Genomic DNA, 55,470 nt, shown 5'->3' on the forward strand with positions numbered 1-55,470 from the left:
TTGACCAGCGCCACGCCGTTGCCCGCCGACAGCACCGTGGGCCGCTGGCGGCCCGGCGCGTTCGGGTCGGCCACGATCTGTGACCACGCCGGCCACGGCAACAAGCCCATGGCCACGGCGGTGGCCAGTGCCCGATGGACGAGCCGCCGCTGGTTGTATCGGTTCATGTTGATCTCTCCCTGACACTCAAAAGCCCACGCTCAACTGAAAACCGGCCACGGTCTTGGCCGTGCGGAACCCCTGCGGCTGGTGCAGGGGCGCGCCGATGAAGGCGTCGTAGGACAACACCCCCCACCCACCCCGCAGGCCCAGCACGGCGCCCGCCAGGCGCCGACCGACGAGCCAGACCGCGCTGGGCCCTCCCACGCGCCCCTGGTCCACGCCGGCGTAGAGCTGCTGGCCGCTGTCGCCCAGCAGCAGGCCCAGCTCGTTGCGCCAGACCCAGCCGCGCTCGCCGGTCAGGCTGCTCTCGCCATCAAAACCGCGCACGCTGTAGCGCCCGCCAATGGCGAAGCGGTCCTGCGGGGTGAGCGGTGTGCGTTCGCGTTGCCCGCGCCATTGGCTGCTGAAGTGCAGGCGCGCACCCCACAGGTCGACAGGCTGGGACCAGGCCGCGTCCACGTTCAGCACCTGCAAGCGCGAGGTCCCTTCGCCATAGGCCTGCTCTGGCGCGGGCAGCGCGCCGAATGCGCCGGTGCCGCGCTTGAAGCTGGCACGCAGCTCGAGGCGCGCGCGCCCGAACTGGTGTTGGTGCTCGGCGCCAAACTCCCAGCCGCCCGTGGCGCGGCGCTGCACCTCGATCTCGGTGTCGTCGATGAAGTTGCGCGACTGGCGTGCGAAGGCCTTCAGCTGCAGCGTGGTCTTGCTCGCCCCGTCGCGGTGCACCAGGCGCGAGAGCGTGATGTCCTGCTGCGCGCCAGAGCCGCTGTAGCGGTAGTCCTGGTACAGACCGGCCACGCTTTGAAAGTAGCTGTAGCGGCTGGCATTGAAGCCCAGGCCCCAGTAGCCCAGGGGCAGCGAGTAGTGCAGGCTGGCGTTGCGCGTGCCGCGCGCGCCGGGCTCGCCGCCCCCCAGGTCTCGGCCCTGCGTGAGGTAGAACAGGTCGTTGAGCGTCCACCAATGGTCCGCGCTGAGCGTGGCGCTGGCCTGGTAGCGGCCGGTGGCCCGGGTGCCGCTGTCGTCGAGCGAGAGGCTCAGGCGCAAGGGCAGGGCCTGCCTCCAGCGGAGGATCAGTTCGCTCTCGGCAGGGCCTTTGCCGGGCACGATCTGGATGTCCGCCTCCACGGTGGGCACGCGGCGCAGGTTCTCCAGCGCCTGTTCGATGTCGCGCAGATTGAGGATGTCGCCCACGCGGGCTGGCACCGCATTGAGCTGCGTGGCGCGCGGCGAGGTGCCGTCGGCGAAGCGGATGGCGCTGATGCGACCGGGCAGCAGGCTCAGCCGCAAGCTGCCCTGCGACAGGTCTTGCGGCTCGAGCAGGATGCGCGAGGTGGTGAAGCCCCGGGCCGTCAGCCGCCGCTGCGCGCGGGCCGCCGCGATCGACACACCCTCGGCGCCCAGGCAGCGGCCAATGGCCGGATCGGCGCCGGCCACCAGGTCCTGCAGGACAAACTGGAAGCGATCGCTCTCGGCACCGGTCAGCGCGATGTGCCGCACGGCAACGCACGGCGCTTCCTGTTCGGGCCAGCGCAGTGCAGGCAGCGGACCATCGGGCGTGCCCCACACCTCGGCGCCGCGTTGCAACGCCTCGCGCTGCTGCAGTTGGCGCTCTTCGGCCCGGCGGTGTTCGATGGGCGCGCGCGCGCCGGCCTCGGCCGCGGTCTGCGCCCCGGCGGGCGCGACAAGCAGGAAGAGCAGCAGGCCACAGGCCTGCATCGGGCGTTGAAGGGTCACGGGGCGCAAGCGGTCGGCCTTGGAAAAGGCGCGAATTACAACCGCGGCGCGCGGTCACAACGGGCGGGGGGTATGCATGGCCGGCCGGCGGCCGGCGCGCTGGTTCAGCGCCCGTCCAGCACCGCCGGCAGCCAGCCGCGCAGGCTGTTGAGGAAGGCCCACTCCCGCACCCGCTCCAGGGCCGACAGCGGCACCACCGCTTCGCGCAAACGCCCTTCGTCCAAGGCCTGCTGCCGGGCGATGCCCGGCAGCAGGCCGCAGTCCAGCGCCGGCGTGACCCAGCCGTCGTCGAAGCGCAGGGCGATGTTGCCGCGCGTGCACTCGGTCAGCTCGCCGTCGTCGTTCCACAGCAGCGTGTCGAACACCCCGGGCGCCACGCGTTCGGCCGCTTCGTAGTGCGCGCGGCGCGTGGTCTTGTGGCGCACGAAGGGCGAATGCGCGGCCGCGAAGGGGTGCTCGGCCAAGCGCAGGCGCACCGGCGTCGGCGTGACGGCCATGGCATGGGCCGTGGCCCGCACGCGTCCGTCGCGTGGGCAGAGCACGCGCACGCGCCAGGGGCCCGAGGGATGCGCCTCGGCCAGCGCGCGCAAGGCCCGCGACCAGGCCTCGTCGGTCCAGGCGAAGCCCAAGTGGCGTGCCGAGCCCGCCATGCGCGCTCGGTGGCGCGGCTCATGCCGCCAGCGGCCGTCCTCCAGCAGCAGGGTTTCCAGCAGCTCGAACGGTTCGGCCGCGCGCACCGCGAAGGCGCCCTTGTGCTGCCATTCGCGCCATTCGGCCCGCGCGCGCGAACCCGCCGTGACGCCGCTGCCCACGCCCAGGGTCAGGGCACGCTCGCGAACCACCACCGTGCGGATGGCCACGTTGAAGGTGGCGCCGCCGCCCGGCCGCAGCACGCCCACGGCGCCGCAATACACGCCGCGTGCGCTGGTCTCGTGCTGCACGATGCGGCGCATGGCCTGGCGCTTGGGCGCGCCGGTGACCGAACCGCAAGGGAACAGGGCGCGCAGCAGCTCCACCAGCGCCACCCCCGGCCGCGTGCGCGCGCGCACGTCGGAGGTCATCTGCCACACCGTGGGCAGCGGGCGGGCGTCGAACAGCGAGGGCACCGCCACCGAACCGGGTCGCGCGACCCGGGAGAGGTCGTTGCGCAGCAGGTCGACCACCATCACGTTCTCGGCGCGCTCCTTGGGGCAGGCCACCAGGCGCGCGGCCTGCGCGGCGTCCTCGCGCGGGTCCAGGCCGCGCGGCGCGGTGCCTTTCATGGGCCGCGTCAGCACCTGGTCGCCGTCCCAGTCGAAGAACAGCTCGGGCGACAGGCTCAGCACCTGCTGCCCGCCGCCGTCGACAAAGGCCGCGTAATCGGCGGGCTGCTCGCGCCGCAGGCGCTCGAACAGATCGAGCGCGTGGCCTTCGTTCAGCTCGCCGCGCCAGCGCCCGGTGTGGTTCACCTGGTAGACCTCGCCGGCCTCGATGGCCTGCAGCAGGTCCGCCAGCGCGGCGTCGACATCCGCGCGGGCGCCGGGCGCATCGGTCCAGCGCGCGCGCACGGCGGGTGGGTCGCGCGGCGGGTCGGTGTCCATCGACAGCGGGGCATCGTGCACGCCGAACCAGGCCAATGACCCCTCGGGCGCGTGCGTGGGCAGGGCGGGGTCGAACGCGCCCGCGGCCTCGTAGGCCAGCCAGCCCACCACCCAGGCGCCCTGCCGCGCGGCGGCCTGCGCGGCCTCGATCACCGGCACGACCTCGGACAGCGCCGCGGCCCGCAGCACGGCGCGCGGCGCGCCGAAGTCCAGCCGCAGCGCGGCGTGCGACGCCAGACCGCTCGCCGCGAAGGCGAGCCGGGCGTGCACGCCCCCGGCGCTCACGCCGCGCCGATGTTCGGCACCAGCGCGCCCGCGTCCTGGCCCGCCTTGTGCGCGGCGGTGAAGGCCAGCATGCGGTCGATGGGCAGGCGCGCGCGCGGGATCAGCCCGGGGTCCACGTGGATCTGGTTGAGACCCTTTTCCAGCACCTGGGCCACGCCCGCCAGCCCGTTCATGGCCATCCAGGGGCAGTGCGCGCAGCTCTTGCAGGTGGCGCTGTTGCCGGCCGTGGGCGCCTCGATGAAGACCTTGCCCGGGTTCTGCTGGCGCAGCATGTGCATCATGCCCTTGTCGGTGGCGACGATGAACTCGGGCGCGTCCAGTTCCTTGGCGGCCTTGAGGATGGCCGAGGTGGAACCCACCGCGTCGGCCAGCGCGATCACGTCGGCCGGGCTCTCGGGGTGCACCAGCACCTTGGCCTGCGGGTGCTCCTGCTTGAGCGCCGCCAGCTCGAAGGCCTTGAACTCGTCGTGCACGATGCACGAGCCGTTCCACATCAGCATGTCGGCGCCGGTCTCGCGCTGGATGTAGCCGCCCAGGTGCTTGTCGGGCGCCCAGAGGATCTTGTGGCCCTTGTCTTTCAGCGCGCGCACGATGTCCAGCGCGCAGCTGCTGGTGACCAGCCAGTCGGCGCGCGCCTTCACCGCCGCGCTGGTGTTGGCGTAGACCACCACGGTGCGGTCGGGGTGCGCGTCGCAGAAGGCGCTGAACTCATCGATCGGGCAGCCGAGGTCCAGCGAGCAGTTGGCGTCCAGGTCGGGCATGAGCACGGTCTTCTCCGGGCTCAGGATCTTGGCTGTCTCGCCCATGAAGCGCACGCCCGAGACCACCAGCGTGGTGGCCGGGTGGTCGCGCCCGAAACGCGCCATCTCCAGCGAATCGCTCACGATGCCGCCGGTGGCGATGGCCAGATCCTGCAGGTCGGGGTGCACGTAGTAGTGCGAGACCATGACCGCGTTGCGCTCCTTCAGCAGGCGCTTGATGCGCTCCATGAGCTCGGCGCGCTGCTTCGGCCCGGGCTCCACCGGCACGCGCGCCCAGGCGTGCTGCGTGGGGCAGGCGGGTTGTTCGTATTCGACGTCGATGATGGCTTCGTTGCTCATGCCAGTCCTCCTCACAGCGCCTCGAAGCGCATGGAAAAGTCGATCGCCTTGACGTCCTTCGTCAGGGCCCCGATGGAGATGCGGTCGACACCTGTTTCTGCAAGCGCCCGCACGGTGGACAGGTTCACGCCGCCCGAGATCTCCAGGATGGCGCGGCCGGCGTTGCGGCGCACGGCCTCGCGCAGCGTGGGCAGGTCCATGTTGTCCAGCAGCACCATGGTGGCGCCGCAGGCCAGGGCCTCGTCGAGCTGCGCCAGCGTCTCGACCTCGATCTCGACGAAGCGCGCGGCCGGCGCGGTGTCGCGCACGCGCTGCAGCACCGCGGCCACGCCGCCCGCGGCGGCGATGTGGTTCTCCTTGATCAGCACGGCGTCGAACAGGCCGATGCGGTGGTTCACGCCACCGCCGGTGGTCACGGCGATCTTCTGCGCCAGCCGCAGGCCCGGCAGGGTCTTGCGCGTGTCGACGATGGCCGCGCGGGTGCCGGCCACGGCCGCCACATAGGAGGCCGTCTGCGTGGCCACGGCCGACAGCAGTTGCAGGAAGTTCAGCGCCGTGCGCTCGGCCGTCAGCAGCGGCTGCGCGCGGCCTTCGATGCTGAGCACGGTCTGGTCGGGCTCGCAGCGCGCGCCCTCGGCCACGTGCCAGGTGAGCGTGGCCTGGGGGTCGAGCGCATGCACGGCGGCGGCGACCCAGGGCGTGCCGCACAACACGGCGCTCTCGCGCGCGATCACGCGGGCGCGGGCCGGGCGTGAGGCGTCGACCAGCGCGGCGGTGAGGTCACCCGTGGCCACGTCTTCGGCCAGGGCGCGCGCGACGTCCTGCGCGGCCAGCGCGGCGATGTCGGCGGAGGTGTAGTCGCTGAGGTGTTTCATCGTGGGGAAAAGGCCGGTGAAAGGGCCGCCGGAAAGACCGTCCGGCGGGCACGCATCCGAATGGTGCAATGCACTATAGTCCCGCATTCTCGTTCACCGCCTGGCCCGCGCCGGACCACGACATGAGCAACCCCACCCCCGCCACGCCCTACGGCACGCTGCCGGCGGCCTCTCCCCTGCCCGCCCGCAAGCCCGTGAGCCTTCCACGACTGGCCGAGCTGCGCGAGCGCGGCGAAAAGATCACCATGCTGACCGCCTACGACGCCACCTTCGCGGCCGTCGCGGACGCGGCCGGCGTCGAATGCATCCTGGTCGGCGATTCGCTCGGCATGGTCTGCCAGGGCCTGGCCAGCACCGCCGGCGTGACGCTGGAGACCATGGCCTACCACGTGGAAAGCGTGGCGCGCGGTCTGCGCCGCGTGCAGGGCACGGCCTGGCTGCTGGGCGACCTGCCCTTCGGCAGCTACCACGAGTCGAAGGAACAGGCCATGCGCAGCGCCGCGCAGCTGGTGCACGCGGGCGCGCACATGATCAAGCTCGAAGGCGGCGACTGGACCGCCGACACCGTGCGCTTCCTGGTCGAGCGTGGCATCCCCGTCTGCGCCCACCTGGGCCTCACGCCACAGACCGTGCACGCACTCGGCGGCTACCGCGTGCAGGGGCGCGACGACCAGGCTGCGCTCACGCTCAAGCGCCACGCGCTCGAACTGCAGGACGCCGGCGCCACCATGCTGGTGCTGGAGATGGTGCCGGCCGCGCTGGCGGCCGAGATCACCCAGCAGCTGCCGCGCTGCCACACCATCGGCATCGGCGCCGGCAAAGGCACGGCCGGCCAGGTGCTGGTGATGCACGACATGCTGGGCATCAACCTGGGCAAGAACCCCAAGTTCGTGCGCAACTTCATGGACGGCGCCAGCTCGGTGCGCGAGGCCATGGCCAATTTCGTCAGTGCCGTCAAGAGCGGCCAGTTCCCCGATGACAGCCTGCACGCCTGGTGAGATGAAAGTCGTTCACACCATCGCCGAACTGCGCGACGCGCTGCGGCCCTTCGATTCCCCCGCCCTGGTGGCCACCATGGGCAACCTGCACGCCGGCCACCTCGCGCTGATGAAGGCCGCCAAGCCGCTGGGCGACGTGGCCGTGGCGAGCATCTTCGTCAACCGCCTGCAGTTCGCGCCGCACGAGGACTTCGACACCTACCCACGCACCCTGGAGGCCGACTGCGAGAAGCTGCGCGGCGCGGGCTGCGACATCGTGTTCGCGCCCAGCGAACGCGAGATGTACCCCGAGCCCCAGGGCTTCAAGGTGCAGCCGCCCGCCGAGCTCGCCGACATCCTCGAAGGCCATTTCCGCCCCGGCTTCTTCACCGGCGTGTGCACGGTGGTGATGAAGCTCTTCCAATGCGTGTTCAGCGAGGCCAAGGGCCGGCGCAGCGCGCTGTTCGGCCTCAAGGACTACCAGCAGCAATTGGTCGTGCGCCGCATGGTGAAGCAGCTCGCGCTGCCCATCGACATCGTGAGCGCCGCCACCGAGCGCGCCGCCGACGGCCTGGCGCTGAGCTCGCGCAACAGCTACCTGAGCGAGAGCGAGCGCGCCGAGGCGGTCCAGCTCTCGCTGGCGCTGCGCGCCCTGGCGCGCGACGCGCTGGCGGCGGCCGACGGCCTGGAGCGCCAGCTGCCCGCCCTGGAGCAGCGCGCCATGCAGGCCCTGGCCGCGCGCGGCTGGCAGCCCGACTACCTGACGGTGCGCCGCCGCGAGGACCTGCAGGCCCCGAAGGCGGGCGATGCGCTGGTGGTGCTGGGCGCCGCGCGGCTCGGCAATACGCGCCTGATCGACAACCTGGAGATCTGAGGCGCCGACCCGGCCTCAGAGGCCTTCGGCCTTGGGGTCACGCCCCATGAGCGCGGCCACCGCCTCATCGGGCCGCAGCCGGCCTTCGAGCAGGGCCACCACCGCGTCGGTGATGGGCATGTCCACGCCCAGCCGCTGGGCGCGCTGCGACACGGTGCGCGCGCTGTACACGCCCTCCGCCACGTGGCCCAGCGAGGCCACCGCCTGCTCCAGCGTTTGGCCCTTGGCCAGGAGCCGCCCCACCTGCCGGTTGCGCGACAGGTCACCCGTGGCCGTGAGCACCAGGTCGCCCAGGCCGGACAGCCCCATGAAGGTCTCGGCGCGCGCGCCCAGGGCCAGGCCCAGGCGGGTCATCTCGGCCAGGCCGCGCGTGATGAGCGCGGCGCGCGCGTTCAGGCCCAGGTTCAGGCCGTCGCACAGGCCGGTGGCGATGGCCAGCACGTTCTTCACCGCGCCGCCGACTTCCACGCCGGCCACGTCGTCGTTGGCGTAGATCCGCAGCGTCGGCCCATGGAAGGCGTTGACCAGGGCCTCGCGCACGTCGGCGCGCGCGCTGGCGGCCACCAGCGCCGTGGGCTGGCCGCGCGCCACCTCCTGCGCGAAGCTGGGGCCGCTGAGCACCCCGGTGGGCAGGTCTGGCGCCACGGCGGCGGCAATCTCATGGCCCAGCAGGCCCGCCTGGTCGGCCGAGGCCGCGCGCTCGAAGCCCTTGCAGAGCCAGGCCACGGGCACGGCCAGGCCGCGCAGTTCCTGCAGCCAGCCGCGCAGCGCGGCCATGGGCGTGGCCACGATGACCAGGTCGGCCTCGGCCAGCAGGGGCGCGGCCTCGCCTGAGGCCACGCACAGGCCCTCGGGCAGGGCCAGACCGGGCAGGTAGCGCTGGTTCTCGCGCTGGCGGTCGATGGCGATGGCCTGCGCCGGGTCGCGCGCCCACAGGCTCACGCGGGTGGCGCCGAGCCGCGCGCCCGCGATGGCCAGCGCCGTGCCCCAGGCGCCGGCGCCCAGCACCACGGTGCGCGGCGGTGCGGCGTGCGTCATGCGCGGGAGATCAGGTGATGATGCGCGGCGCCTCGGCCGTGTCCTGACCCGCCTGCTGCTGCTCGTACATGGCCTGGAAGTTGATCTCGGCCAGGTGCACGGGCGGGAAGCCGGCGCGCTGGATCACGTCGGCCACGTTGCCGCGCAGGTAGGGGTAGACGATCTGCGGGCAGGCGATGCCCATGATCGGGCCCATCTGCTCTTCGGGCAGGTTGCGGATCTCGAAGATGCCGGCCTGCTTGCATTCCACCAGAAACACCGTCTTGTCCTTGATCTTGGTGGTGACGGTGGCCGTCACGCGCACCTCGAACACGCCCTCGGCCACGGGCTGGGCATCCACGCCGAGCTGGATGTCCACCGTGGGCTGCTCCTGCTCGAGCAGAATGGCCGGCGAGTTGGGCTGCTCCAGCGAGGCTTCCTTGAGGTAGATGCGCTGGATCTGGAAAACGGGCGTGTCGGTGTCGGCCATGGTGCGTCTCGGGTGTCGGGAATGAAAAAGCCCGCCGGGGAAGTCCCTCAGCGGGCACAGCGACGGATTATGTCAGCCGCGAATGGCGGCCGCCCGTCAGGCGGCCTGCAGCAGCGGGGCCAGGCCGCCGCGCGCGTCCAGCGCGTGCAGGTCGTCGCAGCCCCCCACGTGGGTGTCGCCGATGAAGATTTGCGGCACGCTGGTGCGCCCCGCCCGTTCCGCCATGCGGGCGCGCAGTTCGGGCTGGCCATCGACCACGATCTCTTCGTAGTCCGTCACGCCGCGGGCCTGAAGCAGCGCCTTGGCGCGGTGGCAGTAGGGGCAGTAGTCGCTGGAGTAGATGGTGACCTTGGGCATGCGGGTGCTCGGCGAGGCAAAACCCAGATGATCAGGCTTTCTCGCTCGGCAGGCCGGCGGTGCGCCAGGCACCCATGCCACCCGTCAGGGATTGCGGATTCTCGTAGCCCAGCTTCTTGGCCACCGCCACGGCCCGGTTGGCGCGCGCGCCGGTCGGACAGACGAAGATCAGCGGCAGGGCCTTGTTCTTGACGGCGCCGGGCAGCTTGGCCTCCAGCTCGTCCAGCGGCAGGTGCCGGGCGCCGACGATGTGTCCCTCGGCGAATTCCTTGGCGTCGGAGACGTCGATCACGACCGCCTTCTGGCGGTTCATCAGCGTCACGGCGTCGGCGGCGTTGAGGGTGCCGGTGCGTCCGCCGGCCTTGACGGCCGGCCACACCAGCAGGGCGCCCGACACGAAGGCCACGGCGATCAGGACCCAGTTCTCGATGAAGAAGCTCACGGTGTTACCTTGGTGGGAAAGGCCGCGATTCTAAAATGCGCGGTTTCCGATCCTTCCGGCGCCCGGCGCCCCACACTCCGCCATGCACAAGCTCGTCCTGATCCGCCACGGCGAATCCACCTGGAACCTCGAAAACCGCTTCACCGGCTGGACCGACGTGGACCTCACGCCCACCGGGGTGTCGCAGGCCCTGTCGGCGGGGCAACTGCTCAAGGCGGAGGGCTACGACTTCGACATCGCCTACACCAGCGTGCTCAAGCGGGCCATCCACACGCTCTGGCACGTGCTCGACGCCATGGACCGCACCTGGCTGCCGGTGGTCAAGAACTGGCGCCTGAACGAACGCCACTACGGCGCCCTGCAGGGCCTGAACAAGGCCGACATGGCCGCCCAGTACGGGGACGAGCAGGTGCTGGTCTGGCGCCGCAGCTACGACACGCCGCCGCCCGCCCTGGAACCCAGCGACCCGCGCAGCGAGCGCAGCGACCGCCGCTACGCCCGCCTCAAGCCCGAGGACGTGCCGCTGACGGAATGCCTGAAGGACACCGTGGCGCGCGTCATCCCGTTCTGGAACGAGGCGCTCGCGCCGGCCATCCAGTCGGGCAAGCGCGTCGTGGTGGCGGCGCACGGCAACAGCATCCGCGCCCTGGTGAAATACCTCGACGGCATCTCCGACGCCGAGATCGTCGGCCTGAACATCCCCAATGGCATCCCGCTGGTCTACGAGCTCGACGAGCAGCTTAAGCCGGTCCGCCGCTACTACCTGGGCGACGCCGAAGCGGCCGCCAAGGCCGCCGCCGCCGTGGCGGCTCAGGGCAAGGCCTGAGCCCCTGCGCCCGCCTGGACGGGCGAAACCGCCGCCGGCCGGTGGGGAACCCCGACGAGGCCACATTCTCCAAGGTGTATATTGGCCCGCAGGGCCAAGGGCCCTTGTTGGGCAGATTGCAAAGGTGATTCCATGACGAAGCGGGTCGGTTCCAAGCTCAGGACCGTTGGCTGGGTGGCCATTGGCGCGGTGGCCGGTGCGCTCACCACGGTGCAATTGCAGGCGGTGGCGCGCAACACGCTCACCCCCCTGCCGCTGGAAGAACTCCAGCAACTCGCCGCCGTGTTCGGCATGGTCAAGACGGACTATGTGGAACCGGTGGACGAGAAGAAGCTGATCTCGGACGCCATCTCCGGCATGGTGAGCAGCCTCGACCCGCACTCGCAGTACTTCGACAAGAAGTCCTTCAAGGAATTCCGCGAGGGCACCAGCGGCCGCTTCGTGGGCGTGGGCATCGAGATCACCATGGAAGACGGCCTGGTCAAGGTCGTCACCCCGATCGAGGACTCGCCCGCGTTCCGGGCCGGCCTCAAGAGCGGCGACCTGATCACGCGCATCGACGACACCGCCGTCAAGGGCCTCACCATCAACGAGGCCGTCAAGCTCATGCGCGGTGAGCCGCGCACCAAGGTGCTGCTGAGCATCCTGCGCAAGGACGAGGACCGCAGCTTCACCGTCACCATCACGCGCGAGGAAATCAAGACCGTGAGCGTGAAGTCGCGCACGGTCGAGCCGGGCTACGCCTGGGTGCGCGTCTCGCAGTTCCAGGAACGCACCATCGACGACTTCACGCGCAAGCTCGAAGACCTCTACCGCGCCGACCCGAACATGAAAGGCCTGGTGCTCGACCTGCGCAACGACCCCGGCGGCCTGCTGGACGCCGCCGTCGGCCTGTCGGCCGTGTTCCTGCCCGAGAACGTGACCGTGGTGTCCACCAACGGCCAGTTGGAAGAAAGCAAGTTCATTTACAAGGCCATCCCGCAGCACTACCTGCGCCGCGGCGGCAACGACTCGATCCGCCGCCTGACCGAGAACACCAAGGGCATCTACAAGCGCCTGCCGCTGGTGGTGCTGGTCAACGAAGGGTCGGCCTCGGCCAGCGAGATCGTCGCCGGGGCCCTGCAGGACCACAAGCGCGCCACCGTCATGGGCAGCCAGACCTTCGGCAAGGGCTCGGTGCAGACGGTTCGCCCGCTGGGCCCCGACACCGGACTCAAGCTCACCACCGCGCGCTACTACACGCCCTCGGGCGTGTCCATCCAGGGCAAGGGCATCGTGCCCGACGTCATGGTGGACGAGACGGCCGATGGCAACCTGTTCGCCGCCCTGCGCACCCGCGAGGCCGACCTGAACAACAGCCTGGGCAGCACGCCGCACGGCCCCATGACGGACGCGCAGCGCGAGGCCGAGAAGAAGCGCGAGGAAGCGCGCGAGGAAGCCCGCAAGAAGCTCGAAGAGGAAGCCCGCAAGAACCCCGGCCAGCGCCTGGTGCCCGAGTTCGGCAGCGACAAGGACTTCCAGCTTCAGCAGGCGCTGAACCGCCTCAAGGGCCAGCCGGTGGTGGTCAGCAAATCGCAGACCGTGCGCCCCGACGAGAAGAAAGAGAACTGAGCCCCGGCGGGCCGCGCGCCGGCCCGCCGCCCTCTTCCCGCGCGGCCCCGTCGCGCCAAACCGCGTGAACGACGCCCAACTGCTGCGCTACTCGCGCCACATCCTGCTCGACGAACTCGGCGTCGAGGGCCAGCAGCGCCTGCTGGCCTCGCACGCCTTGCTCATCGGCGCGGGCGGGCTGGGCTCGCCGGTGGCGCTGTACCTGGGCAGCGCCGGCGTCGGGCGGCTCACGGTGATCGACGACGACACCGTCGACGAGACCAACCTGCAGCGCCAGATCGCGCACAACCTGGCGCGCGTGGGTCGGCCCAAGGCCGAGTCCGTGCGCGAGGCGATCGCCGCCCTCAACCCAGACGTGCAGGTCACCGCCCTGAACCAGCGCGCCGACGACGCCCTTCTCGACGCCTGGGTGCCCACGGCCGACGTGGTGATCGACGGCTGCGACAACTTCGCCACGCGCCAGTTGGTCAACCGGGCCTGCGTGCGCCACGGCAAACCGCTGGTGTCGGGCGCGGCGATCCGCTTCGACGGCCAGTTGGGCGTGTTCGATCCGCGCGTGGCCGACGCACCCTGCTACGCCTGCGTTTTTCCTCCCGACGCCGACGTGGAAGAGGTGCGCTGCGCCACCATGGGCGTGTTCGCGCCGCTGGTGGGCATCGTGGGCAGCATGCAGGCGGCCGAAGCGCTGAAGCTCCTCGCGGGCCTGGGCTCGCGCCGCACCAGCCACCTGCTCATGCTCGACGGCCGCGAGCTGGCATTCCACGACATCGCGCTCAAGCGCGACCCGCACTGCCCTGTCTGCGGCTCAGCGCACGGCGGCGCCTCGGCGCTCGGCTGAGGCCGGCGCCGGCCCGGGCGGCTCGCAGGGCCCGTGCCGGCGGCGAAAATCGCGCGGCGCCTCGGGTGCCTCCCCGCCCCCCCACACGCCGCGGCGTGCCTCGCGCGCCCGCGCCTCCTCCGTCACGTAGCGCCCCTGGCCACGCCAGCGCGCGGCCCAGGCCCAGCCGGCGCGCACCAGCCAGGCGTTCGTGTCTTCGCCCGCGAAGGCCAGGTGCGCCAGGCCCCGGCCGTAGCCGTCGCGCGCGCGCACATGCACCGTGACGGACCGGTTGAGCACGCGAGCGGCCAGGGCGTCGCGCGCGGCCACGCCCACGCGCTGGCAGATCTCGGGGGCGTCGAGGCCGTCCAGGCGCAGCTTGCGCCAGCGCCCGCCCGAGGCCGGCTGCACCCACAGGGTGTCGCCGTCGAACACGCGCATGACGCGCGCCGAATAGACCGTTTCGCCCGCCGCCGAGGCCACGGCGAGGCCGGCCAGCAGCGCGCCGGCCAGCGCGGCCGCGAAGCGCCGCATCAACCCTTGCGGCCGCCCATGACCAGCAGCACCACTCCCACGGCGATGGCACCGATGCCGGCCCACACGGGCACGTTGATGGTTTCCTTCTGCTTGACCGAGAGCTCCACCGGGCCGAGCTTCACGGCCTCGGTGTCCTTGGTGTAGGTGAAGCTGCCCATGACGAGGCCGATGGCCCCCGCCGCGATGAGCACGACGCCGACGACTTTGGCAAGGTTCATGTGGAGGTTCCGTTGGATGGTCAGGAAGGCCCGATGATGCACCAGCCTGGGCGCCAGGACCGGCGCCCGGTGTGAGCAACAAGGGCTCCAGCGTCGACGGGGCCATGCCGGCGCCGCCAAGGAAGCCCCCTCAGGCGCGCGCGTCGAGCCCCCGCAGGCCGGCCACCGTGCTCAGCAGCGCCTGAGCCGCCTCGGTGCCCTTGGCGCCGAAGTGCTGCTGCAGGAACTTGCGGTGCTCCACGTGTTCGTGGAAGTGGTGCGGCGCCTGCACCGCGCAGATCACCGGCACGCCGGTCTTCAGCTGCACGTCCATCAGCGCCCGCACCACGGCGTCGGCGACGAAGTCGTGGCGGTAGACGCCGCCGTCCACCACCAGCGCGCTGCCCACCACGGCCGCGTAGCGCCCCGACTGCGCCAGGCGCTGCACGTGCAGCGGGATTTCGAAGGCGCCCGCCACGTCGAAGACGTCGATCGCCCCGGGCCCGAAGCCGGCGCGCGCCATCTCGGCGAAGAAGGCGTCGCGCGAGCGCTGCACGATGTCGGCGTGCCAGGACGCCTCGACGAAGGCGAAGCGCAGCTCGCGCGGCAGCGGGGGAAGGTCGATGAGGGGTGGGGCGTCGGGCATGGAAGGCATTCTAGGAGCCCACGATCCAGCCCTCGAGCGGGTCGAAGCCCGGCAGGCCCCAGCGCGCATCGCCCGCGCGCCGGCGCTGCAGCGCCCAGGCCGCCTGCAGCAGGCACAGCACCGCGTCCAGCCGGTCGCCGCTGGCGTCGTCGGCCAGGTCGTCGCGCTGCGCGTGGGTGAGCCGCAGCCGCAGGCCAGCCGCCTGCAGCAAGGGCGCATGGCCATTTTCCAGCGCGTTCACCAGGGTCTTGCGCGCGATCAGGCGCTCGCCGGTCTGCCGGGCCTTGTCGTCGCTCTTGTAGGACGCCACACCCAGCACGCTGCGCGCGAGCAAGCCGGGATAGGCCTCCAGCGCCACGCGCTGCGGGTCGCCGTCGAGCAGGCCGGGCAGGTGTGCACCGGCGGCGATCAGGCGCGGCACGCCCGCGTGCATCATGAAGGCCACCGGCGGGTTCACCCACTTCATGCTCGGGCTCGAGCCGGCCGGCCCATCGGTGGCGCGGTGCGCGAACTTGCCGCCCACCGGGCGTGCGTCGCAAAAGGCCGCGAAGGCCTCGCGGATGGCCGCGCGCGGCAGCGCCGCGTAGTGCGCCATGCAGGCGCGCCAGTCCTGGGGCCAGCCCAGGGCCTGCACCAGCTCGCGTGGCAAGCCGAACGGCAGATCGAAGCCGCCCACCCAGGGGCCGGGCGCGCGCAGGCGCTCGCCCCAGGCGTCCAGCGATTCGAAACGCTCGATGGCGTCGAGCAGCACGCGGCCCCGCTCGGCGCGGCCCACGGCCAGCACGATGGGCTTGCGCCGCGTCGGCGCGCTCGTGAAATCACAGCCCAGCAGCGTGAAGTCCATGGCCGAACCCACACCAACTCAGGCCAGGGCCAGCGCCGCCACGCCCAGTCCGATGCACAGCGCGCCCAGGATGCGCAGGCCCCGGTCGCCCTCGCGCAGCAGGTGGCCACCGATGAGCGCGGCGAACAGCATGGACACCTCGCGCGCCGGCGCCACGTGCGACAGCGGCGCGCGCTGCATGGCGAACAGCACCAGCACGTAGGCCACCGGACTGAGCATCGCCACCAGCAGCGCGTGGCGCCACTGCAGGCGCCACAGGCGCAGTGCCTCGGCGCGGTCGCTCAGCACACGCGGCGAGAACAGCACCAGCCGCACGAGGTTGCCCATGTAGTCGACCAGGATGGGCGACATCAGCAGCACCTTCACCGCGTAGCCGTCCACCACAGAATAGGCCGCGATGGACAGGCCCGTGAGCGCGCCGTAGTAGAGGCCGCGGTGCAGGCGCTCGCGTTTGGCCGGGTCATGCGCCGCGCGCCACAGGCCCGGGCCGCCCGCGATGAGGAACACGCCACCCACCACCGCCGCGATGCCGGCGGCGCCGAGCGCGCTCAGGCGCTCGCCGAGGAACAGCACCGCCACCAGTGCGGTGATCAGCGGGCCGCTGCCGCGCGCCAGCGGGTAGACCACCGTGAGGTCGGCGCGCCGGTAACCGCGCAACAAGGTGGTGAAGTAGACAACGTGGATGACGCCGCTGGCCACCACCATGGCCCATTCGGTGGCGCCCCAGCGCGGCAGTTCGCTGCGCGCGAACCACCAGCCCACAGGCGCCCAGATCACGGCGATCAGCGCGGAGGAGAACCAGGCGAAGCGCGTGTCCCCGCCCGCGTGCTTGGCGGCGATGTTCCAGCCCGCGTGGATCAGGCCCGCGAGCAGGATGAGCAGGAACGCATCGAGCGCCATGGAACGGTGCCGGGCGGGCCCGGGCCGATCAGGCGCGGCCGATGATGCTGGCCGTGGCCATCAGCTCTTCGAGCAGCGCCAGCGAGACCTCGCCCGAGACCGCATAGGGGTCGAGCTCGGGGCGCTCGGAGTACTTGAGCACGATGGAGGTGTTGAGCTTGGCGAGGTTGACCTGCCCCATGGTCCAGCCGCCGAAGCGGCGCTCGCTGATCTCCTGGTAGTGCAGCAGTACCACGTCCTTGTGGCGCGGGTCGGCCACGATGTGGTTGTAGAGGTGGTTGACCGGGCCCCGGCCACCTTCGATGGCCTGCAGGAAGATGCCGCCGCCATAGCACAGCACCCCCGTGATGCCGTAGGACAGGTTGTGCTGGCGCGAGGACTCGAGGATGCCTTCGATGGCCTTGGCGTCCTTGTCGACGGCGCGGCTGACGTAGAGCAGACGGACCAGCATGTTGGCTTCTTTCCTGGGGAAGGGTTTCAGCGGGGAACGAGGGCGAGGAATTCGCGGCGCAGGTTGGCGTCCTTGAGAAAGACGCCGCGCATCACCGAGTTGATCATCTTGCTGTCCATGTCCTTGACGCCGCGCCAGGCCATGCAGTAGTGGCTGGCCTCCATCACGATGGCCAGGCCGTCGGGCTGCGTCTTCTCCTGGATCAGGTCGGCGAGCTGGATCACGGCCTCTTCCTGGATCTGCGGGCGGCCCATGATCCACTCGGCCAGGCGTGCGTACTTGGACAGGCCGATGACGTTGGTGTGCTCGTTGGGCATGACGCCTATCCACAGCTTGCCGATGACCGGGCAGAAGTGGTGGCTGCAGGCGCTGCGCACGGTGATCGGGCCCACGATCATGAGCTCGTTGAGGTGCTCGGCGTTGGGGAATTCGGTGACCGCCGGGCCTTTGACGTAGCGGCCCGCGAAGACCTCCTTGAGGTACATCTTGGCCACGCGGCGCGCGGTGTTGCCGGTGTTGTGATCGCTCTCGGTGTCGATCACCATGGCCTCGAGCACGCCCTGCATCTTCTCCGTGACCTCGTCGAGCAGCTTCTCGAGTTCGCCGGGCTGGATGAACTCGGCGATGTTGTCGTTGGAGTGGAAGCGTTGGCGCGCGGCCTTAAGGCGTTCGCGGATCTTGACGGACACGGGCACGCCTTCGTCGCCGGAAGGCGGCGTGGCCGGGGGCTGGTCAGGGTCGGTCTTCATGAGCATCGGGCATGCTACCACCCAGCCCCCCCGAGCCGGGCCCCGGCGCCCGGGTATCCCCTGGGCGGCGGGGGATCACTACAGCAGCCGCTCGAGCACCAGCACCGCGAAGAAGCCCAGGGCCGCGATCACCGTCCATTTGAGGATCACCAGGCCCCACTGGCGGTAGCGCGGCTGGCCGGTGCCCGCGTAGAAGGCGAAGCACACGCCGGCCGCGATCAGCAGCAGCAAGACAGCCCAGCGGAACAGCAGCATGCGCGGCGCCGCCTCACCAGGCCGGGGCGACCTGGGCAAAACCGCGCGGGGCCTCGCGCTCGTTCTCGAAGCTCACCAGTTCGTAGGCCTGCGGCCGGTCGAGCAGCGCGCGCAGCAACTGGTTGTTCATGGCGTGGCCGCTGCGAAAGGCGCTGTAGGCGGCCAGCAGCGGCTTGCCGACGATGTACAGGTCGCCCATGGCGTCGAGGATCTTGTGCTTGGCGAACTCGTCGCCGTAGCGCAGGCCGTCGGCGTTGAGCACCTTGACGTCGTCCATGACGATGGCGTTGTCCAGGCCGCCGCCCAGCGCCAGGCCGTGAGAACGCATCATCTCCACGTCTTTCGTGAAGCCGAAGGTGCGCGCGCGCGCGATTTCGCGCGCGTAGTTGCCGCTGCCGAGGTCGAATTCCACGCGCTGCCCCGAGGCGTTGACGGCCGGGTGGTCGAACTCGATTTCGAAGCTGAGCTTGTAGCCGTGGTACGGCTCGAGCCGCGCCCACTTCAGGCCGCGGCCTTCGCCCTCGCGCACCTCCACGGGTTCAAGGACGCGGATGAAGCGCTTGGGCGCGTTCTGCGTGGCGATGCCCGCGCTTTGCAGCAGGTAGACGAAGGAAGCAGAAGAGCCGTCGAGGATGGGCACCTCTTCGGCGGTGATGTCGATGAGCAGGTTGTCCAGGCCCAGGCCGGCACAGGCACTCATCAGATGCTCGATGGTGTGTACCTTGGCGCCGCCGTTGGCGATGGTGGACGCCAGACGGGTGTCGCTGACGGACAGCGCGTTGACGGGAATGTCGACCGGCTCGGGCAGGTCGATGCGTCGGAACACGATGCCGGTGTCGGGCGCGGCGGGGCGCAGGGTCAGCTCAACGCGCTGACCGCTGTGCAGGCCGACGCCAACGGCCTTGGTCAGGGATTTGAGGGTGCGTTGCGCAAGCATCCTCGAATTGTAGGTTTCTCTACCCCAGGCCATGGTGGGAAAAGGCGATGACCGCGATAGGGGCGGGCCTGGCCCGCCCCCTGGCGCTCAGTCGGCCTGCTTGCGCAGGAAGGCCGGGATCTCGAAGTCGTCCATGCCGCCCGAGGCCAGCGCGTCCACCTTGGCCGCCGCCTGGGTGCGGTTGGTGCGCCACACGCTGGGCACGGCCATGTGCTGGTAATCCGGCTGGGCCGTGCCCGCGCCCGGGCCGCCAACGGCCTGGTTCACCGTGGGCACGTTGAACGGCACGTCGTCCGTGCCGGTGCGCAGCACCTGCAGCGGCGGCTGGCGGCGCTGCTGGCCCTGGCGCGACAGGCCCGTGGCGACCACGGTGACGCGCATCTCGTCGCCGAGGCTGTCGTCGTAGGCGGCGCCGTAGATCACGTGCGCTTCCGCCGAGGCGTAGGCGCGGATGGTGTTCATGGCCAGCTTGGACTCGGCCAGCTTCAGCGAGCCCTTGGCCGCCGTCACCAGCACCAGCACGCCCTTGGCACCCGACAGGTCGATGCCCTCCAGCAGCGGGCAGGCCACGGCCTGCTCGGCGGCGATGCGCGCGCGGTCCGGGCCGGACGCCGTGGCGGTGCCCATCATGGCCTTGCCGGGCTCGCCCATCACCGTGCGCACGTCCTCGAAGTCCACGTTGACGTTGCCGTACTCGTTGATGATTTCGGCGATGCCGCCCACGGCGTTCTTGAGCACGTCGTTGGCGTGCGCGAATGCCTCGTCCTGGGTGATGTCGTCGCCCAGCACGTCCAGCAGCTTCTCGTTCAGCACCACGATCAGCGAGTCCACGTTGGCCTCGAGTTCGGCCAGGCCCTGGTCGGCGTTGACCATGCGGCGGCCGCCTTCCCAGTCGAAGGGCTTGGTGACCACACCCACCGTGAGGATGCCCATTTCCTTGGCCACGCGCGCGATCACGGGCGCCGCACCGGTGCCGGTGCCGCCGCCCATGCCGGCGGTGATGAACAGCATGTGCGCACCTTCGATGGCCTCGCGGATGCTGTCCACGGCGCCTTCGGCGGCCTCGCGGCCCTTCTCGGGCTTGCTGCCCGCGCCCAGGCCCGTGACGCCCAGCTGGATGGTCTTGTGCGAGGCGCTGCGCGCCAGCGCCTGCGCGTCGGTGTTGGCGCAGATGAACTCCACGCCCTGGACCTGGCGGGCGATCATGTGCTCGACCGCGTTGCCGCCGCCGCCGCCCACGCCGATGACCTTGATCTGCGTGCCCAGGTTGAATTCTTCAACTTCGATCATTTCGATGCTCATTGGGTGCTCCTTTGCAGTTGCCTGTTCTGTTGCCGTGCCACCGGCGATGCTTTGAATGTGAAAACGGAAATGGGGACAAGGGTTCGGGTCATCCGGGGGGACCGGTGTGTTTGGCACACCGTCCTCGTCGTCGGCGCCGCCCCGGCGGCCGCCACTGCGGCGGGCCGTGCGTGGTGAGGGAGATCGTCCAGGGCATCAGAACGTTCCCATGAACCAGTTCTTCACGCGCTCCAGCGTGCCCGACATGGAGCCCGCCTTCTGCGCCACCTTGTGGCCGCGCACGCGCGCCAGCCGCGCTTCTTCCAGCAGGCCCATCACCGTCGCCGCGCGCGTCTGCGCCACCATGTCGGACAGCGCGCTGGTGTAGTTGGGCACGCCTCGGCGCACCGGCTTGAGGAAGATGTCCTCGCCGAGTTCCACCATGCCGGGCATGACCGCGCTGCCGCCCGTGAGCACGATGCCGCTGGAGAGCATTTCCTCGTGCCCGCTGTCGCGCAACACCTGCTGCACCAGCGAGAAGATTTCCTCCACGCGCGGTTCGATCACGCCGGCCAGGGCCTGCTTGCCCAGCAGGCGCGGGCCGCGGTCGCCCAGGCCCGGCACCTCCACCTGCGTGTCGGGGTCGGCCAGCAGCTGCTTGGCGCAGCCACTGTCCACCTTGATGTCCTCGGCGTCCTTGGTGGGCGTGCGCAGCGCCATGGCGATGTCGCTCGTGATCAGGTCGCCGGCAATCGGAATCACCGCGGTGTGGCGGATCGCGCCGCCCGAGAAGATGGCCACGTCGGTGGTGCCGGCGCCGATGTCGACCAGCGCCACGCCCAGCTCCTTCTCGTCGTCGGTCAGGATCGCCTGGCTGCTCGCCAGGGGGTTGAGCATCAGCTGGTCGACCTCCAGCCCGCAGCGGCGCACGCACTTGATGATGTTCTCGGCCGCGCTCTGGGCGCCGGTGACGATGTGCACCTTGGCTTCGAGGCGGATGCCGCTCATGCCGATCGGCTCCTTGACCTCCTGGCCGTCGATCACGAACTCCTGCGGCTCGACCAGCAGCAGGCGCTGGTCGGTGGAGATGTTGATGGCCTTGGCGGTTTCGATCACGCGCGCCACGTCGGTGGCGCTGACCTCGCGGTCCTTGATGGCCACCATGCCGCTGCTGTTGATGCCGCGGATGTGGCTGCCGGTGATGCCGGTGTAGACGCGCGCGATGCGGCAGTCGGCCATCAGCTCGGCCTCTTTCAGGGCCTGCTGGATGCTTTGCACCGTCGCGTCGATGTTGACCACCACGCCGCGCTTGAGGCCGTGGCTCGCGGCCACACCCAGCCCGGCCAGCTTGAGCGTGCCGCCGGCCTGTACCTCGGCCACCACCACCATGATCTTGGCGGTGCCGATGTCGAGTCCGACGACGAGGTCCTTGTATTCCTTGGGCATGATGGTGCGGGCGTTACCGATTCGTGGGTGTGCGGGTGTTGGCGGGGTGGTCGCTGGTGGTCGTCACGCCGCGGATGCGCAGCGCATAGCCGTTGGGGTAGCGCAGGTCCACGGTCTGCAGCGCGCCTGCGGTGCGTTCGGTGAGCTGGGGCAAGGTGCCGACGAAGCGCTGCACGCGGGCCTGCAGTTCCTCCGGCGTGCCGCGGCCGAGTTCGACGACCGCGCCGCTGTGCAGCCGCGCGCGCCAGGCGCCACGCTCGCCGAGCTCCAGGCGATCCAGGCCAAGCTCCAGGCGCGCGAACTGCGCCTGCAGGGCCTTGTGCATGGCCAGCACCTCGCCCGCACGGTCCTCGGGGCCGGCGAGTTCGGGCAATTGATCGATGTCGTCCGGGCTGGCCTCGAAAACCTCGCCGTGGGAGTTGACCAGTTCGCCCGAGCCCGCTTCGCCCCACCAGGCCACGGCGTCGTGCTCCTGCAGGGTCACGCGCAGGCGGTTGGGGAAATCGCGCTGCACCACGGCGCGGCGCACCCAGGGCACCTGCTCGAACATCTGGCGCACCTGGTCCAGGTCGACGGTGAGGAAGCTGGACGACAGGCGCGCGCGCATCTGCGTGGCCAGCTGGGCGCGCAGGCCCACGGCGTTCTGGTGCGCCACATCGCCATGCACGCTGATGCCCTTGACCGTCCAGGCCGGGTGGCGCACGGCCCAGGTGCCGAGCGCGCCGAGCGCGAGCAAGGCGAACACGCCCAGCAGAAGCTGGGTGGCCAAGGCCATCAGCTTCACGTCCAGGGGCATGTCGGTCGTCGTGGGCATGGGCGGTGGATCAGGCGTTGTCCAGCGCGGCAGTGGCCAGCAGGCGCACGCACAGGTCTTCGTAGGAAATGCCCGCCGCGCGCGCCGACATCGGCACGAGCGAGTGGCCGGTCATGCCGGGCGAGGTGTTGATCTCCAGCAGGTAGGGCTTGCGCGTGACGGCGTCGATCATCACGTCGGCGCGCGCCCAGCCGCGGCAGTCCAGCGCCAGGAAGGCCTTGAGCACCAGGGCCTGGATGGCGGCCTCCTCGCCCTCGGGCAGGCCACAGGGCACCAGGTACTGCGTGTCGTCGGTGAAGTACTTGTTCTGGTAGTCGTAGTTGCCGTCGGGCGCCACGATGCGGATGACCGGCAGCGCGCGGGCCGACCCGCCCGTGCCGAGCACCGGGCAGGTGACTTCGTCGCCAGCGATGAACTGCTCGCACATCACCATCGGATCCTGCTGGGCGGCCAGGGCGTAGGCGGCCTCGCACTGCTCGGCGCTCACCACCTTGGTGAGGCCGATCGTGGAGCCCTCGCGCACGGGCTTGACGATCATGGGCGAGCCCAGCGCCTCGAAGGCGGCGCGCGTCTCGGCCGCGCTGCGCACCTGGCGCCAGGCCGGCGTGGACAGGCCCTCGGCCACCCAGATGCGCTTGGTCATGAGCTTGTCCATGGCCACGGCCGAGGCCATCACGCCGGGGCCGGTGTAGGGGATGCCCAGCAACTCCAGCGCGCCCTGCACCGTGCCGTCCTCGCCGAAGCGGCCGTGCAGCGCGATGAAGCAGCGCGCGAAGCCGTCGCGCTTGAGCTCGCTCATGTCGCGCTCGGCCGGATCGAAGGCATGCGCGTCCACGCCCTTGGACCGCAGGGCCTTGAGCACGCCGGTGCCCGACATGATCGATACCTCGCGTTCGGCGGAACGCCCGCCCATGAGCACCGCCACCTTGCCAAAGTCCTTGCCCGTCATTTCGCCAACTCCATGATTCGTCCCGCCACCGTGCCGATGGTGCCGGCGCCCATGCACAGCACCACGTCGCCGTCGCGGGCGTTGTCCAGCACCGCGCGCGGCATGTCGGCCACGTCGTCCACGAACACCGGCTCCAGCTTGCCGGCCACGCGCAGCGCGCGCGCCAGCGAGCGGCCGTCGGCGGCCACGATGGGCGCTTCGCCGGCCGCGTAGACCTCGGCCAGCAGCACGGCGTCGGCCTGGCCAATGACCTTCACGAAGTCCTCGAAGCAGTCGCGCGTGCGGGTGTAGCGGTGCGGCTGGAAGGCCAGCACCAGGCGCCGCCCCGGGAAGGCGCCACGCGCGGCGGCGATGGTCGCGGCCATCTCCACCGGGTGGTGGCCGTAATCGTCGACGATGGTGGCCTGGCCGCCGTCGGCCAGGCGCGCCTCGCCATAGCGCTGGAAGCGCCGGCCCACGCCCTTGAAGCTGGCCAGTGCCTGCAGCACGGCCGCGTCGGGCACGCCCAGCTCGACCGCGATGCCGATGGCGGCGAGCGCGTTGAGCACGTTGTGCTGGCCCGGCAGGTTGAGCACCACGTCCAGATCGGGCAGGGCCACGCCGTTGCGGCGCTGCACGGTGAAGTGCATCTGGCCGCCGACCGCGCGCACGTTCAGCGCGCGCACCTGGGCGTCCTCGCTCAGGCCGTAGCTGGTGATGGGGCGCGCGATCTGCGGCAGGATCTCGCGGATCGCGGCGTCGTCCACGCAGACCACGGCCGCGCCGTAGAAGGGCATCTTGTGCAGGAAGTCCACGAAGGCACCCTTGAGGCGGCCGAAGTCGTGGCCGTAGGTGTCCATGTGGTCGGCGTCGATATTGGTGACGACCGAGATCACCGGCAGCAGGTTGAGGAAGGAGGCGTCGGACTCGTCGGCCTCGACCACGATGTACTCGCCGCTGCCCAGGGCTGCGTTGGCGCCGGCGCTGTTCAGGCGCCCGCCGATCACGAAGGTCGGGTCCAGGCCGGCCTCGGCCAGCACGCTGGCCACCAGGCTGGTGGTGGTGGTCTTGCCGTGCGTGCCGGCGATGGCCACGCCCTTCTTCATGCGCATCAGCTCGGCCAGCATCACCGCGCGCGGCACCACCGGCACCAGCCTGGCGTGCGCGGCCACCACCTCGGGGTTGTCGGGCTTCACGGCGGTGGAGGTGACGATGGCGTCGGCGCCCTCGATATGCCTGGCCTCGTGGCCGATGCACACCTTCGCGCCCAGGGACTCGAGGCGGCGCGTCGTCGCGCTCTCGCCCAGGTCGCTGCCGGAGATGGTGTAGCCCTGGTTGAGCAGCACCTCGGCGATGCCGCTCATGCCCGCGCCGCCGATGCCGACGAAGTGGATGTGACGGATGGCGTGCTTCATTCGGTCCTGACTTTCGCGAGTTCGAGGCAGGCGCCGACCACGGCCTCGGTGGCGCCGGTCTTGGCCACGGCGCGCGCCTTTTCGGCCATGGCCTGCAGCTGGGCGCGGTCCAGGCCCTGCAACAGCAAGGCGAGCTTGTCGGGCGTGAGGCCGGCCTGCGCCTCCAGCCAGGCCGCGCCGGCGTCGACCAGGAAGCGCGCGTTGTGCGTCTGGTGGTCGTCCACCGCGGCCGGAAACGGCACCAGCAGCGAGGCCGCGCCCACGGCGGCCAGCTCGGTCACCGTGCTCGCGCCGGCGCGGCCGATGACCAGATCGGCCTCGGCGTAGGCGCTGGCGGTGTCCTCGATGAAGGGGGTGAGCTCGGCCGCCACACCGGCGCTGGTGTAGTTGGCGCGCAGCTCGTCGATCTGCTTCTCGCCGCTCTGGTGCAGCACCACCGGGCGCTGGGCCTCGGGGATCAGGGCCAGCGCCTGCGGCACGACACGGTTGAGCGCCTGCGCGCCCAGGCTGCCGCCCACCACCAGCAGGCGCAGCGGGCCCGTGCGACCCGCGAAGCGCTCGGCCGGCGCGGGCTGGTTCAGGAAGGCCGCGCGCATCGGGTTGCCCACCCACTGGGCCTTGGACAGCGCGTTCGGGAAGGCGCAGAAGCGGCGGTCGGCCACCTCGGCCAGCACCTTGTTCGCCAGGCCTGCGATGGAGTTCTGTTCGTGCAGCACCAGGGGCTTGCTCAGCAGCACGCCCATCATCCCGCCCGGGAAGGTGATGTAGCCGCCCAGGCCCACCAGCACGTCGGGCTTCACGCGTTGCACCACCTGCACGCTTTGCCAGAAGGCGCGCAACAGGTTCAGCGGCAGCAGCAGCTTGGTGAGCAGGCCCTTGCCACGCAGGCCGCCGAAATCGATGGTGTCCAGCGCGAAGCCGCGCGGCGGCACCAGCCGGCTTTCCATGCTGCCGGGCGCGCCCAGCCAGTGCACGCGCCAGCCGCGCGCGCGCAGCGCCTCGGCCACCGCGAGCCCGGGAAAGATGTGGCCGCCGGTGCCACCGGCCATGATCAGGGCGCAGGGCTGGCGTGTGCTCACGTGCGGCCCCCCTTCATCATCTGGCGGTTCTCGAAGTCGACCCGCAGCACGACCGCCAGCGCGACCAGGTTGAGCAGGATGGCCGAGCCGCCGTAGCTCATGAAGGGCAGCGTCAGGCCCTTGGTGGGCAGGGCGCCCAGGTTCACGCCGATGTTGATGAAGGCCTGGAAGCCGAACCACAGGCCCACGCCCTGCGCCACCAGGCCGGAGAAGACCTGGTCGAGCGCGATGGCCTGGCGGCCGATGTGCATGATGCGCCGCGTGAGCCACAGGAACAGGGCGATCAGCGTGAGCACGCCCAGCAGGCCGAATTCCTCGCCGATGACGGCGAGCAGGAAGTCGGTGTGCGCCTCGGGCAGCCAGTTGAGCTTCTCCACGCTGCCGCCCAGGCCCACGCCGAAGATCTGGCCGCGACCGAAGGCGATCAGCGCGTGCGAGAGCTGGTAACCCTTGCCCAGGGCGTGTTCGGCGCTCCAGGGATCGAGGTAGGCAAAGATGCGCTCGCGGCGCCACTCGCTGGCCATGATCATCAGCGCGAAGGCGGCCACCACCACCAGGGCGATGAGAAAGAACATGCGCGCATTGACGCCGCCCAGGAACAGGATGCCCATGGCGATGACCACGATCACCATGAAGGCGCCCATGTCGGGCTGGGCCAGCAGCAGCACGCCCACCACACCCAGGGCCACGGCCATGGGCAGCACGGCCTGCCAGAAGTTCTGCTTGATCTCCATCTTGCGGACCATGTAGCTGGCGGCGTAGAGCAGCACCGCGAGCTTGCCCAGCTCCGAGGGCTGGAAGTTCATCACGCCCAGCGAGATCCAGCGGTGCGCGCCGTTGACGCCCTTGCCCACCACCAGCACCACCACCATGAGCAGCAGCGCGAGGCCGAACAGCCAGGGCGCGAGCTGCTCCCAGCGCTGCATGGGGACCTGGAAGGCCAGCAGCGCGGCGACGAAGGCGATCGCCATCGACAGGCCGTGGCGCAGCACGAAGTGCGTGTGCGCGTAGTTCTCGAAGCGCGGGTTGTCGGGCAGCGCGATGGAGGCCGAATAGACCATCACCAGCCCCCAGGCCATCAGCGAGAACACCACCCACAGCAGGGGCTGGTCGAAACCGGTGACCCCCACGGGAGCGCCGCGCTGGCGGCCGTAGCTGCGGCTGGACAGGCGCACCGGGATACCGTCGCCGCCCGCCCCCACCAGCGCGCCAGCGGCCCAGGACGGCAGCCAGCCGCGCAGGCGCTCGCGCAGGCCGGCCCCGAGGCGGGCCATCAGGCCGGGCCCCTGGGCGGCGGCGGTCTTGCGCCGGCTCACAGGCCGCCCTCCAGGCTCATACCGCGCGACTCGGCGAGCTCGCGCACGGCGGCGACGAACACCTCGCCGCGGTGCACGTAGTTGCGGAACTGGTCCAGGCTGGCGCAGGCCGGCGACATCAACACGGCGTCGCCCGGGCGCGCGAGCTCGGCGGCCAGGGGCACGGCGGCCACGAGTTCACCCGCGTCGTGCAGGGGCACGTCGGCACCGCGCAGCGCCTCTTCCACGGCGGCGCGCACGCGCGGCGCGTCGCGGCCGATCAAGACCACGGCGCGCGCATGGCGCGCCAGTGGCGCGGCCAGCGGGCGGAAATCCTGCCCCTTGCCGTCGCCACCCAGGATCACCACCAGCCGGCGCTCGGCGCCCAGGCCATTGACGGCCGCCAGCGTGGCGCCCACGTTGGTGCCCTTGCTGTCGTCGAAGTATTCGACCTCGTCCACGATGGCCACGGGCTCCATGCGGTGCGGCTCGCCGCGGTACTCGCGCAGTCCATGCAACATGGGCGCCAGCGGCGCGCCGGTGGAGGTGGCCAGCGCCAGCGCGGCCAGCGCGTTGGCCGCGTTGTGGCGACCGCGGATGCGCAGAGCCTCGGCGGGCATGAGGCGCTGGAAATAGATCTCTTCGTCCTCCTGCGCACGGCCCTTGGCGCGGGTTTCGTCGAGCGCCAGCGCGCGCACCAGCCAGGTCATGCCATTGACGGTTTCCAGGCCCCAGTCGCCCGCGCGGTTGGGCGCGTCCAGGCCGAAGCTGCACCACTGGCGCGCCGGCACCTGGCGGTTGCGGTTGCCGACCTTGACCGTCACCAGCCCGGGCTTGAGGGCCATCACGCGCTCATCGTCGCGGTTGAGCACCATGAGCGCCCGCTCGCCGAACACGGCGGCCTTGGCCTGGGCATAGGCGTCCATGCCGCCGTGCCAGTCGAGGTGGTCCTCGGTGAGGTTGAGCAGCGTGGCCGCCGTGGGCACCGAGGCCCAGGCGCCCGAGGCGGTGCCGTCGAGCTGGAAGCTGGACAGCTCGAGCACCCACACGCGCGGCAGGTGCGGGGGTTGGGGCGGCTCGGGCGGCGGCGGCGCGATGAGCGCGGGGCCCTCATCGTCCGGTGCGGCGGGCGCGGCTTCGTCGGCGGGCGAGGTCTCGGCGGCGACGGGGCCGTCGCTGGCCCCGGGCTCGGCTGGCGCCTCGCCAACGGCGGGCACCGGCGCTTCGCCCGGCGGCGTGTCCTCGGGTTCGGGCTCGGCGGGCGACGCCGCTGCCACGGCCTTCGCCTGTTCGGCCAGAGCCTCGGCCTCGGCGGCTTGCGCCGCCTCGCGCTGATCGTCGGCCGCCTGAGCCACGGCCTCCGCGCGCAGCGCGGCGGCCAGCACGTCCAGCAGGGCCGGGCCGATGTTGCCCGCCACCGCCACGGACCAGCCCGCGCGGTCCAGCAACTGCCCGGCGAGCGAGGTGACCGTGGTCTTGCCGTTGGTGCCCGTGATGCCCAGCACCTGCGGGCGGTAGGGGAAGCGCTCGCGCCGCGACAGGTCCCTCAGGGCCTGGGCGAACAGATCCAGTTCGGTGAGCACCGGCACGCCGCGCTCGCGGGCGACAGCGAACACGTCCTGCAGCTCGGCCGGCATCAGGCCGGGGCTGCGCGCGATGAAGGCCCAGGGCTCGCGGGCCAGCAGGGCCTCGTCGAAGGCGCCACTGACGAAGCGCGCCTCGGGGCAGGCGCCCTGCAGCGCCATGAGCTGCGGCGGCGCGGCCCGCGTGTCGGCCACGGTCACGCGAGCGCCTTCGCGCGCGCACCAGCAGGCCATGGACAGCCCTGAGGTGCCCAGACCGAGGATGAGGACGTGCTGGTCTTTCATCGCAGCTTGAGCGTGGACAGGCCGATCAGGCACAGCAGCATCGTGATGATCCAGAAGCGCACCACCACCTGGGTTTCCTTCCACCCCTTCTTCTCGAAGTGGTGGTGCAGCGGCGCCATCTGGAACAGGCGCCGGCCTTCGCCGTAGCGCTTCTTGGTGTACTTGAAGTACGTGACCTGCAGCATCACCGACAGCGCCTCGACCACGAAGATGCCGCCCATGATGGCAAGCAGGATCTCCTGGCGCACGATGACCGCGATGGTGCCCAGCGCGCCGCCGAGCGCCAGCGCGCCGACGTCGCCCATGAAGACCTGCGCCGGGTGGGTGTTGAACCAGAGGAAGGCCAGGCCGGCGCCGGCCATGGCGGCGCAGAAGATGAGCAGCTCGCCCGAGCCCGGGATGTGTGGCAGCAGCAGGTAGCGCGCGAACACCGCGTTGCCGGTGACGTAGGCGAAGATGCCCAGGGCCGAGCCCACCATCACCACCGGCATGATGGCCAGACCGTCCAGGCCGTCGGTGAGGTTGACCGCGTTGCTCGCGCCCACGATGACCAGATAGGTGAGGATGACGAAACCGGCCACGCCCAGCGGGTAGCTCACTTCCTTGAAGAACGGCACGATGAAGCCCGACTGCGGCGGCAGGTCCAGCGTGAAGCCCGAACCCACCCAGTCGATGAAGAGTTCCAGCACGCGCGCGTTGCTGGTCTCGGACACCGCGAACACGAGGTAGAAGGCCGCCACCAGGCCGATCAGCGACTGCCAGAAGTACTTCTCGCGCGAGCGCATGCCCTCGGGGTTCTTGTGCACCACCTTGCGCCAGTCGTCGGCCCAGCCGATGGCGCCGAAGCCCAGGGTCACGATGAGCACGATCCAGACGAAGCGGTTGCTCCAGTTGAACCACAGCAGCGTGGACGCCGCGATGGCGAACAGGATCAGCACGCCGCCCATGGTGGGCGTGCCGCCCTTGCTCAGGTGGGTCTGCATCGCGTACTCGCGGATCGGCTGGCCGATCTTGAGCGCGGCGAGGCGGCGGATGAACCAGGGGCCGGCCACCAGGCCGACCACCAAGGCCGTCATGGCGGCCATGACGGCGCGGAAGGTGAGGTACTGGAACACCCGCAGGAAGCCCAGCTCGGGGGACAGGCCTTGCAGCCAGAGGGCAATGCTAGGCAGCATGGGAGGAATCCTTGTGGTTGTCGGCCTGCGTCGGGTCGAGCGCGCGCACGGCCCGCACCACGCGCTCCATGCGCATGAAGCGCGAGCCCTTGACGAGCACGCTGGCCACCACCCCGGTGGCCACCTCGGCGGCCACGTCGGTGGCGAGCGCGTCCACCTCGGCGACGCAGCGCGGCGCGGGTTCACCGGCCGCGCGCAGGGCCTCGGCGGCCTCGCACATGGCCGTGCCGCTCACGCGCACCTCGTCGATGCCGCGCGCGAAGGCGTGGCGCAGCACCTCCAGGTGGAAGGCCTGGCCCTGGTCACCGACCTCGCCCATGTCGCCCAGCACCAGCAGGTGCGGCGCGGGCAACGAGGCCAGCACATCGATCGCGGCGCGCACGGAATCGGGGTTGGCGTTGTAGCTGTCGTCGATCAGCGTGAGCACGCGGCCACCAACGGTGACGGTGATGGCGCGCGAGCGGCCGCCCACCGGCTCGAACGCCTCCAGCCCGCGCACGATGGCGTCCAGCGGCACACCGGCGGCCACCGCGCAGGCCGCGGCCGCGAGCGCGTTGCGCACGTTGTGCCGGCCCGCGATGCGAAGCCCCACCTCGGCATCGCCCAGCGGCGAGGCGATGTGCAGCGCCCAGGCACCGTCGCGCCACTCCGCGCTGTGCGCGCGCACGGTGGCCTCGGGGTCGGTGTCGCTGAACGTGAGGCTGCGCCGCGCGCCGGCCAGCGCCTGCCAGACGCGGGTGTGCACGTCGTCGCTGGGAAACACGGCCACGCCATCGGCGCCGAGCGCCGCGATGGCGGTGCCGTTCTCGCGCGCCACGGCCTCCACCGAGCTCATGAACTCCAGGTGCTCGCGCTGCGCGTTGTTCACCAGGGCCACCGTCGGCGCCGCCACGGCGGCGAGCTGGGCGATCTCGCCCGGGTGGTTCATGCCAAGCTCGATCACGGAGCAGCGGTGCCGCGCGTTCAGGCGCAGCAGCGTGAGCGGCACGCCGATGTCGTTGTTGAAATTGCCCTGTGTGGCGTGCGCGGCTTCGCCAGCGTGGGCGCGCAGAATGCTGGCGACCATCTGCGTGACCGTGGTCTTGCCATTGCTGCCGGTCACGGCGATCAGCGGCAGCGTGAACTGGGCGCGCCAGGCCTGCGCCAGCTGCAGCAGGGCGGCACGCGAGTCGGGCACCTCAACACCGGGCAGGCCAGCCTCGGCCAGGCCGCGCTGCGCGAGCGCGGCCACCGCGCCGGCGGCCGCCGCCTGCGGCAGGAAGTGATGGGCGTCGAAGCGCTCGCCCTGCAGCGCCACGAACAGGTCGCCGGCGCGCAGGCTGCGGGTGTCGGAATGCACGCGCTGAATGGGCGCGGCGATGCGGCCGACGGCGCGCGCGCCGGGCAGCGTGGTGAGCAGTTCGGCCAGGGTTTTCATGCGGCCTCCCGGCGCAGCGCGAGCGCGCGGCGCGCGTGTTCGATGTCGGAGAACGGCGACTTCACGCCCCGCACCTCCTGGTAGTCCTCGTGGCCCTTGCCGGCGATGAGCACCACGTCGGCGGGCGCGGCCTCGCGCACCGCCAGCGCGATGGCCTCGGCGCGGTCGACCACGGTGCGCGCGGCGGCCGGGTCGCTCAGGCCGCGCGCCATCTGCGCCAGGATGGCGGCCGGGTCTTCACCGCGCGGGTTGTCACTGGTCAGCACGGCGTGGCGCGCCTCGCGCTCGGCCACGGCGCCCATCAGCGGGCGCTTGCCCGGGTCACGGTCACCACCGCAGCCAACCAGCACCCACAGCGCACCGCCGCGCCGCGCGGCCAGCGGTTGCAGCGCTTGAAGGGCCTTCTCCAGCGCGTCGGGCGTGTGCGCGTAGTCCACCAGCACCAGCGGCGCGCCGGGTGCGTCGGCCTGGGCCTGCTGCATGCGGCCGGGCACCGGCGTGAGCGCGGCGCAGGCCTGCACGGCGGCGGCGAAGGGCACGCCCAGCGCGCGCGCCGTGGCCAGCACGCCCAGCAGGTTGTGCACGTTGTATCGGCCCACCAGCGGCAGGCTCAAGGCCTGGCGTTGCCGCTCCTGGCCGCGCGGGTCGCGCTCGATCAGTTCGAACGCCAGGCCGGCGGACGTGGTGACGACGCCGCGCGCCTCGAGTCTCGCCTCGCTGTCGATGGCCACGGGCCAGAGGTCCAGCCCCCGCCCCTGCAGGCGCGCCAGCAGGCCGGCGCCGTGCGGGTCGTCGACGTTGACCACCGCGGCCTTGAGGCTGGGCCAGTCGAACAGGCGCTGCTTGGCGGCCCAGTAGGCGTCCATGCTGCCGTGGTAGTCGAGGTGGTCTTGGGTGAAGTTGGTGAACACGGCCACCGCCACGCGCGTGCCGTTCAGGCGCCCCTCCTCCAGTCCGATCGACGAAGCCTCGATGGCGCAGGCGCGCAGGCCCTGGTCGACGAAGCCGCGCAGCTCCTGCTGCAGCATCACCGGGTCGGGCGTGGTCAGGCCGGTGGCCAGCAAGGCCGCGCCGGGGCGGCCGATGCCCAGCGTACCCACCACCGCCGCCGGCCGGTTGCAGGCCGACAGCAGCTGCGCCGCCCACCAGGCGCTGGAGGTCTTGCCGTTGGTGCCGGTGATGGCGATCACGTCGAGCGCGCCGCTGGGCTCGTGGCACCAGGCGCTGGCGATGGGGCCGGCCTGGGCCTTGAGGCCGGGCACGGCCAACACGCGTGGATCGTTGCGGCAATCGAAGGCGTCCAGGCCTTCGCGCTCGACCACGGCTGCGCTGGCGCCGCCGCGCAGCGCGTCGGCCACGAAGCGGCGGCCGTCGGTGGCCGCACCAGGCCATGCCACGAAGCCGTCGCCCACGCGCACGCGGCGGCTGTCACACACCAGCCCGCCGGTGACGCTGGCGCGCAGCCACTGGGCCACGGCCTCGGGATGGACGAGCGTCTGCACCATCAGAACGTCTCCTCCACCGGCTCGCCGAAGATCTGCGGCTTGACGTTCATGTCTGGCTGCACCCCGAGGATGCGCAAGGTTTCCTGAACCGTCTCGCTGAACACGGGCGCGGCCACCAGGCCGCCGTAGAACCCACCCTCGCTCGGCTCGTCGATCGACACCGCGACGATGATGCGCGGCTGCTCGATGGGCGCCATGCCCACGAAGAAGCCGCGGTACTTGCCCTCGGCGTAACCGTTGCCTTCCTGCTTGCGCGCGGTACCGGTTTTTCCGCCCACGGAGTAGCCCATGGTCTGAGCGCGCGTGGCGCTGCCGCCGGGCTTGGTCACCAGGCCCAGCATGTCGCGCACGGCGCGCGCGTTCTGGGCGCTGAAGACGCGCACGCCCTGCGCGGGCGTGTCGCTCTTGAGCAGGGTCAGGGGGATGAGCTCACCTTCGCGCGCGAAGATGGTGTAGGCCTGCGCGAGCTGGTAGAGCGAGACGGACAGGCCATAGCCGTAGCTCATGGTGGCCTGCTCGATCGGGCGCCAGCTCTTGTAGGGACGCAGCCGGCCGGCCACCGCGCCCGGGAACGGCACCTGCGGCTTCTGGCCGAAGCCCACCTGGGCGTACATCTCCCACATCTCGCGCGGGCTCATCTGCATGGCCATCTTGACCGTGCCCACGTTGCTCGACTTCTGGATCACCTCCGACACCGTCAGCACGTCCTTGGGGTGGGTGTCCCGGATGGTGGAGCCGCCGATGACGATGCGGCCAGGCGCCGTCTGGATGGGCGTGTTGGGCCGCACCAGGCCCTTGTCGAGCGCGAGCGCGGCGATGAAGGGCTTCATCGTCGAGCCGGGCTCGAAGGTGTCGGTGAGCACGCGGTTGCGCAGCTGTTCGCCGCTGAGGTTGCGCCGCTGGTTCGGGTCGTAGCTGGGGTAGTTGGCCAGGGCCAGCACCTCGCCCGTGCGGGTATCGAGCACGATGACGCTGCCGGCCTTGGCCTTGTGCTGCAGCACGGCCTGGCGCAGCTTCTGCCAGGCGAAGTACTGCACCTTGCTGTCAATGGACAGACTGAGGTCGGGGCCGTCCACGGGCGGCACGACGTCCTGCACGTCCTCGACCACGCGGCCCAGGCGGTCCTTGATGACGCGGCGCGAACCGGCCTTGCCCGCGAGCTGCGACTGGAACGCCAGCTCCACGCCCTCCTGGCCGCGGTCTTCCACGTTGGTGAACCCCACCACGTGGGCCGTGGCCTCGCCCTCGGGGTACTGGCGCTTGTACTCGCGGCGCTGGTAGATGCCCTTGATGCCCAGCGCGGCGATCTTCTGCGCCACGGGCTCGTCCACCTGGCGCTTGACCCAGACGAAGGTCTTGTCGTTGTCGGCCAGGCGCTTGCGCAGCTCGGCGAGCGGCATGTCGAGCAGGCGGGCGAGCTCGCGCAGCTTGGGGTGGTTCTTGTCCACGTCTTCGGGAATGGCCCAGATGCTCTGCGCCACCACGCTGGAGGCCAGGATCAGGCCATTGCGGTCGAGCACGCGGCCGCGGTTGGCCGGCAGCTCCAGCGTGCGCGCGAAGCGCACCTCGCCCTGGCGCTGGAAGAAGTCGTTGCCGATGACCTGGACGTAGGCGGCACGCCCGGCCAGACCAGCGAAGGCCAGCGCCAGGCCGAAGACGATGAACTTGCTGCGCCACACGGGCGTCTTGCTCGCCAGCAGGGGGCTGGAGGCGTAGTTGATGCTGCGGCTCATCGCGCGCCCTCCCCGCCTTCGGCTGCGGGGGCCGGGGCCGGCGTGGCCGCGCGCTCGCTCACGTACTGCGTGATGCCCGGCGTGACCTGGCGCATCTGCAGCTGGCGCTGAGCGAGTTGCTGCACGCGCGCGGGCGCGGCCTGCGCGCGGCGCTGCACGGCCAGTTGCTCGTGGTCGGCGTCGAGCCGCTTGGACTGGGTCTGCGCGCGGTCCAGCGCCGAGTAGAGGCGGCGCGACTCGTACTGGGTGTGCACCAGATAGAAGGCGCTGGCCAGTACGGCCAGCAACAGCACGAGGTTGAGCCGGATCATGGCAAGGCCCTCACGCAGGCCACCGCGTGTGCTGCGCGGCCCGCCGACGGGATGCGAGCCGGCTGGAGGCGGTCCGCCGCGGCGCTCATGCCACCCCCGTTCGCGTGGCCACGCGCATGACAGCGCTGCGCGCGCGCGGGTTGCCCTGCACCTCCGCTTCGGACGGCATCACGCGGTGCACCTCGGCCAGGCGCGTGGGCGCGGGCTCGGCGAAGGGGGCGCGGCGGTCCACCACGGCGCGCGAATGGCGCGCCATGAATTGCTTGACCGGGCGGTCTTCCAGGGAGTGGAAGCTGATGACCACGAGGCGACCTTGGGGCTTGAGCAGTGCCAGACTGGCTTCTAGCGCCTGTTGCAGCTCTTCAAGCTCGGCGTTGATGAAAATCCGAAGAGCCTGAAATGTGCGCGTTGCAGGGTCCTTGCCCGGCTCGCGGGTTTTGACCGCGCCAGCCACGATTTCGGCCAGCTCGCCGGTGGTTCGAACAGGGCCCCGTTCCTGTCGGCGACGATCAATCGCCTTTGCAATCGGTGCAGCAAACCGTTCTTCGCCATAGTCACGAATGACCTCCGCCAGGGTGGAAATGGGCACCGTCTCGAGCCACTGGGCCACGCTCTGGCCACGCGTGGTGTCCATGCGCATGTCCAGCGGGCCGTCGTGGCGGAACGAGAAACCCCGCGCGGGGTCGTCGATCTGCGGCGAACTCACGCCAAGGTCCATGAGGATGCCGTCGGCACAGGCCGGCGGCAGTTCGGCCATGGCCGCAAAGCCGCTGTGCCGCACCGAGACGCGCGCATCCTGCGCGGCCAGCTGGCGCGCCACCTCGATGGCCTGGGGATCCTTGTCGAAGACGGTCAGCCGCCCTTGGGGCGACAGCCTTTGCAGGATGGCGCGGCTGTGCCCGCCGCGGCCGAAGGTGGCGTCGACGTAGTGGCCATCCGGGTTGATCGAAAGCGCCTGCACGGCCTCGTTCAACAGGACGGTCTGATGGGTCCATGTCGTCTCCACCACCGCCCTTAGAAGGAAAAGTCCTTGAACACATCGGGCATCTCGGCCTTCATGGCCTCGGCCTCCTGTGCGGCATACACCTGGGCGTCCCACAGTTCAAGGTAGGCGCCCATGCCGAGCAGCACGACATCCTTGCTGATGCCGGCCGCGGCGCGCAATTCGGGCGAAACCAGCACGCGACCGGTGCCGTCCACCTCCACGTCCATGGCATTGCCGAGGAAGATGCGTTTCCACCACTGGGCCTGCATGGGCAGGTTGGCGATGCGGCCGCGGAAGTCTTCCCAGGCCTCGCGCGGGAAGACCATGAGGCAGCCGTGGGGGTGTTTGGTGATCGTGAGCGAGCCGCCCAGGGCGTCGCGGTGCCGGGTCGGCACGGACAGCCGCCCCTTGGCATCGAGACTCAGCGAAGACGCGCCCTGGAACACCGCTTTCGACCTTTAGGTGGGACATACCACCACTTAATTGCACTTATTCCCACTGTAGCAGGAAAACACTCGCGCACCAGGGGTCATGCACACTTTTTTTCAATGAAATCAACCACTTAGAAGTGATTTCGCGGAGAATCTAGGACCAAAAAGCACATAAAAAGCAAGCACTTACAAAGGTCAGTGCAAGTGAAGCTTCAAAACAGGAACGCCCGTGGGGTGGTTCCACGGGCGTTTCACGAGGCGACGGGCGGTGTGGGTGGGTCGGCGGCGGGAACGGAGCCCCGACCGGCCAGGCCGCTCAGAGGATGTAGCGCGACAGGTCCTCGTCCTGGCTGAGCGCGCCCAGCCGCCCTTGCACGAAGGCGGCGTCGATGTTCACGGTCTGGCCCTGCAGCTTGGCCGCGTCGAAGCTCACCTCGTCGAGCAGGTGTTCCATCACCGTGGAAAGCCGCCGCGCCCCGATGTTCTCGGTGCGCTCGTTCACCTCGCAGGCGATCTGCGCCAGCTGGCGGATGCCGTCGGGCTGGAACACCAGCGTCACGCCTTCCGTCTCCAGCAGCGCCTGGTACTGCCGCACCAGCGACGCATGGGTCTGAGTGAGGATGGCTTCGAAATCGTCCACCGACAGCGACTGCAGCTCCACGCGGATCGGAAAGCGCCCCTGCAGCTCGGGGATGAGGTCGCTGGGCTTGGACAGGTGGAAGGCGCCGCTGGCGATGAACAGGATGTGGTCGGTCTTGATCGGTCCGTACTTGGTGGACACCGTCGTGCCCTCCACCAACGGCAGCAGGTCGCGCTGCACGCCCTGGCGCGACACCTCGGCCGTGCCGCCACTCTCGCTGCGCGAGGTCACCTTGTCGATCTCGTCGATGAAGACGATGCCGTTCTGCTCGGCGTTGTGCAAGGCGCGGGCCTTGATCTCGTCTTCGTTGACGAGCTTGGCCGCCTCTTCGTCGATCAGCAGTTTCAGTGCCTCGGCGATGCGCAGCCTGCGCTGCTGCTTGCGACCGGCGCCGAACTGGCCGAACAGGCCCTTGAGCTGCTCGGCCATTTCCTCCATGCCGGCGGGCCCCATGATCTCCATCGTGGGACGCGGCTCGGCCACCTCGATCTCGATCTCTCGATCGTCGAGCTGGCCCTCGCGCAACTTCTTGCGGAAGGCCTGGCGCGCGGCGCTGTCGGGCGTGGGCTGGGGCTCGAAACCCACGGCGCGCGGCGGCGGGATCAGCGCGTCGAGGATGCGGTCCTCGGCCGCGTCCTCGGCGCGCGCGCGCTGCTGGCGCATCGCCGCCTCGCGCGTCTGCTTGATGGCGATGTCGGCCAGGTCGCGCACGATGCTGTCCACGTCCTTGCCGACGTAGCCCACCTCGGTGAACTTGGTGGCCTCGACCTTGATGAAGGGCGCGTCGGCCAGTTTGGCCAGGCGGCGCGCGATCTCGGTCTTGCCCACGCCGGTCGGGCCGATCATGAGGATGTTCTTGGGCGTGATCTCCGGGCGCAGCTTTTCGTCCACCAGTTGGCGCCGCCAGCGGTTGCGCAAGGCGATGGCCACGGCGCGCTTGGCGCCCTTCTGGCCGATGATGAAGCGGTCGAGCTCGGAGACGATCTCCTGGGGCGTCATCGAAGACATGTCAAACAACCTCAGTCGAGCGTTTCAATGGTGTGGTTCATGTTGGTGTAGATGCACAGCTCGCCCGCGATGGCGAGCGATTGGCGCACCACGTCTTCGGCGCTGAGCGCGGTGTGGTCGATGAGCGCCTTGGCCGCGGCCTGGGCGTAAGCGCCGCCCGAGCCGATGGCAACGATGCCGTGCTCGGGCTCGAGCACGTCGCCATTGCCGGTGATGACCAGCGCGGCGCTGCGGTCGGCCACCGCGAGCATGGCCTCCAGGCGGCGCAGCACGCGGTCGGTGCGCCAGTCGCGCGTGAGCTCGATGGCCGCGCGCGCCAGGTGGCCCTGGTGCTTCTCCAGCTTGGCCTCGAAACGCTCGAACAGGGTGAAGGCGTCGGCCGTGGCGCCAGCGAAGCCCGCCAGCACGCGGTCGTGGTAGAGCTTGCGCACCTTGCGCGCCGTGCCCTTGATGACGATGTGGCCCAGGGTGACCTGGCCGTCGCCACCGATGGCGACCTGCACGCCCTGCGGCGTTTCGCGGCGGACGCAGACGATGGTGGTACCGTGAAAAGATTCCATGGGAACTGAAGTGGGGGCGTTGCGCCACCCCGCAAGGGGGGGCGGTGAAACCGGATGCAAGCGCCGGCCGGGCGGCCGACCGCCCGGCGGGTCAATCGTTGCGAAGGACCACCTTCGCGTACTCGGTGATGCCGATGACGTGGAAGAAGGCCGAGACCAGCCGGTGCACGTCGACGAACTGCACGAGCCGGTTCTGCGCGTGGTGGTTCGACACCCAGTTGAGCAGCGTGCCCGCGGCCGAAAAATCGACGCGGATCAGGTTGCGGCAGGAGAGGATCAGCACGTCGGCCCCTTCCAGTCGCTGCTCCAGCATGTCGATGGTGCTCTGCGCGTCGCCGCGGATTTCACCCGACAGCTCAACCAGGCCAAGGTGGTTGATGGACCCGGGTTGCGAGTCCATGACCGACTCACCCGAGAGCGTGGACGGCGGCGATAGCGTTTCGATCACCGATTCGCCCAGCACGGAATGGCCTTCGTCGCCATCGCCGCGCATCGACTGGTAGCGGCAGCGGGGCCGCTCCCAGCCAGGCGGGGACAGCTCGTAGGTGACGCAGAAGTCCAGCGCGGTGAGCTCGAACTCATCCGCCCGGTTCATCAGCCGCAGCATGGCCATGCGCAGCTCCCACCACAGCTGCTCAACGTCGCGGCGGCCCGAATGGGTCATGCTTTTGAGCACGTCGCGCAGCCTGGCGCCGCCCACGAAGCGCAGCTCCACGTCCTGGTCGGTCCAGAGCGTGACCAGGCCCAACAACGCACGCGCGGCCTTGGGGTCCATGCTGTTGAGCAGGCTCCAGTCGATCACCCAGGGCTGGCGCGCGCGCGTCAGCACGTTCTGCAGCGAGCCCACGGCGTGCGCGTCGAGTTCGGCCTCACAGGCCCACACGGCGCGTGCGTGCCCGGCGGCCATCGGCGCGTCGGCCGCGACCACCATGCGCTGCACCGCGGCCGGCATGTCGTACCACTGGGGGGCCGAGCGGTCGAACCGGTTCACGAACTCCACCGCCCGGTTCTCGAAGGGTGCGAGCTGGCCGGTGGCGCGGTACAGATCGAACAGGGCGAGCCAATCGGCCTCCTGGTCGACGCGGGCGCCGCCGTCGGAGACGGCCTCCAGCAGCCCCTGTTCGGCGCCGGCGTCGTCGCCATTGGCGAAGCGGATGGCGGCCTCCTCCACCTCGGGGTCCTGGGCCACCTCCTGAACGTCCAGCGCGTAGAAATGCGAGGCCGAGAACTCCGAGCCCAACTGCTGGCTGCTGGGCGTGCCCGCGCGCGGCGCCATCAGGCCCGTGCGGGGACTGCTGGACGGCTTGATCGGCGCGGGCGCCGTCGCCTGCGACGGCCGCAGCGCCATCGGCTCGGTGGCCTGGTGCTCGCGCTGCGCCGAGGGATGCAGCAGTGGCGCGGGCTCCGTCACGTCGTACTGGGCGCGCAGGCGCGCCGGGTCCACCTGCGGCAGGGGCCGGATCGGCGAGGCCTCACGGGCCTTCTGCGGCAAGGTTCCGGGCGGCTGCGCCGCGCTGTTGGGCCCCGGAGAACCGGTGCTGGTGATCGAGTCCGCGCCCTTGGTTTTCCACCACTGCATGGACATCTGCGCTTCGATCTCGTCGATCTTCTTGAGCGTCATCGCCCGGTCATCGGGCTTGGAGGGGATGCTGCTCTGGAAGAAGGACGGGCGCATGCCCTGGGCCTCGGCGGGCGAGCCCTCGCGCGAGCGGATCTTGCGCAGCATGTCGAACTCGCGCTTGCGCACGAAGTCATTGCGCCGCTTGCGCTCGATCATCTCCTTGAGCGCGGCCTTGCTGTACTCGCTCTCGCGGTCCGACTGACGGGTGTCCAGGTCGGCCCAGCTCGTGGTGGGGTGGCGAACGAACTTCACCACCTTGGAGAGGAAGCCGCCGCTGGATTCGTCCTTGGACATTGGAACCGGGCTGTGGGTCGGGTCGGTGCCGGTCGAACTCAGTCGCCGAACATCTTCTGCTTGAGCTCGCGGCGCTGTTGCGCCTCGAGCGAGAGGCTGGCCGTGGGCCGCGCGATGAGCCGGCCCACGCCGATGGGCTCGCCGGTTTCCTCGCAATAGCCATAGTCGCCGGCCTCGATGCGCGCGATGGCCTGCTCGATCTTCTTGAGCAGCTTGCGCTCGCGGTCGCGCGTGCGCAGCTCCAGGGCGTGCTCTTCTTCGATGGTGGCGCGGTCGGCCGGATCGGGCACGACGACGGTGTCCTCGCGCAGGTGTTCGGTGGTTTCACCCGCGTTGTTGAGCATGTCGGTCTTCAGGCCCTTGAGCTTGGTCTTGAAGAACGCCAGTTGCACGTCGTTCATGTACTCGCTGTCGGGCATGGCCAGCACGTCCGCGTCGGTGAGCTGTTCGACCTTGAGGGTCTTCCAGTTGTTGGCCCGCTTGGGGTCCTTCTGCAGGGATGGGGGGGCGGGGGACGTCATGACGGTTCGTTCATTCACGGGAGAGAAAGTCGCCTTGGGGGCGTCTGGGGCATGGCTGGGCGCGGAGGCTGGCTGGGACATCTGCGCCAGCATGGCCTTGCGCGCCTCGCGTTTGCCCATGGGCGCCGGCGAGGATTCGGTCGCGGTGGGCGCCGCAGCGCTGGCCACCTTGGAAATGAGGTCGCTGGCCACGGCCGCGGCCTTGGCGGCGGGCGATGCCGCGACCTTGGCCTTGACCGGTGCCTTGGCGGCGGCTTTCACCACCGGCTTCTTGACGGCCGGCGCTTTGGCCACGGGCTTCGCCACGGCCTTGGCGGCGGCTTTCACCGGCGGCTTGGCCACGGCCTTGGGCAGCGGTTTCGGCGCCGCCTTCTTGGCCACGGCCTTGACCGCCTTCACGGGCGCCTTCGCCGGGGCTTTGGCCACGGCCTTCTTCGCCACCGGCGCCTTCTTGGCCACGGCCTTGACCGGGGAGGCCTTCTTGTGTGCCACCGGCTTGCCGGCACGCGCCGTGGCGCCCGAGGCGACGGACTTGCCTGCTTTCGCTGCCTTGGAAGCCGGGGCTTTCACAACGGGTCTCCTTGGGATGGCCGGCACGCCCCTTCACAGGGATCGCGCCCGGCTCGTGGACCGATGGCGACGGGCTCCAACCCGGGCCCGCCATCGGCAAAGGCGCTGTTATACCCCCTTGCCGTGTGACAAATGCCCCGGTTGATTCGGGGCGCGATTGTAGCCATGCGCGAAGCGCGGCCCGCGCCGGCTGGCAGACCGGGGCCGGCCGTGGTGAGACAAACGACACGGCCCGGCTCCCCCGCGCTGAACGGCCCGACCCGCGCCCGGTTCAGGCCAGGCTCTGCTCGAGCCCCTGCTCGAGGATGTCGCGCGGCAGTTCGATGCCGATGAACACCATCTTGCTCACGCGCTTTTCGTCCGGCCCCCACTCGGGGCCCAGGTCGCTGCCCATGAGCTGGTGCACCCCCTGGAAGATGACCTTGCGCTCGGTGCCCTGCATGTGCAGCACGCCCTTGTAGCGCAGCATGCGCGGGCCGTAGACCTGCACGATGGCGCCCAGGAAGTCCTCCAGCTTTTCGGGGCTGAAGGGGCGTTCGGCGCGGTAGACGAAGCTCTTGACGTCGTCGTCGTGATGGTGGTGGTGGCCGTGGCCGTGCTGGTGCGAGGGGTGGTCGCAGTGCTCGCCATGGGCGTGATCGTGGCCATGGTGATCGTGATCGTGATGGTCGTGGTCGTCGGCCTTGAGGAAGTCCGGGTCGATCTCGAGCTTGGCGTTGAGGTTGAAGCCGCGCAGGTCGAAGACCTCGCTGATGGCCACTTCGCCGAAGTGCGCGGGCCGCATGGCCGCGCGCGGGTTCATGTGCTTGAGGCGGTGGACCAGGGCATCGACCTCTTCCGCCGAGACCAGGTCGGCCTTGCTGATGAAGATCTGGTCGGCGAAGCCCACCTGGCGACGCGCTTCCTGGCGGTCGTTGAGCTGCTGCGCGGCGTGCTTGGCGTCCACCAGGGTGACGATGGCGTCCAGCAGGTACTGCTCGGCCACCTCGTCGTCCATGAAGAAGGTCTGGGCCACGGGGCCGGGGTCGGCCAGGCCGGTGGTTTCGATCACCACGCGCTCGAAGTCGAGTTCGCCCTTGCGCTTTTTCTGCGCCAGGTCGGCCAGCGTGGCGCGCAGGTCGTCGCGGATGGTGCAGCAGATGCAGCCATTGCTCATCTGGATGATGTTCTCGGTGGTGTCGGCCACCAGGATTTCGTTGTCGATGTTCTCTTCGCCGAACTCGTTTTCGACGACGGCGATCTTCTGGCCATGCGCCTCGGTGAGCACGCGCTTGAGCAGGGTCGTTTTGCCCGAGCCGAGGAAGCCGGTGAGGATGGTGGCGGGGATCAGGGCCATGGTGCGTAGGGGTGGGGGGGAAAACGAAGGCGAAAGAGTGTAGGCCAGCCCGGCGCGGGCCGGGTTCAGGGCCGGCGCATCACCACCAGGCCCTTGAGGTATTCGCCTTCGGGGAAGCTCACCGTCATCGGGTGGTCACGGGCACCGCCCAGGCGCTGCAGGAAAACGCCGTCCACGCCGGCTTCCAGGCCGGCCGAGGCCACGATCTTGTGAAACAGCTCCACCCCCACCCCGCCGGAGCAGGAGAAGGTGAACAGCACGCCGCCGGGGCGCAGCAGCTTGAAGCCCAGGCGGTTAAGGTCCTTGTAGGCGCGCGCGGCGCGCTCGGCGTGCGCCGCCGTGGGGGCCAGCTTGGGCGGGTCGAGCACGATGCCGTCGAATTGCCGTCCCTCGTCGATGAGGCGGCGCAGGGTGGCGTTGACGTCGGCGTCGCGCCACTCGCAGCGGCCGGCGTCGAAGCCATTGAGGGCCACATTGGCCCGGGCCTGCTCCAGCGCGGGCCCCGAAGAGTCGACGGAGAGCACGCGCTCGGCACCGCCCGCGAGCGCGGCCACGGTGAAACCGCCGGTGTAGCAGAAGCCATTGAAGACCTCGCCCAGGCGGTGCCGCGCCACCAGTTCGCGGCAGGCGGCGCGGCTGTCGCGCTGGTCGAGGTAGTAGCCGGTCTTGTGGCCGCTGGCGATGTCCAGGCCCAGACGCCAGCCATGTTCCTGCAGCACCAGCGCGGTATCGCCCTGCCCGCGCAACCAGCCGGTGGCGTCGGCCAGGCCTTCCAGGCGCCGGCTGCTGGTGTCGCTGCGCTCGTACAGGCGCTCGCATCCGCTGAGCTCGAGCAGGGCGTCCGCGATCACGTCCTTCCAGCGTTCGACGCCGGCGGCACCGAACTGGGCAACCAGGGTGTCGCCGTAGCGGTCCACCACCAGGCCGGGCAGGCCGTCGGATTCGGCGTGCACCAGGCGCACGCCATCGCTGTCGATCGCCAGCCGCTCACGCAGGGCCAGGGCGGCGCGCAGCCGCTCTTTGAAGAAGGCGGCGTCGATGCGCTGCCCTTGATCGAAGCTCCAGGCGCGCACGCGGATCTTCGAGGCAGGTGAGACGGCGCCCCAGGCGAGGAACTGGCCGTCAGCGCCCTCCACGCGCACCGTCTCGCCGGGGTCGCCGCCGCCCTTGGCGATGGCGCCGTCGAACACCCAGGGGTGGTGGCGCTGCAGGGAGCGTTCCTTGCCGGGCCTGAGTCGGATGGATTTCATGCCCGGTCGTGTCCGTGGGGTGGGGTGGCCTTACTTGGCGCGTGGCTTGCGGGCCTGGGCGCGCGGGTGCGCGGCGTCGTAGACGCGCGCCAGGTGCTGGAAATCCAGCCGGGTGTACACCTGCGTGGTGCCGATGCTGGCGTGGCCCAGCAGCTCCTGCACGGCCCGCAGGTCGCCGCTGGACTGCAGCACGTGGCTGGCGTAGGAATGGCGCAGCATGTGCGGGTGCACCGGCGTGGCCAGGCCGGCCTGGAGGGAACGGCGCTTGAGCCGCACGCGGATGTACTGCGGCGTGAGCCGCCCGCCGCGTTGGCCGATGAACAGCGCCGCGTCGTCCCGCGCAAAGGTGGGGCGCAGGTCCAGCCAGCGCCGCAGCGCGTCAAGCGCCGCGCGGCCCACCGGCACGCTGCGCCGCTTGCTGCCTTTGCCCAGCACGTGGGCCTCGGCGCCGCCCAGGTCGATCCAGCCGCGCGCCGTGGCGCTGGCCGCCGCGTCCAACCCCACCAGTTCGCCGATGCGCAGGCCGCAGCCGTACAGCAATTCGGCGATGCAGGCGTCGCGCGCCTCCAGCGCCGGGTCGTCCTCGGCGTCTTCGTGGCCCATCAGGCGCACGGCCTCGTCCACCGGCAGGGCCTTGGGCAGGGGCTTGCCGGCCTTGGGGGCGCGCACGTCGTTCACCGGGTGCTGCTGGATCAGGCCCTGGCGGCCCAGCCAGCCGTAGAAGCCACGCCAGCCCGAGAGGATGAGCGCGATGCCGCGCGCGCTGCGCCCACCCGAGTGCATCTGCGCCACCCAGCGCCGCACGTGCGCGGGCATCACGTCTGCCAGGGCCACGCCCGCCTCGCGCGCGTACGCCTGCAGCTTGTCGAGGTCGGCCGCGTAGAGCGCGAGCGTGCGATCGGCCAGGCGCTTGTCCACGCGCACGTGGTCCAGGTAGGCCCGCACCAGGCCGGCGTCGTCGCTGCGGGCCGGCCCGGCGTGGCTCATTCCGTGGCCGCTGCCACCACCGGGCGCAAGCGCGAGAGCGCGGCGCTGGTGAGTTCGCCGATGCGTTCGAGAAAGTCGGTGCCCATGTCGGAGGCGAAGCGCTGCGGGTCCGGCGAGGCCAGCACCAGCAGGCCGAAGGCCTCGGGCGCGGCGCCCGCGCGCAGCGGGATCAGCGCCAGCGACTGGGCCGACGAGGGATCGACCAACCACTGCGCGGCCTCCAGCCCCGGGTTGTGGCCGCAGTACGGCACCGCCAGCGAGCCCGCAAAGGCCTGGGCGTCCTGGCTCGCGCCCTGGGCGTAGTCCTCGTCGGCAAACTCGGTCGACACGCCCCAGACCTTGATGCCCACCTGGGGCACCAGGAACTGCGCCGACAGCTCGGTCGCGGCCACGCGCGGCAGGTCGCGCGCCTCGCGCACCAGCAGCAGCTCGCGCATCCAGCGCTGCAGCTTGTCGGCGATGGCGGTGTTCTCCTTGCCGTGGCGCATCATCTCGGCGGCCTTGAGCTCCAGGCCGCGGATCTTCTCGCGCAGCATCTCGGCCTGGCGCTCCTGCAGGCTCACGGCGCGCCCGCCGTGCGGGCTGGTGAGCTGCACCGCCGCCAGCAGGCTGGCGTGGCGCTCGAAGAAGTCGGGGCTGTTGGCCAGGTACTGGGCGATGTCGTCCTCGGTGATGGGCGGGATCGGCTGGGTCATGGTGATGGGCGCAAAGGATTACGGTTGGTTCAGCTCGTCGGGCACGGTGATCTCGCCCTCGAACACGGGGGTGGCAGGGCCGGTCATGAACACGGGGGCGTCGTGTTCGGGCGTGTCGACCCATTCGATGGTGAGCACGCCGCCGCGGGTGTGCACGTCCACGCGCGAGCCCAGCCAGCCCAGGCGGATGCCCGCCACCACGGCAGCGCAAGCGCCGGTGCCGCAGGCCAGGGTTTCGCCCGCACCGCGCTCGTACACGCGCAGCTTCACGGTGCGGGTGTCGATCACCTGAAGGAAGCCGGCGTTGACGCGCCGGGGAAAGCGCTCGTGGTTCTCGATCAGCGGGCCCCAGGCCGCCACCGGCGCGGTGTCGACGTCGTCGACCAGCAGCACCGCGTGCGGGTTGCCCATGGACAGCACGGCCACGTACTGGTCGCCCGCGTAGGGCACGGCCAGCGGCCAGCGTTCGAAGTTGCCGAGCTTCTCTGCCTTCAGGCCCTTGGCCTCGAAAGGCACCTGGGGCAGCGCGAAGACCGGCGGGCCCATGTCCACGGTGACGCGGCCGTCCGGCAGGCGCTTGAGCTCCAGCACGCCGTTCTTCACCTTCACGCGCAGCGGGTTGCGCTCGCTCAGGCCCTTGTCGTGCACGTAGCGCACGAAGCAGCGCGCGCCGTTGCCACAGTGCTCCACCTCGCCGCCGTCGGCGTTGTGGATGACGTATTCGAAGTCCAGACCCGGCTCGGGGGCTTCGCGCACGGAGAGGATCTGGTCGGCGCCGACGCCGAAATGGCGGTCGGCGAGAAAGCGGTACTGCGCCGTGCTGAGCCCGAGCCGTCCGCGCGTCTCGTCGAGCACGACGAAGTCGTTGCCCGCGCCTTGCATCTTGGTGAAGCGGATCCGCATGGAGGCGGATTATCCGCGCTGCCCGCGGCCCCTGACGCGCGCACGACGCAAGACCGTGCCGCCCTCCCCCACAATCCCGCCATGGTCCGCCCCACCCAACTCCTGCACCCGCCCCGCCCTGCCGCGCCGCTGCGCCCCGCCGCCACCGTGCTGCTGCTGCGCGACGGGCCCGATGGCGTCGAGGTTCTGATGACCCGCCGCTCCATGACGGCCAGCTTCGCGCCCGGCGCCTACGTATTCCCGGGCGGTGGCATCGACGACGCCGACGCCCAGGCCTTCGGCGCCGCCGCGCGCCGTCCCACGCAGACCGACCTGCGCCTGACCCAGGCCATCGCCGCCATCCGCGAGAGCTTCGAAGAGCTGGGCGTGCTGCTCGCGCGCCGCGCCGACGGCGGCTGGGCCACGGCCGAGGACATCGCCGCGCTCGACCGAAAGGCCCCGTTCGCGCCGCAATGCACCGCGCGCGGGCTCAAGCTGGCGGCCGACGAGGTCTTCGTGCTCGCCCACTGGATCACCGACCGCGACCTCTCGCGCCGCTTCGACGTGCCGTTCCTCATCGCGCGCATGCCCGAGGGCCAGGAGCCCGTGGCCGACGAGAGCGAGCAGTTCGAGCCCCTGTGGGTGCGCCCGGCCGACGCGCTGGCGCGCCACGCCGCCGGCCAGTTCTTCATCATCTTCCCCACCATCCGCACGCTGGAGCGCCTGCAGGCCCACGCCACGGTGCAAGCGGTGCTGGACGCCTGCGCCGCGCACGACGAACCGCTGTGGACCAGTTGCCCGCGCGCCGGCCTGGTCCGCGGCCGCGAGTCGCGCCACATGGAACACGAGCCGCCCTTCGGCGAGCTGGCCCTGGTCTGTCCCGACGGTCAGATCGTGCACCCGCTGGACTGGCAGCACGAACAGCCGGTGCCGCTGCTCAAGCAGGTGATGCGCCTGACCGCGCCCAACAGCGGCGTCATGACCGGCCCCGGCACCAACAGCTACATCGTGGGCGACCCGGCCAGCGGCTACATCGCCATCGATCCGGGCCCGGACGACGGCGCGCACATCGAGCGCCTGTGGCGCGCCTGCGGCGCCGACCTGCGCGCCATCGTCTGCACGCACTCGCACCCCGACCACTCGCCCGGTGCCGCCCGCCTGCAAACCCTGTGCGTGCAGGCCGGCGCCACGCGCCCGCCCATCCTGGGCCTGGCCAGCGCGGCCACCGCGCGCGAGAACAGCCGCTTCACGCCCGACCGCGCGCTGGCCGACGGCGAGCGCCTGGCGCTGCAGGCGCCCGACGGCACCACGCACACGCTGATGGCCGTGCACACGCCCGGCCACGCGGCCAACCACCTGTGCCTGGTGCTGCTGGAAGACGGCCTGCTGTTCTCGGGCGACCACATCCTCAACGGCAGCACCACGGTGATCGACCCGCCCGACGGCGACATGAGCGCCTACCTGGCTTCGCTGGACCGCCTGGCCGCGCTGTGCGACGAACAGGGCATCGAATTCATCCTGCCCGCGCACGGCCACGTGCTGGGCGACCTGCGGCGCAGCGCCGACAACCCCTCGGCGCCGGTGGAAGGCGGCGCGCGGCGCGCCATCGACCAGCTCAAGGCGCACCGGCTGGCGCGCGAGGCCAAGATCGCGCGCGCCATGCAGGCCCGCCCCGATGGCGGCCTGGACGACTGGGTGCCGCTGGCCTACGACGACGTGCCCGAGCGCCTGTGGCCGGTGGCGCGGCGCTCGCTGCTCGCCCACGTGGACCGCATCCGCGCGCTCGGCGGCTTCAACGCATAAAGGCGGGCCGCGCGAAGGGCCCCGCCTTTATGCGAAAAGCGGCTCGCTCAGAAGCGCCGCCCGTACATCAGGCCCACACCCTGGACCTTGATGTCGTCCTTGTCGTAGTAGTTCATCCAGTTGGCCTGCAGGTACGACATCCGGCTCAGGTTGACGTTGATACCCAGTCCATAGGCGCCGCTGGTTCCCGTGTCGTCCACGTCCAGGCCGCCTGCGGACAACTCCAGCTTGGTGCGCACCACGCCCGCGCGCGCGAACACCTCCACTCGATCGCCCAGCGGCAAGGTCGGCTTCAGGAAGAGCCCATACATGTGCGGGATCTTGGCGTCGACGCCGGTGTTCACGCCATTGAGCTTGATCTCGTCCTTCATCACGTTGCCAGCCACCTGCCCTTCGATGGCCAGGAACGGCCACAACTGGTAGCCCAGCGTGCCGGTCAGCAGGCCGGGCTTGGCCTCGGCGCTCAAGGGCCCGTCCTCGGCCTCGATCTTCAACTGGGACAGGCCAATTTCGCCGTAGAGCTTTGGGTCGGTGCTGGACTGAACCCGCTGTTGCGCCGTGGCGGCGCTGACCAACCCCAGGGCGAGCAGGGAGGCCAGCATGGATTTGCTGAGTGTCGTCATGTGTGCGGTCCTTTCATTGGGAAGAAACTCTCCGGGGAACACCCTCGGCAAATACCGTTCCCGTCCCGTTGCGGGACTCGCACATGACAACCGGAAAAGTGTGAAGCGCGCCGGTACGCCGGATTCTGTGCGTCCCGGTTGCCCGGGACGTGACCGCCATTCCTCTGGGCCGCCGGTCACCCGAACGGCTCGATGCCACCTACCCGCCAGCTCCGCGGAGCCACATCAACGCTGGCCTATTTGGTGTTGCTGCGCGTAGAGATTGCCCGTTTCACCCGGTCCGGGTTGCCCCGGACCGACTCGTCTCTGTTGCTCTGATCCTCACCTTAGGGCCCCGCGGGCGAACCCTCGGGGCTTGTCGGTGGAGAGGTGTTACCTCCTACGCTGCCCTGCGCAGTCCGGACGTTCCTCCAGCACACCCTTTCGGGTCTTGTGCCAGCGGCGGTCTGGCGCGCTTCACGGGCGCGATTATCCCGCGTCCTCAGATCAGTCGCTCGATGCGGCGGTGCCGCCAGACAAAGCGGTAGAACGCCGTCTGCAGCAGCAGCATCGTCACGTAGGCCACGGGGAAGGCGAGCCAGATGCCCGGCAAGCCGAGCCGCGCGTCCAGCAGCCAGGCGGCGGGCAGCTGCACCCCCATGATGCAGAAGATGGAGATCGCCATCGGCACCAGCACCACGCCACTGGCGCGCATCAGCCCGCCGACGATGGCCTGAAAGCCAAAGACCAGGATGCTCCACAGCATGATGTGCAACAGGTGCTCGGCCTGCAGCCGCACCTCGGCCTGCGTGAGAAACAGGCCCAGCAGGTGGTGCGACAGTCCATAGCCGAGCAGCACCAAGGCGCCGGTGAGCACCAGGTTGAGCCACAGGCCGGTGCGCAGGATGGCGCCGAGCCGGTCGACCCGCCCCGCACCGATGGACTGCGCCGCCAGGATGGAGGTGGTGATGGCGATGGACAGCGCCGGGAACTGCACGTAGTTCACCACCTGCGTGACCGCGCCGTAGGCCGCCGTGGCCTGCGAGCCGTGGCCGTTGACCAGCGCCAGGATGACCAGCTCCGAGGCCGAGATCACCACCATCTGCACGCCCGTGGGCAGGCCGATGCGCATCACCTTGCCGAGGATGGCGCGGTCCAGTCGCAGCGCGGCCCGCATTTCGGCGTCGAAGGCCATCACGCTGCCCTGGCGCGCCAGGCGCCAGCCCAGGAACAGCAGCGCCAGCGCATAGGACACCAGGCCCGCGTAGGCCGCGCTTTGAATGCCCTGCGGCGGCAGGCCCAGCCAGCCCTTGATGAGCGCCGGCGTGAGCAACAGCCCCAGCACCGTGGACATCAGCAGCGCCAGCAGCGGCGAGACCGTGTCGCTGATGCCGCGCAGCAGCTGCGTGAACAGGATGAACACCAGCAGCAGCGGCATGATGAGCAGCATCACGCGCGCGTAGGCCACCGCATCGTCCAGCACGTCCAGCGGCGTGCCCAGGGCCAGCATGGCGGGCCGCGCGAACACCACGCCCAGCGCGGCGGCCACCAGGCCGATCAGCGCCCCCAGCATCAGCGCCGTGCCGGCAATGGCCTTCACCTTGTGCGGCTCGCGCGCGCCCCAGGCCTGGCCGATCAGCACCGAGGCGCCCGCGCCCAGGCCGATCACCAGCGAGATGAAGAAGAACACGATGGGGAACATGCCCGAGACGGCCGCCAGCGCGTGCGTGCCGAGCATCTGCCCGATGAAGATGCCGTTGAGCGTGCCCGACAGCCCTTGCAGGATGTTGGACAGCACCATGGGCACGAGGAACACGAGATAGACCCGCCAGAGCGGGCCTTGTGTAGAGGGGGGCATGGGAAGGGTCCGGAAAGGGTGGGTCAGTCGTTGGGGTCGGCGTCGGGATCGGCGGGGCCGGTGGCCATGAAGGCCTCGCGCGCCAGCCAGCTGGCGTGCGCCTGCACGTCCGGCGGCCAGGGCGCCATCTGGCGGGCGAAGGCCTCGGCGTCGTGCGCGAACAGCGCTCGCGCGGCCTCCTCGAAGCCGGGAAAGCCGCCCGCGATGGCGCTCATGAAGCGGTAGGCGCGTTCGGTGGCCTCGCGCCGCGCGTCGCGGCCGGCGTGCACGCGGCGCGCTTCATCGACCAGCCGGCGCAGCGCGGCGGAGGCGCCACCGGGCTGGCGGGCCAGCCAGTCCCAGTGGCGGGGCAGCAGCGTCACCTCGCGCGCCACCACGCCCAGGCGCGGGCGGCCCACCTGCGGCGCGGCGGCGGCCCGGGCATCGGGCGCTGGGGCCGGGAAAGGGTAGTCGACGAGCGCACCGCTGGCGTCGTCGAACACCAGCAGGCCGCCGGCCGACAGGTCCAGCGCGCCCAAGGCGCGGGCGACCTCGTCGCAAGCGCCGAAAGCCACGCGCCGCGCGCCCAGGAAGGCGGTGCATCGGGAAGGAGATGGGGCAGACATGTGGAGATTATACCCGGGTGTTTTTATTTTGCCCGGATCAATTTAAAACCGGGTCTGCGCGGGATTGGGGACAATGCGCGGCTTCGTCTGCTTGATCGCCACAAGCCCCACGACCCATGATCCGCATCGCCGAACTCAAACTCCCCCTGGCCGAGGTGCCGGCCGAAGCGCGCCGCGCCGCCGACGCGCCCAGCGAAACCGAGGCCGACCGCGCGCCGCCGCCGCACCCGGTGCCGGCCCTCACCCGCCTGGCCGCGCAGGCCCTGGGCATCGAACCCGCCGACATCGCCGCGCTGACGGTCTTCAAACGCAGCTTCGACGCCCGCAAGGCCGAGCTGCTGGCGGTCTACATCGTCGATGTGGCGCTCGCCGATGCTTCGGCCGAACCCGGTTTGCTGTCGCGCCACACCCAGAACCCGCATGTGCGTCCCACGCCCGACATGTCGTGGACCGCGCCCGGCCACGCGCCCGGGGGCTTTCCGCGCACCGCGGACGAACGCCCCGTGGTGGTGGGCCTCGGCCCCTGCGGCCTGTTCGCGGCGCTCGCCCTGGCGCAGATGGGCTTTCGGCCCATCGTGCTGGAGCGCGGCAAGCCCGTGCGCGAGCGCACCCGGGACACCTGGGGCCTGTGGCGCCGCCGCGCGCTGAACCCGCAGAGCAACGTGCAGTTCGGCGAAGGCGGCGCGGGCCTGTTCTCCGACGGCAAGCTCTACAGCCAGATCAAGGACCCGCGTTTCCTCGGCCGCAAGGTGATGAACGAGTTCGTCGACGCGGGCGCGCCGGGCGAAATCCTCTACACCGCGCACCCCCACATCGGCACCTTCAAGCTCGTGAAGGTGGTGGAGGCCATGCGCGAAAAAATCATCGCCCTGGGCGGCGAGATCCGTTTCCAGCACCAGCTGACGGGACTGATCACCGAGGGCGACGGCGCCGCGCGGCGCGTGCGCGCCCTGCGCGTGCACCGGCTCGACACGGACGAACACCTGGAGCTGCCCGCGCGGCGCCTGGTGCTGGCGCTGGGCCACAGCTCGCGCGACACCTTCGCCTGGCTCTGGGACCTGGGCGTGGCCATGGAAGCCAAGCCTTTCTCGGTGGGTTTCCGCATCGAACACCCCCAAAGCCTGATCGACCGCGCCCGCTGGGGCCGCCACGCCGGCCACCCGCTGCTTGGCGCGGCCGACTACAAGCTCGTGCACCACGCGAAAAACGGCCGCACGGTCTACAGCTTCTGCATGTGCCCGGGCGGCACGGTGGTGGCGGCCACGTCCGAGCCCGGGCGCGTGGTCACCAACGGCATGAGCCAATACTCGCGCGCCGAGCGCAACGCCAATTCGGGCCTGGTGGTTGGCATCGAACCCAGCGACTACCCGCAGCACTTTCCGCAGGACACGCCGCTGTGGACCGCCGCCTTCGGCGAGACCGACGGCGCGCGCTACGCCGCCCAGGCCGAGGCCCTGCACGCCCAGGGCCGGCACCACCCACTGGCCGGCGTGGTGCTGCAGCGCCAGCTGGAGAGCCGCGCCTACGAACTCGGCGGCGGCGACTACAGCGCGCCCGGCCAGCGCGTGGGCGACTTCCTCGCCGCACGACCCAGCACCGCGCTGGGCGAGGTCGAACCCTCCTACAAGCCCGGCCTGCACCTCACCGATCTCGCGCCCTCGCTGCCAGCCTACGCCATCGAGGCCATCCGCGAAGCCCTGCCCGCCTTCGGCCGCCAGATCCGCGGCTACGACCTGCCCGACGCCCTGCTCACCGGCGTGGAAACACGCACTTCTGCGCCGCTGCGCCTTCACCGCGACGAAGGCCTGCAAAGCCCGAATACGCGCGGCCTGTACCCGGCGGGCGAGGGCGCGGGCTACGCCGGCGGCATCCTGTCGGCCGGCGTGGACGGCCTGAAAGTGGCCGAAGCCCTGGCCCGGGACCTGCTCGGCCTGCCGCCCGTCGGGGGCTTTACAAAAAATGACAAGCTTGGCGCGCCGGCTTGACGTCCCGGGCGCAGCATGCAGCTTCCCCATTCCTCTTTCAGGAGCCTTCCGTGAACACCCCCCGATCGCTCGTCTGGCTTCCCCTGGCGGCCGCGCTGGCCGCCGCCACCGGCGCGGCCCACGCCCAGGAAGCGCAAGGCCGCGTCATCAGCAGCACGCCCATCATCCAGCAGGTGGCCGTACCGCGCGATGTCTGCTCCGATCAGCAGGTGACCTACCCGGGCCGCAAGTCGGGCGCCGGCGCGGTGCTGGGCGCCATCGCAGGCGGCGCGGCGGGCAACGCCATCGGTGATGGCAGCGGTCGCGCAGCGGCCACCGTCATCGGCCTCATCGGCGGCGCCATGCTGGGCAACCGCATCGAAGGCTCCAGCCCGCCGCAGACCGAGATCGTGCGCAACTGCGGCACGCAGACCTTCTACGAACCCCGCACCGTGGCCTACGACGTGGTCTACGAGTACGCCGGCCAGCAATACCGCACTCAGATGGCGCAAGACCCGGGCCGCTACGTGCGCCTGAACGTCACGCCGGTGGACGCCATGCCCCCGCCGCCGCCCGCCTACCCTTCGCGCCCGCAGGTGCGTTATGAAACGCCGGAGCCGCCCGTGGTGTACAGCGACGGCTACGCACCGGGCTACTCCAACATCTCCACCGAGGTCGTGATCATTGGCGGTCAGCGCTACTTCCGGCCCCCGGGCTGGCGCGGCCACCCCGGCCCGGGCTACCACGACCACGGTTACCCCCGCTTCGAGCGCAACCGCTGAGTGCTTCCGCCACCCGGCGGCTCAAACAAAAGGCCACCCCAGGGTGGCCTTTTGCCGGCTGCCCGCAGCGCGATCAGCCTTGCTGCAGGGCGGCGATGCGCTCTTCGATCGGCGGGTGGGTGCTGAACAGCTTGCCCAGACCACCGGTGATGCCCAGGGCCTGCATGGTCTTGGGCAGTTCGCCGGGCGTGAGGCCACCCAGGCGGGCCAGGGCGTTGATCATGGGCTGCTTGCGGCCCATCAGCTGCGCGGCGCCGGCGTCGGCCCGGAACTCGCGCTGGCGGCTGAACCACGCCACGATGATGGCGGCCAGGAAGCCCAGCACGATGTCCATCACGATGGTGGTGACCATGTAGCCGATGCCAGGGCCCGAGTTGCTGTCGCTGCCACGGCGCAGGAAGCTGTCCACCGCGTAGCCGATGACACGCGACAGGAACACCACGAAGGTGTTCATCACGCCCTGGATGAGCGTCATGGTGACCATATCGCCGTTGGCCACGTGCGCGACCTCGTGGCCGATCACGGCCTCCACCTCTTCGCGCGTCATGTTCTGCAGCAGGCCGGTGGACACGGCGACCAGCGCGCTGTTCTTGAAGGCGCCGGTGGCGAAGGCGTTGGGCGCGCCTTCGAAGATGGCGACCTCCGGCATGCCGATGCCGGCCTTGTCGGCGAATTTCTGCACCGTCTGCACGATCCAGGCCTCGTCGGCCGTCTGCGGCTGATTGATCACGCGCGCGCCGGTGCTGAACTTGGCCATGGGCTTGCTGATGAGCAGCGAGATGATCGCGCCGCCGAAGCCGATGACGAGGGAGAAGCCGGCCAGCGCCGTCATGTTCAGGCCGTTGGCGGTGAGAAAACGGTCCACGCCGAGGATGCGCGTGGTGATGAGCAACACCGCCATCACGGCGACGTTGGTCAGGACGAACAGCAGGATGCGTTTCATGTGTGCTCCGTTAGGCGCCGGCGCGTGGGGGCCGGCTGCGCCACTGACCCGGTTTCGGGCCTTCAGGTTCCCGGTGCCGGGTCAAGGGCAGCGGATGATACCGGCCCAGCAAGTGGGGTTGATGGCGCCGGTTTCAAGCCGCGCGCGGCGGCCGGAACACCGCCGCATCGGCATAGAACGCGGGGTCGGCGTTGCCGTCCCACCAG

The 55,470-nt window shown here is 70.5% G+C and carries 54 protein-coding genes and 1 other RNA gene (1 of these 55 only partly in view); 8 read left to right on the plus strand and 47 right to left on the minus strand.

Going from position 1 to position 55,470, the window contains the following annotated elements:
- Nucleotides 1–186: 186 nt before the first annotated feature.
- From DY262_RS19075 to nadC, 4 genes are all read right to left on the minus strand, one after another.
- Nucleotides 187–1,893, minus strand: coding sequence for a ShlB/FhaC/HecB family hemolysin secretion/activation protein (locus DY262_RS19075; protein WP_245981106.1), 1,707 nt, complete (start codon nt 1,891–1,893; stop codon nt 187–189).
- Nucleotides 1,894–1,997: 104 nt separating this feature from the next.
- Nucleotides 1,998–3,758, minus strand: a complete 1,761-nt coding sequence (pabB, locus tag DY262_RS19080) for an aminodeoxychorismate synthase component I (protein WP_342769001.1) — start codon at nt 3,756–3,758, stop codon at nt 1,998–2,000.
- Nucleotides 3,755–4,858: a quinolinate synthase NadA gene (nadA, locus tag DY262_RS19085; RefSeq protein WP_116960669.1), complete on the minus strand. Its 1,104-nt coding sequence runs from the start codon at nt 4,856–4,858 to the stop codon at nt 3,755–3,757. The genes pabB and nadA overlap by 4 nt, the downstream gene beginning before the upstream one ends.
- Before the next feature lie 11 nt (nt 4,859–4,869).
- Nucleotides 4,870–5,733, minus strand: a complete 864-nt coding sequence (gene nadC, locus DY262_RS19090) for a carboxylating nicotinate-nucleotide diphosphorylase (protein ID WP_116960670.1) — start codon at nt 5,731–5,733, stop codon at nt 4,870–4,872.
- Nucleotides 5,734–5,855: 122 nt separating this feature from the next.
- Here nadC and panB point away from each other — a divergent pair, with 122 nt between their 5' ends.
- Complete coding sequence (panB, locus tag DY262_RS19095) at nt 5,856–6,731, plus strand: 3-methyl-2-oxobutanoate hydroxymethyltransferase (protein ID WP_116960809.1); 876 nt, start codon at nt 5,856–5,858, stop codon at nt 6,729–6,731.
- A 1-nt stretch (nt 6,732) separates the two neighbouring features.
- Nucleotides 6,733–7,584 (plus strand): pantoate--beta-alanine ligase, encoded by an 852-nt coding sequence (gene panC, locus DY262_RS19100; protein WP_116960671.1) that lies wholly within the window; start codon nt 6,733–6,735, stop codon nt 7,582–7,584.
- Between the two features lie 15 nt (nt 7,585–7,599).
- Here the strand turns inward: panC and DY262_RS19105 are convergent, their stop codons facing one another.
- The 4 genes from DY262_RS19105 to DY262_RS19120 all read right to left on the minus strand — a co-directional run bounded on the left by DY262_RS19105 (nt 7,600) and on the right by DY262_RS19120 (nt 9,890).
- Nucleotides 7,600–8,622 (minus strand): NAD(P)H-dependent glycerol-3-phosphate dehydrogenase, encoded by a 1,023-nt coding sequence (locus tag DY262_RS19105; RefSeq protein ID WP_116960672.1) that lies wholly within the window; start codon nt 8,620–8,622, stop codon nt 7,600–7,602.
- Nucleotides 8,623–8,632: 10 nt separating this feature from the next.
- Nucleotides 8,633–9,091 (minus strand): protein-export chaperone SecB, encoded by a 459-nt coding sequence (gene secB, locus DY262_RS19110; RefSeq protein WP_116960673.1) that lies wholly within the window; start codon nt 9,089–9,091, stop codon nt 8,633–8,635.
- 96 nt (nt 9,092–9,187) lie between these two features.
- Nucleotides 9,188–9,448, minus strand: coding sequence for a glutaredoxin 3 (grxC, locus tag DY262_RS19115; protein ID WP_070397259.1), 261 nt, complete (start codon nt 9,446–9,448; stop codon nt 9,188–9,190).
- 31 nt (nt 9,449–9,479) lie between these two features.
- Nucleotides 9,480–9,890, minus strand: a complete 411-nt coding sequence (locus DY262_RS19120; RefSeq protein ID WP_116960674.1) for a rhodanese-like domain-containing protein — start codon at nt 9,888–9,890, stop codon at nt 9,480–9,482.
- 82 nt (nt 9,891–9,972) lie between these two features.
- Here DY262_RS19120 and gpmA point away from each other — a divergent pair, with 82 nt between their 5' ends.
- The 3 genes from gpmA to DY262_RS19135 all read left to right on the plus strand — a co-directional run bounded on the left by gpmA (nt 9,973) and on the right by DY262_RS19135 (nt 13,165).
- Entirely contained in the window at nt 9,973–10,716 is a 744-nt protein-coding gene (gpmA, locus tag DY262_RS19125) for a 2,3-diphosphoglycerate-dependent phosphoglycerate mutase (protein WP_116960675.1), read from the plus strand.
- A 132-nt stretch (nt 10,717–10,848) separates the two neighbouring features.
- Nucleotides 10,849–12,327, plus strand: a complete 1,479-nt coding sequence (locus DY262_RS19130; RefSeq protein ID WP_116960676.1) for a S41 family peptidase — start codon at nt 10,849–10,851, stop codon at nt 12,325–12,327.
- Between the two features lie 64 nt (nt 12,328–12,391).
- The gene (locus tag DY262_RS19135) at nt 12,392–13,165 is read left to right on the plus strand and encodes a HesA/MoeB/ThiF family protein (RefSeq protein WP_116960677.1); all 774 of its coding nucleotides are present in this window, start codon (nt 12,392–12,394) and stop codon (nt 13,163–13,165) included.
- Here the strand turns inward: DY262_RS19135 and DY262_RS19140 are convergent.
- The 33 genes from DY262_RS19140 to dapF form a co-directional block, all read right to left on the minus strand.
- The gene (locus DY262_RS19140; RefSeq protein WP_116960678.1) at nt 13,133–13,678 is read right to left on the minus strand and encodes a thermonuclease family protein; all 546 of its coding nucleotides are present in this window, start codon (nt 13,676–13,678) and stop codon (nt 13,133–13,135) included. The two genes, DY262_RS19135 and DY262_RS19140, sit on opposite strands and share 33 nt — an antisense overlap.
- Complete coding sequence (locus DY262_RS19145; protein ID WP_116960679.1) at nt 13,678–13,899, minus strand: hypothetical protein; 222 nt, start codon at nt 13,897–13,899, stop codon at nt 13,678–13,680. Before DY262_RS19145 ends, DY262_RS19140 begins: the two co-directional genes overlap by 1 nt.
- A gap of 130 nt (nt 13,900–14,029) precedes the next feature.
- On the minus strand, nt 14,030–14,533 hold the full coding sequence (locus tag DY262_RS19150; protein WP_116960680.1) for a 6,7-dimethyl-8-ribityllumazine synthase: 504 nt from the start codon (nt 14,531–14,533) through the stop codon (nt 14,030–14,032).
- A gap of 1 nt (nt 14,534) precedes the next feature.
- Nucleotides 14,535–15,368: a DUF429 domain-containing protein gene (locus DY262_RS19155; RefSeq protein ID WP_116960681.1), complete on the minus strand. Its 834-nt coding sequence runs from the start codon at nt 15,366–15,368 to the stop codon at nt 14,535–14,537.
- Nucleotides 15,369–15,386: 18 nt separating this feature from the next.
- Nucleotides 15,387–16,268: an EamA family transporter gene (locus DY262_RS19160; RefSeq protein ID WP_116960682.1), complete on the minus strand. Its 882-nt coding sequence runs from the start codon at nt 16,266–16,268 to the stop codon at nt 15,387–15,389.
- Nucleotides 16,269–16,296: 28 nt separating this feature from the next.
- Nucleotides 16,297–16,719, minus strand: coding sequence for a BLUF domain-containing protein (locus DY262_RS19165; RefSeq protein ID WP_116960683.1), 423 nt, complete (start codon nt 16,717–16,719; stop codon nt 16,297–16,299).
- Between the two features lie 26 nt (nt 16,720–16,745).
- On the minus strand, nt 16,746–17,474 hold the full coding sequence (gene folE / locus DY262_RS19170) for a GTP cyclohydrolase I (protein WP_181936571.1): 729 nt from the start codon (nt 17,472–17,474) through the stop codon (nt 16,746–16,748).
- 72 nt (nt 17,475–17,546) lie between these two features.
- A complete protein-coding gene (locus DY262_RS21865; protein WP_181936572.1) occupies nt 17,547–17,723 on the minus strand; it encodes a hypothetical protein in 177 nt (58 codons plus the stop codon).
- Nucleotides 17,724–17,736: 13 nt separating this feature from the next.
- On the minus strand, nt 17,737–18,660 hold the full coding sequence (lpxC, locus tag DY262_RS19175) for a UDP-3-O-acyl-N-acetylglucosamine deacetylase (RefSeq protein ID WP_116960684.1): 924 nt from the start codon (nt 18,658–18,660) through the stop codon (nt 17,737–17,739).
- An 87-nt stretch (nt 18,661–18,747) separates the two neighbouring features.
- Nucleotides 18,748–19,962, minus strand: a complete 1,215-nt coding sequence (gene ftsZ / locus DY262_RS19180; protein ID WP_116960685.1) for a cell division protein FtsZ — start codon at nt 19,960–19,962, stop codon at nt 18,748–18,750.
- Between the two features lie 195 nt (nt 19,963–20,157).
- Nucleotides 20,158–21,387 (minus strand): cell division protein FtsA, encoded by a 1,230-nt coding sequence (gene ftsA, locus DY262_RS19185; RefSeq protein WP_116960686.1) that lies wholly within the window; start codon nt 21,385–21,387, stop codon nt 20,158–20,160.
- 13 nt (nt 21,388–21,400) lie between these two features.
- The gene (locus DY262_RS19190) at nt 21,401–22,201 is read right to left on the minus strand and encodes a cell division protein FtsQ/DivIB (protein WP_116960687.1); all 801 of its coding nucleotides are present in this window, start codon (nt 22,199–22,201) and stop codon (nt 21,401–21,403) included.
- Between the two features lie 10 nt (nt 22,202–22,211).
- Nucleotides 22,212–23,150 carry a D-alanine--D-alanine ligase gene (locus DY262_RS19195; protein WP_116960688.1) on the minus strand — a complete coding sequence of 313 codons (939 nt, stop codon included), beginning with the start codon at nt 23,148–23,150 and terminating at the stop codon, nt 22,212–22,214.
- Nucleotides 23,147–24,544, minus strand: a complete 1,398-nt coding sequence (murC, locus tag DY262_RS19200; protein WP_116960689.1) for a UDP-N-acetylmuramate--L-alanine ligase — start codon at nt 24,542–24,544, stop codon at nt 23,147–23,149. Before murC ends, DY262_RS19195 begins: the two co-directional genes overlap by 4 nt.
- Nucleotides 24,541–25,593: an undecaprenyldiphospho-muramoylpentapeptide beta-N-acetylglucosaminyltransferase gene (gene murG / locus DY262_RS19205; RefSeq protein WP_116960812.1), complete on the minus strand. Its 1,053-nt coding sequence runs from the start codon at nt 25,591–25,593 to the stop codon at nt 24,541–24,543. The genes murC and murG overlap by 4 nt, the downstream gene beginning before the upstream one ends.
- Before the next feature lie 26 nt (nt 25,594–25,619).
- Nucleotides 25,620–26,897, minus strand: coding sequence for a putative lipid II flippase FtsW (gene ftsW, locus DY262_RS19210; RefSeq protein WP_116960811.1), 1,278 nt, complete (start codon nt 26,895–26,897; stop codon nt 25,620–25,622).
- 38 nt (nt 26,898–26,935) lie between these two features.
- On the minus strand, nt 26,936–28,786 hold the full coding sequence (gene murD, locus DY262_RS19215) for a UDP-N-acetylmuramoyl-L-alanine--D-glutamate ligase (RefSeq protein WP_116960690.1): 1,851 nt from the start codon (nt 28,784–28,786) through the stop codon (nt 26,936–26,938).
- Nucleotides 28,783–29,961: a phospho-N-acetylmuramoyl-pentapeptide-transferase gene (gene mraY / locus DY262_RS19220; RefSeq protein WP_070397240.1), complete on the minus strand. Its 1,179-nt coding sequence runs from the start codon at nt 29,959–29,961 to the stop codon at nt 28,783–28,785. Before mraY ends, murD begins: the two co-directional genes overlap by 4 nt.
- Nucleotides 29,951–31,378 carry a UDP-N-acetylmuramoyl-tripeptide--D-alanyl-D-alanine ligase gene (locus DY262_RS19225; RefSeq protein WP_116960691.1) on the minus strand — a complete coding sequence of 476 codons (1,428 nt, stop codon included), beginning with the start codon at nt 31,376–31,378 and terminating at the stop codon, nt 29,951–29,953. Before DY262_RS19225 ends, mraY begins: the two co-directional genes overlap by 11 nt.
- The gene (locus DY262_RS19230; protein ID WP_116960692.1) at nt 31,375–32,883 is read right to left on the minus strand and encodes a UDP-N-acetylmuramoyl-L-alanyl-D-glutamate--2,6-diaminopimelate ligase; all 1,509 of its coding nucleotides are present in this window, start codon (nt 32,881–32,883) and stop codon (nt 31,375–31,377) included. Before DY262_RS19230 ends, DY262_RS19225 begins: the two co-directional genes overlap by 4 nt.
- Nucleotides 32,883–34,616, minus strand: a complete 1,734-nt coding sequence (locus DY262_RS19235; RefSeq protein ID WP_116960693.1) for a peptidoglycan D,D-transpeptidase FtsI family protein — start codon at nt 34,614–34,616, stop codon at nt 32,883–32,885. The genes DY262_RS19230 and DY262_RS19235 overlap by 1 nt, the downstream gene beginning before the upstream one ends.
- Nucleotides 34,613–34,927, minus strand: a complete 315-nt coding sequence (gene ftsL, locus DY262_RS19240; protein WP_070397236.1) for a cell division protein FtsL — start codon at nt 34,925–34,927, stop codon at nt 34,613–34,615. The genes DY262_RS19235 and ftsL overlap by 4 nt, the downstream gene beginning before the upstream one ends.
- A gap of 85 nt (nt 34,928–35,012) precedes the next feature.
- Entirely contained in the window at nt 35,013–35,933 is a 921-nt protein-coding gene (rsmH, locus tag DY262_RS19245) for a 16S rRNA (cytosine(1402)-N(4))-methyltransferase RsmH (protein ID WP_116960813.1), read from the minus strand.
- 8 nt (nt 35,934–35,941) lie between these two features.
- Nucleotides 35,942–36,358, minus strand: coding sequence for a division/cell wall cluster transcriptional repressor MraZ (gene mraZ, locus DY262_RS19250; protein WP_070397235.1), 417 nt, complete (start codon nt 36,356–36,358; stop codon nt 35,942–35,944).
- A 301-nt stretch (nt 36,359–36,659) separates the two neighbouring features.
- The gene (gene hslU, locus DY262_RS19255) at nt 36,660–37,991 is read right to left on the minus strand and encodes an ATP-dependent protease ATPase subunit HslU (protein ID WP_116960814.1); all 1,332 of its coding nucleotides are present in this window, start codon (nt 37,989–37,991) and stop codon (nt 36,660–36,662) included.
- A gap of 11 nt (nt 37,992–38,002) precedes the next feature.
- The gene (hslV, locus tag DY262_RS19260) at nt 38,003–38,551 is read right to left on the minus strand and encodes an ATP-dependent protease subunit HslV (RefSeq protein WP_070397233.1); all 549 of its coding nucleotides are present in this window, start codon (nt 38,549–38,551) and stop codon (nt 38,003–38,005) included.
- Between the two features lie 91 nt (nt 38,552–38,642).
- Complete coding sequence (locus DY262_RS19265; protein WP_116960694.1) at nt 38,643–40,466, minus strand: STAS domain-containing protein; 1,824 nt, start codon at nt 40,464–40,466, stop codon at nt 38,643–38,645.
- A 38-nt stretch (nt 40,467–40,504) separates the two neighbouring features.
- A complete protein-coding gene (gene dksA, locus DY262_RS19270) occupies nt 40,505–41,557 on the minus strand; it encodes an RNA polymerase-binding protein DksA (RefSeq protein ID WP_116960695.1) in 1,053 nt (350 codons plus the stop codon).
- A 271-nt stretch (nt 41,558–41,828) separates the two neighbouring features.
- The gene (locus DY262_RS19275; protein ID WP_116960696.1) at nt 41,829–42,893 is read right to left on the minus strand and encodes a CobW family GTP-binding protein; all 1,065 of its coding nucleotides are present in this window, start codon (nt 42,891–42,893) and stop codon (nt 41,829–41,831) included.
- Between the two features lie 65 nt (nt 42,894–42,958).
- On the minus strand, nt 42,959–44,143 hold the full coding sequence (locus DY262_RS19280) for a class I SAM-dependent rRNA methyltransferase (RefSeq protein ID WP_116960697.1): 1,185 nt from the start codon (nt 44,141–44,143) through the stop codon (nt 42,959–42,961).
- Nucleotides 44,144–44,173: 30 nt separating this feature from the next.
- Nucleotides 44,174–45,130 (minus strand): tyrosine recombinase XerC, encoded by a 957-nt coding sequence (locus DY262_RS19285; protein ID WP_116960698.1) that lies wholly within the window; start codon nt 45,128–45,130, stop codon nt 44,174–44,176.
- Nucleotides 45,127–45,825: a DUF484 family protein gene (locus DY262_RS19290; protein ID WP_116960699.1), complete on the minus strand. Its 699-nt coding sequence runs from the start codon at nt 45,823–45,825 to the stop codon at nt 45,127–45,129. Before DY262_RS19290 ends, DY262_RS19285 begins: the two co-directional genes overlap by 4 nt.
- 18 nt (nt 45,826–45,843) lie before the next feature.
- On the minus strand, nt 45,844–46,728 hold the full coding sequence (gene dapF / locus DY262_RS19295) for a diaminopimelate epimerase (protein ID WP_116960700.1): 885 nt from the start codon (nt 46,726–46,728) through the stop codon (nt 45,844–45,846).
- A gap of 81 nt (nt 46,729–46,809) precedes the next feature.
- Between dapF and DY262_RS19300 the strand changes: the two genes are divergently transcribed.
- Entirely contained in the window at nt 46,810–48,510 is a 1,701-nt protein-coding gene (locus DY262_RS19300; protein ID WP_116960701.1) for an MBL fold metallo-hydrolase, read from the plus strand.
- 47 nt (nt 48,511–48,557) lie between these two features.
- Here the strand turns inward: DY262_RS19300 and DY262_RS19305 are convergent, their stop codons facing one another.
- From DY262_RS19305 to DY262_RS19320, 4 genes are all read right to left on the minus strand, one after another.
- The gene (locus DY262_RS19305) at nt 48,558–49,133 is read right to left on the minus strand and encodes a porin family protein (protein WP_116960702.1); all 576 of its coding nucleotides are present in this window, start codon (nt 49,131–49,133) and stop codon (nt 48,558–48,560) included.
- A 98-nt stretch (nt 49,134–49,231) separates the two neighbouring features.
- Nucleotides 49,232–49,591, minus strand: an RNA gene (gene rnpB / locus DY262_RS19310) — RNase P RNA component class A.
- A 23-nt stretch (nt 49,592–49,614) separates the two neighbouring features.
- Nucleotides 49,615–50,970 carry an MATE family efflux transporter gene (locus tag DY262_RS19315; protein WP_116960703.1) on the minus strand — a complete coding sequence of 452 codons (1,356 nt, stop codon included), beginning with the start codon at nt 50,968–50,970 and terminating at the stop codon, nt 49,615–49,617.
- Between the two features lie 23 nt (nt 50,971–50,993).
- A complete protein-coding gene (locus DY262_RS19320) occupies nt 50,994–51,575 on the minus strand; it encodes a DUF2239 family protein (protein WP_116960704.1) in 582 nt (193 codons plus the stop codon).
- 116 nt (nt 51,576–51,691) lie between these two features.
- On the opposite strand from DY262_RS19320, the gene DY262_RS19325 reads away from it, so the two are divergent.
- Nucleotides 51,692–53,560: an NAD(P)/FAD-dependent oxidoreductase gene (locus DY262_RS19325; protein WP_116960705.1), complete on the plus strand. Its 1,869-nt coding sequence runs from the start codon at nt 51,692–51,694 to the stop codon at nt 53,558–53,560.
- Between the two features lie 50 nt (nt 53,561–53,610).
- A complete protein-coding gene (locus DY262_RS19330) occupies nt 53,611–54,321 on the plus strand; it encodes a glycine zipper 2TM domain-containing protein (protein WP_070397221.1) in 711 nt (236 codons plus the stop codon).
- A gap of 73 nt (nt 54,322–54,394) precedes the next feature.
- Here DY262_RS19330 and htpX read toward each other — a convergent pair whose 3' ends face one another.
- Nucleotides 54,395–55,264, minus strand: coding sequence for a protease HtpX (gene htpX / locus DY262_RS19335; RefSeq protein WP_070397220.1), 870 nt, complete (start codon nt 55,262–55,264; stop codon nt 54,395–54,397).
- A 133-nt stretch (nt 55,265–55,397) separates the two neighbouring features.
- Nucleotides 55,398–55,470, minus strand: the final stretch of a protein-coding gene (locus DY262_RS19340) for a DUF3025 domain-containing protein (RefSeq protein WP_116960706.1). The gene runs 665 nt beyond the window's last position; only the last 73 of its 738 coding nucleotides appear in the window; its start codon lies off the right edge, out of view; its stop codon occupies nt 55,398–55,400.

The organism is Hydrogenophaga borbori, from assembly GCF_003417535.1.
Lineage (GTDB): Bacteria > Pseudomonadota > Gammaproteobacteria > Burkholderiales > Burkholderiaceae_C > Hydrogenophaga > Hydrogenophaga borbori.

What these genes read in the sequence shown, in the direction of transcription:
- nadA (WP_116960669.1), bottom strand. Translation starts at nt 4,858, where the DNA reads ATGAGCAACGAAGCCATCATCGACGTCGAATACGAACAACCCGCCTGC.
- nadC (WP_116960670.1), bottom strand. Translation starts at nt 5,733, where the DNA reads ATGAAACACCTCAGCGACTACACCTCCGCCGACATCGCCGCGCTGGCC.
- panB (WP_116960809.1), top strand. Translation starts at nt 5,856, where the DNA reads ATGAGCAACCCCACCCCCGCCACGCCCTACGGCACGCTGCCGGCGGCC.
- panC (WP_116960671.1), top strand. Translation starts at nt 6,733, where the DNA reads ATGAAAGTCGTTCACACCATCGCCGAACTGCGCGACGCGCTGCGGCCC.
- DY262_RS19105 (WP_116960672.1), bottom strand. Translation starts at nt 8,622, where the DNA reads ATGACGCACGCCGCACCGCCGCGCACCGTGGTGCTGGGCGCCGGCGCC.
- secB (WP_116960673.1), bottom strand. Translation starts at nt 9,091, where the DNA reads ATGGCCGACACCGACACGCCCGTTTTCCAGATCCAGCGCATCTACCTC.
- grxC (WP_070397259.1), bottom strand. Translation starts at nt 9,448, where the DNA reads ATGCCCAAGGTCACCATCTACTCCAGCGACTACTGCCCCTACTGCCAC.
- gpmA (WP_116960675.1), top strand. Translation starts at nt 9,973, where the DNA reads ATGCACAAGCTCGTCCTGATCCGCCACGGCGAATCCACCTGGAACCTC.
- DY262_RS19130 (WP_116960676.1), top strand. Translation starts at nt 10,849, where the DNA reads ATGACGAAGCGGGTCGGTTCCAAGCTCAGGACCGTTGGCTGGGTGGCC.
- DY262_RS19140 (WP_116960678.1), bottom strand. Translation starts at nt 13,678, where the DNA reads ATGCGGCGCTTCGCGGCCGCGCTGGCCGGCGCGCTGCTGGCCGGCCTC.
- DY262_RS19145 (WP_116960679.1), bottom strand. Translation starts at nt 13,899, where the DNA reads ATGAACCTTGCCAAAGTCGTCGGCGTCGTGCTCATCGCGGCGGGGGCC.
- DY262_RS19150 (WP_116960680.1), bottom strand. Translation starts at nt 14,533, where the DNA reads ATGCCTTCCATGCCCGACGCCCCACCCCTCATCGACCTTCCCCCGCTG.
- DY262_RS19155 (WP_116960681.1), bottom strand. Translation starts at nt 15,368, where the DNA reads ATGGACTTCACGCTGCTGGGCTGTGATTTCACGAGCGCGCCGACGCGG.
- DY262_RS19160 (WP_116960682.1), bottom strand. Translation starts at nt 16,268, where the DNA reads ATGGCGCTCGATGCGTTCCTGCTCATCCTGCTCGCGGGCCTGATCCAC.
- DY262_RS19165 (WP_116960683.1), bottom strand. Translation starts at nt 16,719, where the DNA reads ATGCTGGTCCGTCTGCTCTACGTCAGCCGCGCCGTCGACAAGGACGCC.
- folE (WP_181936571.1), bottom strand. Translation starts at nt 17,474, where the DNA reads ATGCTCATGAAGACCGACCCTGACCAGCCCCCGGCCACGCCGCCTTCC.
- DY262_RS21865 (WP_181936572.1), bottom strand. Translation starts at nt 17,723, where the DNA reads ATGCTGCTGTTCCGCTGGGCTGTCTTGCTGCTGCTGATCGCGGCCGGC.
- lpxC (WP_116960684.1), bottom strand. Translation starts at nt 18,660, where the DNA reads ATGCTTGCGCAACGCACCCTCAAATCCCTGACCAAGGCCGTTGGCGTC.
- ftsZ (WP_116960685.1), bottom strand. Translation starts at nt 19,962, where the DNA reads ATGAGCATCGAAATGATCGAAGTTGAAGAATTCAACCTGGGCACGCAG.
- ftsA (WP_116960686.1), bottom strand. Translation starts at nt 21,387, where the DNA reads ATGCCCAAGGAATACAAGGACCTCGTCGTCGGACTCGACATCGGCACC.
- DY262_RS19190 (WP_116960687.1), bottom strand. Translation starts at nt 22,201, where the DNA reads ATGCCCACGACGACCGACATGCCCCTGGACGTGAAGCTGATGGCCTTG.
- DY262_RS19195 (WP_116960688.1), bottom strand. Translation starts at nt 23,150, where the DNA reads ATGACGGGCAAGGACTTTGGCAAGGTGGCGGTGCTCATGGGCGGGCGT.
- murC (WP_116960689.1), bottom strand. Translation starts at nt 24,544, where the DNA reads ATGAAGCACGCCATCCGTCACATCCACTTCGTCGGCATCGGCGGCGCG.
- murG (WP_116960812.1), bottom strand. Translation starts at nt 25,593, where the DNA reads ATGGCCGGTGGCACCGGCGGCCACATCTTTCCCGGGCTCGCGGTGGCC.
- ftsW (WP_116960811.1), bottom strand. Translation starts at nt 26,897, where the DNA reads ATGGCCCGCCTCGGGGCCGGCCTGCGCGAGCGCCTGCGCGGCTGGCTG.
- murD (WP_116960690.1), bottom strand. Translation starts at nt 28,786, where the DNA reads ATGAAAGACCAGCACGTCCTCATCCTCGGTCTGGGCACCTCAGGGCTG.
- mraY (WP_070397240.1), bottom strand. Translation starts at nt 29,961, where the DNA reads ATGCTGCCTAGCATTGCCCTCTGGCTGCAAGGCCTGTCCCCCGAGCTG.
- DY262_RS19225 (WP_116960691.1), bottom strand. Translation starts at nt 31,378, where the DNA reads ATGAAAACCCTGGCCGAACTGCTCACCACGCTGCCCGGCGCGCGCGCC.
- DY262_RS19230 (WP_116960692.1), bottom strand. Translation starts at nt 32,883, where the DNA reads ATGGTGCAGACGCTCGTCCATCCCGAGGCCGTGGCCCAGTGGCTGCGC.
- DY262_RS19235 (WP_116960693.1), bottom strand. Translation starts at nt 34,616, where the DNA reads ATGAGCCGCAGCATCAACTACGCCTCCAGCCCCCTGCTGGCGAGCAAG.
- ftsL (WP_070397236.1), bottom strand. Translation starts at nt 34,927, where the DNA reads ATGATCCGGCTCAACCTCGTGCTGTTGCTGGCCGTACTGGCCAGCGCC.
- hslU (WP_116960814.1), bottom strand. Translation starts at nt 37,991, where the DNA reads ATGTCTTCGATGACGCCCCAGGAGATCGTCTCCGAGCTCGACCGCTTC.
- hslV (WP_070397233.1), bottom strand. Translation starts at nt 38,551, where the DNA reads ATGGAATCTTTTCACGGTACCACCATCGTCTGCGTCCGCCGCGAAACG.
- DY262_RS19265 (WP_116960694.1), bottom strand. Translation starts at nt 40,466, where the DNA reads ATGTCCAAGGACGAATCCAGCGGCGGCTTCCTCTCCAAGGTGGTGAAG.
- DY262_RS19275 (WP_116960696.1), bottom strand. Translation starts at nt 42,893, where the DNA reads ATGGCCCTGATCCCCGCCACCATCCTCACCGGCTTCCTCGGCTCGGGC.
- DY262_RS19280 (WP_116960697.1), bottom strand. Translation starts at nt 44,143, where the DNA reads ATGAAATCCATCCGACTCAGGCCCGGCAAGGAACGCTCCCTGCAGCGC.
- DY262_RS19285 (WP_116960698.1), bottom strand. Translation starts at nt 45,130, where the DNA reads ATGAGCCACGCCGGGCCGGCCCGCAGCGACGACGCCGGCCTGGTGCGG.
- DY262_RS19290 (WP_116960699.1), bottom strand. Translation starts at nt 45,825, where the DNA reads ATGACCCAGCCGATCCCGCCCATCACCGAGGACGACATCGCCCAGTAC.
- dapF (WP_116960700.1), bottom strand. Translation starts at nt 46,728, where the DNA reads ATGCGGATCCGCTTCACCAAGATGCAAGGCGCGGGCAACGACTTCGTC.
- DY262_RS19300 (WP_116960701.1), top strand. Translation starts at nt 46,810, where the DNA reads ATGGTCCGCCCCACCCAACTCCTGCACCCGCCCCGCCCTGCCGCGCCG.
- DY262_RS19305 (WP_116960702.1), bottom strand. Translation starts at nt 49,133, where the DNA reads ATGACGACACTCAGCAAATCCATGCTGGCCTCCCTGCTCGCCCTGGGG.
- DY262_RS19315 (WP_116960703.1), bottom strand. Translation starts at nt 50,970, where the DNA reads ATGCCCCCCTCTACACAAGGCCCGCTCTGGCGGGTCTATCTCGTGTTC.
- DY262_RS19320 (WP_116960704.1), bottom strand. Translation starts at nt 51,575, where the DNA reads ATGTCTGCCCCATCTCCTTCCCGATGCACCGCCTTCCTGGGCGCGCGG.
- DY262_RS19325 (WP_116960705.1), top strand. Translation starts at nt 51,692, where the DNA reads ATGATCCGCATCGCCGAACTCAAACTCCCCCTGGCCGAGGTGCCGGCC.
- htpX (WP_070397220.1), bottom strand. Translation starts at nt 55,264, where the DNA reads ATGAAACGCATCCTGCTGTTCGTCCTGACCAACGTCGCCGTGATGGCG.